This window comes from Mycobacterium sp. 852002-51163_SCH5372311, assembly GCF_001667115.1.
Lineage (GTDB): Bacteria > Actinomycetota > Actinomycetes > Mycobacteriales > Mycobacteriaceae > Mycobacterium.
The window spans coordinates 1-57,319 of record NZ_LZIJ01000022.1 but is presented as its reverse complement, the minus strand read 5'-3'; the positions used below and the strand labels follow the sequence as shown (position 1 = coordinate 57,319).

Below are 57,319 nucleotides of genomic sequence, written 5' to 3'. Positions count from 1 at the left end.
CCACTTCGGCCGCACCCACCAAGCGACAGCCCTGCGCGCCTTGGCTTTCGATAACGGTTCTCGCGACTATCTGGACACCCATCCGCGTGCCACCGTGGTGGCATTGGCAGAGGGGCTGCAAACCAGCTTTTGGCGTCTCGACAATGGCGAGCTGACCTGGCTCTCGGTGGACCTTGAACCGATAGTGCGACTGCGACAGCAACTACTCCCGGAATCAGATCGGTTGCGATACTGTGCCCAATCCGCACTCGACTATTCCTGGATGGACGAGGTGGACGACACCAACGGTGTGCTGATAACCGCCGAGGGGCTGTTGCAGTACCTCGAGCGCGATGTGGTCTTCGACCTGATCGCGGCTTGCGCCAAGCGGTTTCCCGGTGGGTGGTTTATCTTCGACAGCATCCCGCGAGTCTTGAGCGCGTATTCACGCAGACGCGGCTTCAGACCCACCAAGCATTACACGGTGCCCCCAATGCCGTTCTCCTTCACCGCCAACGAGTACGACCAACTACGCGCTCTCACGGGCGTCCGCGCAGTGCGTGAGCTGCCGCCGCCGCCAGCGCGCGGCCGGCTTTTGCGAGGGGCTATTTCGCTGGCATACCGGGTGCCTCAGCTGGAGCGATTCCGCGCCCCAGTGACACTCGTCGAACTCGGTTGAGGACCCCGCTCGGGTCGCAGCGGCTGGGCGAATGCCGCGCTACAACGAAGCCTTCAGCGCCGCAACGGTTTCGTCGAGATCGATGCCAGCGCGGAGATCTACGAGTACAGCGCACGCTCGCGTCGATCTCGGCGATTCGCTCGGCCGGACAAACACTGGCCAGTCGGGGCAAAGCGGTTGCCCTGGCGCAATGTCATTGTCATCTCCCAGCGACAGCGGCGCCGCCGACAATCCGTGCGGCAAACTTCACCGCAGCTCCTCGGTCGGTACTCCGTAGCGGTCCTGGTAGGCGCTGACCCGTTCACGAACCTCACCGGCGTTCAGGCCGGTGTCTGACCAGGTGTAGCGGCCACGTCCGCCGTCACCGGGATGGGCGGCCAGGAAGTCACGCATCTTCTGCTCGGTCTCGGGTCTCAGCTCACGGCCGAGCTTTGCATAGATGTCCTCGATCGTCGACCAGGGATCCTTGATGAAATCGGTGTAGAGAACATCGATTACCCGGCCCACCGGAACTGCGCCGCTGTCACGCACCGCCATCTCGCGCTCCAAGCCAACGACGATCTCCTCGTAGCACTGGGCGGCGCAGTCCGCGATAGTGGATTCATCGCTGCACATTTGTCGTAAATGGTGGGTGAGTGCGGCGATCGAGGAAATGACGTTGAGCGGATCACGATGCGTCTCCACGATCACGGCATCGGGATATTCGGCGATTAGATTGTCCAGGTGCCACAGGTGCGCGGGCGACTTGAGTAGCCACTGACCGGGTACGCCAGATTGCAGGTGCTGCAGGAAGATTCGATGGAAGCGATAGGCGCCCGCGTGGTCTGCTTCGTACAGCAGCCAGCGGTAGTAGCTCGGCAGGCGATACTGCACCGAGAAGATCATGCTGGTGAACTCACTGGCAGTGATGCGCACGCACTCCTGACCCACCAGGGCGCCCATCGGATGAAACGCCAAGAACCCGGGAATGATCTGCTCGGAGAGCTCAATGCTGGCCTGCGTCTGTGCAATTCGCGGATCGTCATGGGATGTCTCGGGCTGCGGGACCGGACAGGGCGCATCGACTTCCCACGTCAGCGGTGCGCGCAGCTCCGGGTCCTGGGCAAGTAGGTCGTAGAGGATCGTCGTTCCGGTGCGTGGCTGTCCGACGATCACAATCGGCTGAGTAATTGGCTTTCGGGCTATCTCGGGGTGCTGCTTGCGCCACGCGACGACGCCGAGCCGATTCTTGAGTGCGCGCATGATGTCGAGACAGGCAATCTCTACGCCAATCGCGGACAGCCGCGCCTCATTGATCAGCCCCTTGGTGAGGCGATCCAGGCCAGGCCGCCAGCCGTCATCGCCGAAATCGTCATACCCCGTCTCCGCGCAGGCGGCGTCGATCAACCGGTCCGGAGCGAATCGCTCGTGCAGCGTCACGGCCGCTCCTCGCCTTGGCGCACAGACACTTTCACGTCGGGTGGGTTGGGGTTGTCCAGCCAGCGCAGTACCACGAAGCCGCGGTGCCGTCCGCCGGTGTCGAGCCAATGGCCAAATCCGTGGTCATGTGCGGAGATTGCGATGCGTACGCGCCCGTCCGACTCGGGCCGGGCCCCCTTGTTGGTCACCGAGGAGTGCCGTCGGCGCGGCTCCAGGCATTCATGCCAGATGCTTTCCAGCGTGACGTTCCAGTACCGGGTGTCGGGTGGGTCGATATCGAGGACGAGGGCCTGGCCGGGGTCGAGCCGGAAGGTTCCCATCATGTAGAGGTTGTCCGGCGTGGTGTCGGCCGCGCCCAGATCGGCGGCCTGGGCTGTCAGCAGGGTGTTGGGGCGCTCGAGGAGTTCGGGCTTGATAGTACGGTGCAGCGTAACGAGTTTCATCAGCGACCACGCCATCGCGGTGAACTGCTCGGCAAGTCCGCTGTCGGTAACTGGCGCGAGGGGACCCGGATCAATGGCCTCGATCCGCAGTGTGGCCAACTCTTCACCGGCGCGATCACCGATGTACTCGCGGACCACAACTGACGACGCATCCTCGGGGATCTGCACCCACTGCGCACCGGCAAGATCGGCGGGTTCCTCGGAGGCCAGCACGAGCTCGAATGTCCCGTCGCTGAGCGCCAGGTTGACGTCACTGATGTAGTTGGACATCCGCCGCGGCGTCAGTCCGGTGCCGGCGAGGATCTGCAGACCGAGGTAGGCGCTGGTGCCTCGGGCGCCGGTGATGCGGTAGCGCCGGTCACCGCGGATCATGGCCAGGTAGTAGTTACCGTCCGGATTGGGGCCGCCGATCATCCGGTTCGGGGAGCACATGTCGAAGAACGACGGCCGGTCGAGGTCGGCCTCGACGGCCATTTGCGAACAAAGTGACGACACCCTGGCTATCACTCGCAGTCCTTCGAGGAATTCCCGCTCAGTTTCGGCGTCCTCGGCCACGATGTTGGTGGCGTTGCCCAGCATCTGCTGGAAGAACTGCCACGCTTCATTGGCGCGAGCAGACGCAAAAGCACCCAAATCCAGGGCGTGTCGGGGGCTTTTGCGTCTGCTCGCCGAGTCTTCAGTCATCGGCCCCTACCTCCTGCGATCCGGGGTGCGCTGATCTTAAAGTCGTATTGACCATGGTTGCCAGGCTGGTGTGCCATGCTGCGTGAGTGTCCGCTGAGAAAGCGGTGCCCCCGTCGGGGCTGGTGACGTTTCTGTTCACCGATGTCGAGGGTTCGACCCGTCGGTGGGAAGCCGATGCGGATGCGATGCGGACAGCTTTGGCCGCGCATGACGAGTTGCTACGCAAGACCATCGAGGCGCACGGCGGCTGGTTGTTCAAGCACACCGGCGACGGCGTGTGTGCCGCGTTCGGGTCGCCACGATCAGCCATCGACGCCGCGGTGGCCGCGCAGCGCGAGTTGGCGTTGCCGGTTCGCATGGGCATTGCGACCGGCGAGGCGGAGCTGCGCGGGGACGACTATTTCGGTGCGGTGCTGAACCGGGCGGCGCGGGTGATGGCCGCCGGGCACGGCGGTCAGATCCTAGTGGCGGAGTCGACGGCCGGTCTGCTCAGTGGAGTTGATCTCGTCAATCTCGGTCCTCGGCGGCTGCGCGATCTGCCCACCCCGGTTGCGGTCTCTCAGGTGCGAGCGCCCGGTCTGCGCACGGACTTTCCGCCCTTGCGCGCGTTGGATACCAGTCCGGGGAATCTGCGGCCCGCGGTCAATAGTCTGATCGGCCGGGAGTCCGATATTGCGGCTGTCGAAGCGGCGGTGCGTGGGCACCGGTTGGTGACGTTGACCGGGGTCGGCGGAGTCGGCAAAACCCGCCTCGCGCTGGAAGTTGCGGGGCGGCTATCCGATGAATTCCCCGACGGAGTCTGGTTGTTCGAGTTGGCGGCTGTCGCCGATCCCGCGGCCGTGCCCGATGCAGTGGCTGCGGTCCTGGGCATCACGCAGCAGCCGGGAAAGAGTGTGGCAGAAAACGTTGCCGCCACGCTGGAGGGCCGCATTCGGTTGTTGGTGTTCGACAATTGCGAGCACCTGCGCGACGCCGTCGCCGATCTGATCGAAACGATCCTCGGCCAATCCGCAACGGTCAGGGTTCTGGCGACCAGTCGCGAAGGCTTGGGTATCGCCGACGAGCAGCTGTGGCTGGTGCCGTCGCTGGACGTCATCGCCGGGCTTGACTGCGCCGCGGTGGCCCTGTTCGTCGAGCGAGCCCGCAGCGTTGCCGCCGGCTTCTCGGTCGAGGCGCCTGACGAGGCGACCGCGGTGATCGAGGTCTGCCGCCGACTTGACGGGATTCCGTTGGCCATCGAACTGGCGGCCTCGCGCATGGCGTCGATGACCGCCGGCGAGGTACGCGATCGCCTGGATCAGCGGTTCCGGCTGCTGGTCGGCTCGCGCCGCGGATTGGAACGCCACCAAACGCTGCGCCATGCGGTGGCGTGGTCCTACGAACACCTCGATGACGACGAGAAGCAACTGCTCGATCGGTGTGCGGTGTTCGCCGGAGGATTCGATCTCGAAAGCGTGTGCGCTGTAACAGGAACCGACGATACTGACGAATTTGCCGTCCTCGATCTGCTGGACGCACTGGTGCGCAAGTCACTGTTGGTCGCCGACCGGACATCGGGACGCACCCGGTATTCGATGCTGGAGACGATTCGCCAGTTCGCCGAGGAGCAACTCGTCGCTCGCGGTGAGGCGGCAGCGGCCCGGACCGCGCACGCACGCTACTTCGCCGGACGCGAAGCCGACATCCTGGACGCATGGGACAGTCCCCGGCAACGGGAGGCCTACAACTGGTTCGCCACCGAGCAGGCCAACCTGCGCGCCGCGTTTCGGTGGGCCGCCGATTGCGGTGACCTCGATTCGGCGGCGCGCATCGCCACCTTCGCGCCGTTACTTGGTGCAATGGTCGAGAACTACGAACCGATCGCGTGGACCGAAGAGCTGATCGAGCCTGCAAGAGCAGTCGACCATCCCCGACTCGCCGCCCTTTACACGTTGGCATCATGGTGCTACCTGACGGGAGGAAGGCTAGAGGAGGCCATCCGGTATTGCGACGCCGGCCAGATCGTGGTGGCAGACATTCCCAACCTAGTGCTCTTCGGCTTCGAAACCTGGCTTGGCGGTGTTTACAACTTCATCGGCCAGCCCGAACGGAGTGTCGAGTGGACCCGGTTCCTGCTGGCGCGCGGGCCGGACCCGTACGCAAACATACGGGCGGGGCTTGTCTTCGGACTATTGATGGCTGGTTCCCACGCGGAGGCGGTGGCCGTCGCAAAGGACGTTCTCGATGCCGCCGATGTCATCGCAAATCCGTGGGCGCTCTCATTTGCGCTGCTGACTTACGGGATCGCTTGCAGCGACGTCGATCCCGGGGGCGCTCGTGAGGCGATGCGCCGAGGTCTGACGGTGGCTCAAGAAAGCGGCAACCGCTACAACGAAACCCACCTGGCGAATCTTCTCGGTCGCCTCGAGGCTCGGTACGGCGACCCGTTGACTGCACTCGACTACCTTGCTCTTGCCATCCGCAACTACCACGACTCGGGCAACACCACCATCATGCGAGTCCCGCTTGTCGTTCTCGCAGCGCTTCTCGACCGGCTGGGACGCGAACAGCCCGCCGCAATTATCGCCGGCTACGCGTTCAGCTCCGTTACTGAATCCTGGACCCCCGAGATCAGTCCGCTGATTGCACACCTACGCGATGTGCTGGGCGATCAATCTTACGGATCGCTGGCCCGAAGCGGTGCATCGATGACGGCTACCGGCATCGCAGCGTGTGCCTTCGATCAAATCGACCAGGCCCGAGCAGAACTCATCGCTCGGCAGTGACCGACGCGACGACGATCCTGGTGGTCAGCTCGGCGCGCCGTCGTGAATACCGTTGCACGCCAGACAGAATCGGGTAGACCACGCCGCCGACGACGGCATCCGCGGCTGATTCGGCCGTCAGTTCGTCGACGCCGTCGGCCAGCAGCCGGTTCCGGACGCTGTCGTGCAGCGGCTTGCTGAATCCCGCACGCAGCTTCACCGCGGTGTCCTCGTGCTCCATCCCGGCAGCGGTCAAGGTGCGCAGCATAGCCTTGCCGCGAAGGGTCGTCAGGCTGGTCGCGAGCTTGCCCACCCACTCCACCAGGTCGGCGGCCAAGTCGCCGGTGTGCCTGACCGACGCGAGGATCTTGTCGGCGTCTTCGAGCATGACATCGGCGACGAGTGCGGGACGGCTAGGCCACCAGCGATAGATGGTCTGCTTTCCGACGCCGGCGCGGGCCGCGACAGCCTCGATGCTCAGGCCGTCGAATCCACGCTCGAGCAGCAGCTCTCGCGTGGCATTGACGATGGCCCTGCGCGACTTCTCACTTCGCCGCCGGGGCGGACTCGCCTGGCCCAGCTCGGCTGGCATCTGGTGATCCTCTCGGGGGTCTTACGCGCTTTACATATCCTTCCCCGCACCGTAGTCTGCCACAAGACGAGACGGTTCGTCTTGTGACACGAAAGGGTAGCTGCCTGTGGGCCTGGGCCTGACCCCGGAGCAGCAGACGCTCAGCGAATCCGTCGGGCAGTTCGCCGCCCGGCACGCGCCGATAGCTGCAACGCGGGACGACTTCGACGCGCTTGCGGACGGCCAGCTGCCGGCGTGGTGGGATGCGCTGGTCGCCACGGGCTTTCATGCGGTGCATCTGCCGGAGCGCTTCGGCGGTCAGGGCGGCGGCCTTATGGATGCCGCCTGTGTGCTGGAGTCGGCGGCCAAGGCACTGCTGCCGGGGCCGCTGCTCCAGACGGTGATCGCGGGAGCTGTTGCGTCGCTGGCCGATCCGGGACTGGCTGCCGAATCCCTGATGCGCGACCTGGCGTGCGGTGCACCTGCGACCGTCATCCTTGCGGACGAGGGCGACTTCCAGGTTCGGGCCGCGAAAGGGCAATGGCTGGTCGACGGCACCTCGGACGTCATCGCGGGCGCATGCTCGGCGCGGATGATCCTGCTCGCCGGACGGACCGCAGCGGGCGATGTCGTGTGGGTGCCCATAGACCCCGAGAAGCCCACGGTCACAGTGGAATCCGTGTCCGGCACGGACCTGGTCACCGACGTGGGAATCCTGCGCGTCGCGCAGTACGCGGTGGCCGAGTCAGACGTGCTCACCGGCATCGACTCAGACCGTGCGGCGTGCGTCTCGCTCGGTCTGGTGGCCGGAGCCACCGCCGGCATCGCACAATGGTGCGTCGAGGAGGTCACCGCGCACCTGCGCACCCGAGAGCAATTCGGCAAGGTGATCGGCACTTTCCAGGCCTTGCAGCACAACGCGGCAATGCTGTTGGTCAATAGCGAGTTGGCCACTGCGGCGGCCTGGGACGCCGTGCGCGCCGTCGATGAGTCGATCGACCAGCACCGCATCGCGGCGGCCGCGGCGGCGGTGATCGCGATCGCACCGGTGCCGGATCTGGTGCTCGACACACTGACTATGTTCGGCGCCATCGGCTTCACCTGGGAACACGACCTGCACCTGTACTGGCGGCGGGCCACCAGCCTGGCCGCGTCGACCGGCGGCGCCAGCCGCTGGGCCCGGCAGCTGGGGCAACTGACGTGCACCCGGCAACGTGACATGTCGGTCAACCTCGGCGACGCCGAACCAGGCTTCCGGGCGTGGGTGGCCGAGACGCTGGACGCGGCACTCGAGCTGCGCAACGACCAACCCGGACGTCAGGGGGACTACGAAGATTTCAAGACCGGGCCGCAGCGCACCTTGATCGCCGATGCGGGGCTCATTGCGCCGCACTGGCCGCCACCGTGGGGAATTGACGCCGGCCCGCTGCGGCAACTCATCATCGACGACGAGTTCGCTAAGCGGCCTTTCTTGGTCCGCCCCTCCCTGGGGATCGCCGAATGGATTCTGCCCTCCATGATCCGCGCAGCGCCAAAGGATCTGCAGGAGAGCCTGATACCGCCGACTCAACGCGGCGAGATCGCATGGTGTCAGCTGTTCAGCGAGCCGGGAGCGGGCTCGGATCTGGCCGCGCTGACAACCCGGGCAGCCAAGGTCGACGGTGGCTGGAAGATCAACGGGCACAAGATCTGGACGTCGGCAGCGCACCGCGCGGACTTCGGCGCACTCCTGGCCCGTACCGACCCGTCGGCCGGCAAGCACCGCGGCATCGGCTATTTCATTCTCGACATGCGATCGCCCGGGATCGAGGTCCAACCGATTAAGACCGTGACGGGTGAGGCGCATTTCAACGAGGTTTTCCTCACCGACGTGTTCATACCCGACGAGATGCTGCTCGGCGGGCCGGGCGACGGCTGGACCCTCGCGATCGCCACGATGGCCGAAGAGCGTTCGGCCATCAGCGGTTACGTCAAGTTCGATCGGGCGGCCGCATTGCGGGAGATTGCGTCCCAACCGGGACCGGACCGTCACGACGCGGTACGAGCGCTCGGTGAGCTGGACGCCTACACCAACGCCATCAAGGCATTAGGGGTTCGGGAGACCATTCGATTGCTGGACGGGCAGCCGTCCGGTCCGGCGTCCAGCATCGCCAAGGTGGCCATGAATGTGCTGTTGCGTCGCACCTTCCAGGCCACTCTGCAGTTGACCGGAAAGTTGGCGATGCTGGCCGATTCCAAGCCCGCGATTGTAGAGCCGTATCTGCACCTGCCTGCCGAGCTGCTGGGTGGTGGTACCAGAGAGATTCAGCTGAACATCATCGCCCAGATGATCCTCGGGCTGCCCCGAAAGTAAGGACACGCCATGGGATTACGCGGAGAAGCCGCGATCGTCGGGTACGTCGAACTTCCGCCGGAGCGGCTCAACAAAGCATCGCCGGCGCCATTCGTCATCGAACAGTGGGCGGAACTTGCCGCCGCGGCACTCGGTGATGCCGGATTGCCCGCCGAAGTCGTTAATGGCATCGTCGCTTCGCACCTGGCGGAGTCGCAGATCTTCGTTCCCTCCACGATCGCCGAATACCTAGGCCTCGGGGCCAGATTCGCCGAGCATGTGGATCTTGGCGGAGCCAGCGCCGCGGCCATGGTGTGGCGGGCGGCCGCGGCGGTCGAACTCGGCATCTGCGATGCCGTGTTGTGCGCGCTGCCGGCCCGATACATCACGCCGATGTCGAAGAAGAAGCCTCGACCCCTGGTCGACGCGATGTTCTTCGGCTCCTCGAGCAACCAATACGGTTCTCCGCAGGCGGAATTCGAGATCCCCTACGGAAATCTCGGGCAGAACGGTCCGTACGGTCAAGTGGCTCAACGCTATGCGGCGGTCTACGGCTACGACGAACGGGCCATGGCCAAGATCGTCGTCGACCAGCGCGTCAATGCCAACCACACCGACGGCGCGATCTGGAAGGACAAGCCGCTTACCGTCGAGGATGTGCTGAACAGCCCGGTCATCGCCGACCCGCTGCACATGCTGGAGATCGTCATGCCGTGTGTCGGCGGCGCCGCCGTCGTCGTCGCCAACGCCGACCTCGCGAGACGCGCGAGACACCGTCCGGTGTGGATCAAGGGATTTGGCGAGCATGTGCCGTTCAAAACTCCGACCTACGCCAAAGACCTGCTACATACGCCGATCGTCGAGGCCGCCGAAACCGCCTTTGCCATGACGGATTTGACCCGCGATCAGATGGACATGGTATCGATCTACGACTGCTACACCATCACCGTGCTGCTGTCGCTGGAGGACGCGGGCTTCTGTGAAAAGGGCAAGGGTATGGAGTTCGTGACCGGCCACGACCTCACCTTCCGCGGTGACTTCCCGCTGAACACCGCGGGCGGGCAGCTGGGCTTCGGTCAAGCAGGATTGGCGGGCGGAATGCACCACGTCTGCGACGCCGCCCGCCAGATCATGGGACGCGCGGGTGCGGCGCAGGTCCCGGACTGCCACCGCGCCTTCGTGTCCGGCAACGGCGGCATCGTTTCCGAGCAGACCACGCTCATCCTGCAGGGCGACTGAACGAAAGACAGATGCATGCCAATCAGCTTCGAGCGTCCGATGCCCGTCAAAACACCTACCAGCGCGCCATTTTGGGATGCGTTGGCCGAGCACCGAATCGCCATCCAGTACTCGTCGTCGACGCAGTCCTACGTGTTCTATCCGCGGGTGCGCGCTCCCGGAACCCTGGCCGACGACTTGGAATGGCGCGAGATCTCCGGCATGGGAATCCTGTACTCCTTCACGGTGGCCCGAAGGCCGGTCAGCCCTCACTTTGCCGACGCTGTTCCCCAGTTGCTCGCGATCGTCGAATGGGACGAGGGCCCAAGGTTTTCCACCGAGATGGTGAATGTCGAGCCAGCAGACCTGCGGGTCGGGATGCGGGTGCGGCCGGTGTTCGTCGACTACCCGGAACACGACGTCACCATGCTGCGTTACGAGCCCGCTGACTAGGCGAGCCTGCGACGTTACATCTGCGCCCAAACGATTTTGGTCTGCAGGTAGGTCTCGATGCCGGCTTTGCCGGACTCGTAGCCCCAGCCGGACTGCTTGTACCCGCCGAAGGGCATGGAGTGGTCGAACTGCATCTGACAGTTCAGGCCGACGGTTCCGGCCTTGAGCCGCTTGGCCAGCCGGTGCGCACGGCCAAGATTTGTGGTCCAGGCCGTCGCCGCCAATCCATAGGTGCTGTCGTTGGCCAAGGCGATCGCTTCGTCGTCGTCGTCGAACGGCAGGATCGTGACCACCGGCCCGAAGATCTCCTCCTGGAACAGCCGGCTCGTGGCGGGGTCGACGTTGGTGACCACGGTGGGGTGGACGAAGTATCCCTTGCGGTCGAGCCGGTGGCCGCCGGTGACCAATTCGTTTCCGTCGGACTTACCCTGCTCGATGTAGCCAAGGACGCGGTTGAGTTGCTTCTGGCTGATCAGCGGCCCGACCATCGCGCCCTCGTCCGTCGGACCGCCCAGCAGCATGTTGTTGGCCATGTTGGCGATGCCCTCGACGACCTGCTCGTAGACGCCGCGCTGCGCGAAGATACGCGAGCCGCACACACAGGCCTGGCCGGAGTGGATGAACGTGCCGAACGATGCCATCGGAATGGCCATGTTCAGGTCGGCGTCGTCGTAGATCAGCACCGGCGACTTGCCGCCGAGTTCCAAGGTGACTTTGTTCAGGTTGCTGTTCGCCGAGGCGTGCACGATCTCCCGGCCGACTTCCGTCGAACCGGTGAAGGCGACCTTCTCGACGTCGGGGTGTGCGGTGATGGCGGCGCCGGCGGTGTGACCGTAGCCGTTGACCAGGTTGACGACGCCTTCCGGGACTCCGGCTTCAGCAAGGATCCTCTCGAGGACGAGCGCTGATAACGGCGTCTCCTCGGCGGGCTTGACGACACTGCTGCAGCCCGCGGCCAGCGATGGCGCCAGCTTGGCGCAGAAGTTGAAGACCGGGCCGTTCCACGGGAAGATCAGCCCCACCACCCCGTAGGGCTCTTTGAGGGTGTAGGTGTGCATGTGCGAATCGACGCCGGTGAGGCCGCCGGTGTTCACGTCGCGTGCGATGCCGTCGACCTTGGTGCACCAGCCGGCGTAGTAGCGGAACCACTCGGAACCGACTTTGGTGATGATCTGCGCCTGCGCCGGCGGAATGCCGGCGTTGAGCGACTCGAGCTCGGCGAGGATGTCGGCGTTTTGGTCGATGAGATCGGCGACGCGCCAGAGCACCTTGGCCCTGTCGTAGTCGGGCAGACCGGACCAGACTGCCGACTCGGCGGTCGCCTTCGCGCGCGCGACCGCGTCGTTGATGGCTTCGGGTCCGCAGTCGGTGAACTCGGTGATCTGCTCTTCGGTGGCAGGATCGATGACCGGGATTACGTCACCGGTGCCGGGTCGTTCACGAATCTCGTCCAGCACAGCCTGCACCGTCATGGGCACTTCTCCTTGAATATCCGGCTCGTCAAGATCCGTAGGTTATGCGCTTAACCAGCGGATGTCCAGTGCCTGTCGAGGGTGGGGCGTGCAATGGTTGTCGCTCAGCCGGCGAAGGACTCATGTCAGGTGCGCTCGGCGGCATTTGTAGTCTCGGGCTTTGGGCGTGAATCCTCGGCTTTGCGCGTGAATCCTCGGCTTTGCGCGTGAAGCCAGGGCGGAAATGCGCGCCGAATGCCGCCCTGTATACACACCGAAAGCCGTCAGTTCACACCGAAAGCCCTCAGTTCACACCGAAAGCCCTCAGCTCACACCGAAAGCCGTCAGTTCACACCGAAAGCCCTCAGCTCACACCGAAAGCGCGATAGGTGCGGGTCTTACAGGATTAGAGCGACGACGGGCTGGCGATGCGCCGAGCACCACCTCTGGCTTACGACCAAAAGTGCCCATTTCGCAAGAACCCTGGCGTTGTCGCTCAGAGTCGGACAAAGAGGCACATCGTTCCGGCCCCGAGACGCAAGTGACAAATGTGATGGCAGTGGGCGCAACCGCTCAAGTCGACGCGCGCTCGATCAGGCGGGCGATGTCTGTCGGCTCCGGAGGCGCCTGGGCCGGATACCCCAACTCGGTGAGCAGCGCCGCTAGCGCGGCGTCGGCGACGGCATGGGGATTGAATTCCACCGTGGTCAATGGTGGTGTGCTCACAACGCCCATGGGACTCGCGTCGACACCGATCACGGCGAGATCGTGTGGACAGCGCAGCCGCGCTTGATGGATCCCGTAGAGGACCAGGCAGGCTATGTCGTCGCTCTGCGCGCACACCGCGGTAACGCCGTCGCCCACCCAGCCCGCCACCACATCGGCAGCGTTGTCCGGGGTGATCTCGTTGATGCGGACGGGCGGCAGCCCGTGCAACTGTGCTGCGCGCGAGACGCCTTCGCACCAGTAGTCCCCGAGGGCGCGCCACTTGGCTACCCCGGTATAGGCGAACGCGATCTCGCGATGACCACGGGCGACAAGATGGTCGACCCGCATCTCGCCGATCGACAAGTGCGGATCACCGAGTGCGGGCAACGTTCCAATCTCGATGTGCGGGATCTCGGAGGCTTTCATCGCCCTCAACGCGGCCTCGCCGAGTGGGAAGAGGCTCGTCACGGCGACCGGGTCGAGGTTCTCGATCGCGTCGACGACGATTTGGTCGTCCTCGGTCTCGAAAATCTGCACCTGAAGCAAACCGAGGCGCGCCAGTTCCGTTGTCATGCGACTGCCGGCCTGCATCGGCATCTCACCCACCGCTACGTGCGGTATCACGTACAAGACCACACCGCTTTTGCCGCGGGCGAGATTACGCGCCGCGAGGTTGGGCCGATAACCCAGAAGCTTCGCGGCGCGGTAGACCGCGTCCCGGGTTTGCTCGGAGATTCTGCGTCCTTCGGCATTGTTCAGGACGTAGCTGACCGTCGCGGTCGACACACCGGCCAACCGGGCGACGTCAGCGGTGGTGGACCGGACGGCTCTGTTAGTGCTCAACTCGCATCACCTTTCCGGCCCGGTCATGCCTCATGGTGGCACGCGGCGACGATCGCCGTCATCAGCGCCGTCAAGCAGGCAACGGAGTAATTTGTCCGCCACGTGGTCAATGCGCCATTGAAGCGCCATTGAAGCGGCATGAAGCGCCATTAATGCGCCATTCAAGCGCCATTGAAGCGCCGTGGAAAGAACGAAAGGCATCCCATGACCGACCAGGACCGGCGAGCGCGCCGGGAAGCCAGAGAAGCTCTAGTGATCGAGCACATGCAGAGCGAGAACGTGCAGGAGTGGGACCGGACCATGGCGACGTTCAGCCATGCCCGCTACGAATTGCCCGACGGGACGGTGATCGACGGCGCCGAGAACGTGATGCGGTATTGGATCGAAGGCCGCACGCTAGTGCCCGATCAGCGCAACGAGTTGATCGAACTCACCCACCTCGACGACGGCCGAGTGCAGATCGAGTTCTGGCTGCGCGGCACACCCGCCGCCAGTGGCGAGCCGTTCGAGGCGCGGCTCTGGGCGGTCTTCGGCTTCGACGAGAACGATCTGATGACTGGCGAGAAGGTATATGCAGCTCGGCCGACGGCGGATCAGCTCGCCGGCCAGTCCGGATAGCCACGGACTAATAGTCAGACCAGTCGTCATAGCTCGTTGCGGCCGACTGCGCAGGTGTCGAGTCGCGAAAAAAGTCGTTCTGTCGCCGGCCATTATGTTGCTATAGCGGTGTTTAGCGCCCAAGACACCTCACGGCCTCATAAAGCATGCGGCGAGACCGCATGCTGCGGATCGTTGACACTGTGACTCACATCAATGTCTACTAGTCATTGATCTAGCGGGGAGTGCAGCATGAACAAGGACGATCTCATCCTGATCAGCGTGGACGACCACATCGCCGAGCCCGCGGACATGTTCGACGCGCACGTCCCCGCGAAATATAAGGACTTCGCCCCCCGGGTGATCATCGAGCCCGACGGCATCCAGCAGTGGTATTACGGCGAGATCCGCGGACGCAACATGGGCCTCAATGCCGTGGCCGGAAAGCCCCGCGAGATGTACAACGTCGACGCGTCACGCTACGACGAAATGCGGCCCGGATGCTTCAACGTCGACGAGCGGATCCGCGACATGAATGCGGGCGGGCAGCTGGCGGGTTTGAACTTTCCGAACTTCACCGGCTTCTCGGGCCAGGTACTCAATCAGGGACCCGATCGCGACGTGAACCTGGTGATGATCAAGGCCTACAACGACTGGCATATCGAGGAGTGGTGTGGGGCTTATCCGGGGCGGTTCATTCCGTGCGGCATCCTGCCGCTGTTCGACGTGGTCGAGGCGGCCAGGGAGGTCAAACGTCTCGGGGACAAGGGCTGTCATGCGGTGACGTTCTCCGAAAACCCGGAGGCGTTGCAGATGCCCAGCATCCACACCAAGTACTGGTACCCGCTCTTCGAGGCCGTTTGCGAGAACAGCACGGTGCTGTGTACGCATGTCGGCTCCGCATCGCGCTCTCCGATGGTGTCGACGGACGCTCCGCCCAGCGTGATGATGACGGCGTCGTCGATGATGAGCATGTTCACCTTCACCGAGCTGATTTGGGCCGAGTTCTGGTCCGACTTCCCGCAACTGAAGTTCTCCCTCACCGAGGGCGACGTCGGCTGGATTCCGTACTTCCTCTGGCGCGCCGAGCATGTCTACCAACGCCATTCGGGTTGGACGCTGGCGAAATTCCCTTCCGGCTACAGCGGACCGATCGACGTGTTCAAGAGGCATTTCTATACCTGTTTCATCAGCGACAAGGTTGGCGTGCGAAACATGGACTGGTTCAACGAGGACATGCTGTGCTGGGAGTCCGACTTCCCGCACTCCGACAGCAATTGGCCGTTCGCGCCGGAGGACGTCATCGAAACAATGGGACATCTGGATGACTCGGTGATCAACAAGATCACCCACGAAAACGCCATGGCCGCTTACTCGTTCGATCCGTTCCGGCATGTGCCGAAAGAACACGCGCGCGCCGGCCACCTCCGCGCCCAGGCCACCGACGTCGACGTGGTCACCCATGTTGGTCATGAGGCCAGTCAGCGTGACCGCGACGCCTGGACCAGGATGACGACTTTCGCATTGCAGGCGCAGGGTGTGTCGACGCCGGTGACGGCGCCGGTAACGGTGGAGGCCACCGGGATCGCCGGCCGCGCGACGACCCTGGGCAACTGAGCGTGACCGCTCTGGCGCCGTTCGCCGGCTGGCGTGTTCTGGAGCTCGCCAACGGTATTGCGGTGTCCTATTGCGGCAAGATGTTCGCCGATGCCGGCGCAGATGTAGTGAAAATCGAATCCCCACAAGGCGATCTATTGCGCGAGTGGTCGGCGGGCGGCCCGCCGGGAGCCTTGTTCGGCTATCTGGCTGCGGGCAAGAAGTCGGTGGTGAAGGGGGCCGAGACGGCAGCGCTCCTGGCCGGAGCCGACATCGTGCTCACCGACCTGACCGACGGTTGGACCATCAGCGAAATCACCTCTCACTCCGCCCCGTCGGCGGTAGTCGTCGCCGTAACGCCTTTCGGTACAACGGGTCCCTACGTCGACGAGCACCTGATCGCCAACGAATTCATCTTGCAGGCGTTGTGCGGGTCGATCGCCGGCCGGGGGTGGCCGGACGACGAGCCCGTACAGGCGGGCGGCCGCCTCGGGGAGTGGTTAGCGGGCACGTTCGCTGCGTCAGTGGCCGCCGCTTCAGCTCGGCATGCCTTCAGGGGTGGTGGTGGCGAGGTCATCGATGTGTCGACTTTCGAGGCGATGGTGATCGCGATGGGCGGCTTGTCCGCCATGTCGGCCAGCGTGCTGGGCGCGGATTCCCTTGTACAGCAACGCAGTCTGGAGCTCCCGTCGATCGTTCCCACCGCCGACGGTATGGTCGGATTCTGCACCATCACGGCACAGCAGTTCCAGGACTTTCTGGTGATGATCGATCGCGCCGACTTGGTCGACGATGCCGAGCTGGCATCGACGGCGGGACGGGTGACACGGCGCGACGAGTTCCTCGGCATGGTTACCCAGTGGACCGAGATCCGGACCACAGACGAGATCGTTGACCTGGCTTCGGCATTCCGGATTCCGGTGGCCCCCATAGCCACTCCGGCCACATTGCCCAAGATCGACCACTACGTGCAGCGTGGCGTGTTCGTCGAAACGGAGCCCGGGGTGCTCGTGCCGCGAGTGCCGTATCGCAGCGACGCGATGCCGACCAGGCTGCCCGGCCCGCCACCGGCGCTGGGCGCCCACAACGGCCGCGCGCATTGGCCACCCCGAGCTGAGCGGTCTGGTGCTTCCGAGACACTTCCCTTGTCAGACATACGGATAACCGACCTCACCGCATTCTGGGCCGGGCCCGTCGCCACCCAACTGCTGGGCGCACTGGGGGCCGACGTAATCAAACTCGAAGGCGTCCGCCGGCCCGATGGCATGCGGTTTTCAGCGGGCCGCCCGCCTGACTGGGACCAGTGGTGGGAGTGGGGGCCGGTGTTTCTGTGCAGCAACCACAACAAGCGCGATGTCAGCGTCGAACTCAGCACCGAGGCCGGACGTGGCATCGCGTTGGAGCTCATTGCCGCAAGCGATCTCGTCATCGAGAACTTCTCGCCGCGGGTGATGGAGAACTTCCAGCTGGATTGGAATGCTGTCAGTGCGGCCAACCCGCGCGCCGTGATGATCCGGATGCCGGCGTTTGGTCTCGACGGGCCGTGGCGCGATCGGGTGGGATTTGCCCAGACGATGGAACAGGCAACCGGAATGGCCTGGATGACCGGACATTCCGACGGGCCGCCGATCATTCCGCGCGGCGTGTGCGATCCGATAGCCGGGCTGCACGCGGCGTTCGCCGCCGTAGCGGCCCTGGTGGTACGCGACCGCGACGGGATCGGGGTCCACGTGGAATCGACAATGGTGGAATCGGCGCTGAATGTGGCGGCCGAGATGTTGGTGGAGTACTCACGCAACGGAATCGAGATGCGTCGCAACGGAAATCGGGGACCCGGCGCATCCCCACAAGGTGTGTATCCCTGTCGGGGGGATGACGAGTGGGTGGCGCTTGCGGCAATGGACGACGCTGCCCGGGAATCGGTGATTGACCTGGTCGGCGAACCTGCTGCCGCCGCATGGCAGGACCGGGCCGACGAACTGGACAAGCTGATTTCGGACTGGACCGCTCGGCGTTCGGTGAGCGAAGCGGTCGACGAACTGCGTTCCCGTGGGCTGGCCGCGGCGGCGGTAGTGGCACCGGCCGCATTGCTGAATGATCCGCAACTGCTCGCGCGGGGATTCTGGGAACCCGTGGAGCATCCCGTCGCCGGTACATTCCTGTGCATTGGGATGCCGTTCTCGTTCGTCGGAAAACCGCGGCGCTGGATCCGGCGGGCGCCCCCGTTGTATGGGCAGCACACCGACGAGGTGCTGACGGGTGTGCTGCAGCATAGCCGGGAGGACCTGATCGCGTTGCGACAATCAGGCGCCACGAGTACACAGCCGGCCGGATTGTGACGCAACGCATTTCGGTGACGCTTTGCGTGCCGCCGCGCGCCGGCGAATTGTGCGCACCGGTGCGCTTCTTGGTGCGGCAGAACTCGCTGGTGATGGAGCTGACCGCTCGTCACCGGATCACCGGCGTCGACTGGGACGAGACCGAGCGCGCGGTGGCGATGGTCGTCGAGATCACCGACCCGCAAACCGCCCGCCCCGTCGACGTACGTATCGACGTCGTCGAAGCCGGCGCGGCACCAGCTGATCCGCGGACCGCCATGATTGGCGCGATCACGCGTGACGGGCGCCAATACGACGTGCTGGGAACGTATCTCGGCGTCGTCGCGGACGAAAACTGATCGGGAACGGAGTGAGTTTGCCGAAGCGCACCGCAGCCATCGTCGGAGTCCACAACACCCGGCAGGGGCGCCAGCTGGATGGGGAAACGTCACGGAGTCTGGCGCTCAAGGCCGTTCACGGCGCACTGCTCGATGCCGGCCTGAGCCTGAACGACGTCGACGGCATCAGCGCGGGTCCACAATCCACGGCGCTGATCTACGACCTGCGCATCGGACCGGCATGGCAGGGGCTGGCCTTCGGGGTCGGCATGATCACCGAGGCCGCAGCCGCAATCGAGCACGGCATGGCCGACGTGGTGGTGCTCGTCGCCGCCCAAGCGGGCGAATACCGTGATCACGAAGCCACGGCGCCGTGGACCAGACCGGAGAACGAATTTGTCGCGCCCTGGGGGATGTTCACCACCGCCGAGTTCGCCCTCATCGCACGCCGTCACATGCACGTCTACGGCACGACGCGCGAACAACTGTCCATCGTCGCGGCGACGATCCGCAACAACGGATCACGAAACCCGGAAGCCGTTTACTACCAACGTGGCCCGTTCCGGCCGGACGACATTACCGCATCACGCCCGGTGGCCGAACCCTTCCACCTGCTCGACTGCGCGACTACCTCCGAGGGCGGGTGCGCTCTGGTCGTCGCGAACATCGACAAAGTCGACATTGGAAGCCAGCCAATATATGTCCTCGGCAGCGGCGCCGACTTCCACGGCCCGTCATATCAGCACCCACCGGCGTGGGACCTCGCAGGGCGCCGTGGCGATCAGGGCCACTATGTCAATGGCGTCGTGGGTAGACGCGCGGCCGACCGTGCGTTCAGCTTTGCCGGATTGCGGCGAGACGACGTCGACGTTTTGGAACTCTACGACCCTTTCTCCTTCGAGATCATCCGTCAGCTGGAGGCATTCGGGTTCTGCGGCGACGGCGAGGGCGGGCCTTTCGTCGCCGACGGGCACATCGCCATCGACGGCAGCCATCCGATCACCACGGACGGAGGAACGATGTCCTTCAGCCATGCGGGCGCCAACCCGCAGATGATGCAGCGAGCCGTCCGCGCCGTTGAGCAATTGCGCGGTGCGGCAGGCGATTTGCAGGTACCGGACGCCCACGTCGGCCTCTGCAGCAACGGGGGGGCCGGGGCGTTGTTCACCACGGTGCTGATTCTGGGAGACGAACCAAGATGACTTTGTTGCATCCACAATCCGGTCCGGTTCCACATGCCAGTAGCCACCTGAGCCTCCCGTTCTGGGAAGCATGCCGAGCGGGCGAGCTGCGCTACCAATGTTGCCAGGCGTGCGGTGCATCGAACTTCCCGCCGACCGAACACTGCCGCCAATGCCTTTCAGACGACCTGATTTGGACCGTGAGCGGTGGCCACGGCGAGATATACAGCTGGACAGTGGTTCACCGGCCGGTGACGGCGGAGTTCACCCCGCCCTATGCGCCGGCGATCGTGACGCTGGACGAGGGATACCAGATGCTGACCAATATCGTTGGTGTGGTACCCGACGAGCTGACGATCGGGATGCGTGTGCAGGTGCAGTTCCATGCGGTTGGTCCCGACATCACGCTGCCCTATTTCAAGCCGTATTTCACAGGTTTGCCGTGAGCCCGCAGCGCACCAGCAACGGCTTGCCGGTGACCGCCTACCTGGTGTTGGGTGTGCTGGCCGCCAACGACGAGCAACTTACCGCCGGGGAGATCAAGGTCCGCGCCGAATTGTCGGTCGGCCACTTCTATTGGTCGCCGTCGGTCAGTCATGTGCGGCGCGAACTCAACCGGTTGCTCGTGCGGGGCATGGTCAACGAGATCGGCGCGCAGTCCGGCAAGCGTGCCATCACGTTGTACGAGACAACCGATGCCGGACTCGACGCGCTGCACCGGTGGGTGCAACATTTCCCCGGCCAGGAGCGGGTCGTCATCAAGCACCCCGTCATCCTCAAGACCTGGCTCGCCCGCGGCGACGACCCAGAGCGCGTCGTCGATACGCTGGATCGGCATCTGGAGGCGACGCGCGCACGGCTGGACGAGGCACTCTGGTCGCGCCAGCGTTCCCGCGAAGTCGGCATCATCGACGACCCGCAGCAGCGCTACTCGTTCGCCGTCCTCGACTATGCGATCCGTGGCCTCTACGCCGAAATCTCCAACATCACGCAGCTGCGCGACGAAATCGCAAGGGGCACAACGCGAGACCCGGTCAAGCGGGTACGACGTTCGAAGGGTCAGATGCGCCGCCGCACACCCAATTAAGGTTGGCGAGCAGACGTACAGTCGCACGAATCACCATTGATTCGTGCGATTGTGCGTCTGCTCGTGCTATCTAGGCGCCCACCATCATCAACCCGCCGTCCACTGCCAGCAGTTGCCCGGTGATAAAACCCGAACCCGGTCCGGCCAGGAAAACCAGCATTGGGCCGACGTCGCGGACAGGGTCTCCCAGAGCCCCACCCAGCGGAATCATCGACTTGATCTGCTGGTCGATCATCGTGCTGGCCTCCGGACCGAGGAACTCCCGCAATCGGTCGGCGCCGGCGGTCTGCACCGCGGGCGCCAGCGCGTTGACGGTGATGTTGTCGGCGGCCCAAACCCGGGCCGCGGATCGTGTCCATGCCTGCACCGCGCCCTTGGTCGCGGCGTAGACAGCCGAGATCGGGCTGCCCACAACGGCTTCCGAGGAGCCGAAGTTGATGATCCGGCCTCCTTTAGGCTCTTGGTCTTTCATCACCGCATATGCGGCCTGGTTGGTGAGGATCGTCGCCTTGACGTTCGTATCCAACAGGAACGAGATGTCGTCCGGGCTGATGTATCCGGGTACCCCGGCTTGCCACAGTCCGGCGGCGTTCACCAAGACGTCGAGGCCGCCGAGCTTCTCGGTCGCTTGGCGCACCATCGCCGAGACCGCGTCGGCGTCGCGGACGTCGCACTGCAACCAGGTTGCCGCGAGATCATCCGGTGGTGGAGTCTGGTGGTACGTCGCTGCGACCTCAGCCCCCGCTGCGTCGAGAACTTGCACGGCGGCCGCGCCGATGCCGGTCGCAGCGCCGGTCACCAGGACTCGTCGGCCGCGCAGTGGTTGCACCACATCTGACATGGTCGAAACGCTATCCGCCGACCATCAGCGACGATCGGTCGGCCAGGCTTTCGGGCTTCCGTGTGAATCGTGGGCTTTGCGGGTGAAAGCAGGGCGGGATTCCGGCCCAGGTTTCCGCCCAGCCTTCACAATCAAAACCGACGCTTCACACGCAGCGCACGAGAACGGGCTTTAGAGCAGCGTGCCCTGCTGACTCAGGCTGAACAACAAGTAGGCAACGCAGACCAGGAAGTTCAACACCACCAGGACCAAGCCCGCGAACACCAGTGAGCGAGCGCCGCGGCGGCGGAGGCGCTGGAACCTCGCGCAGCGCTGTTCGTGGTTGATACGCGTCACGATCAAAGCGAAATTGACATCGGTCATTTCGTCGTCTGTGACGGGCACGCCGGCAAGCAGCTCCTGCAGTCGTTCCGGCGAGGTCTTGACACCGACGGTCGCGAAACACCTGCTCAACCGCCTCGCCTGTCTACGGCCAAGGACCGGGCCTCGCATCTGCAACTGCCGCGAAAGCCGCCTTCGTTGGTCGCCCCAGGGGTTTGACGGGGTCGTCACAACGGGGAGCCTAGTTCGCTGCGTCCACTTTCGGGGCGGTAAAAGCCAAATAAATGGCTAGCGCCATGCCGTCGAGTCGAGCGGGCTAGGTCCGCACAGCGATCGTCGACAGCAGATCGGCGAGTTGGTCCGGCCGGTCCAGCATCGAAAAGGTTCGTGCACCTGCGATCACCTCGAGCTGGGCGTTGGGAATCGTCGCGGCCAGTCGTTTGCCGTCGTCGAGCTCGAAGAACTTGTCGTCAGCCGACCAGGCGATGAGCGTCGGCTTGTCGAACTCAGGCAGCCGGGCTGCCACGCCCGTGGTGACCTCGGTGCGCATCGACAGCGAGAATTGGCGCAGATCCTCCGCGATCGCCGGGTCGGACATCGCCGGACGCACCCATGCCGCAGCGAGCTCCTCCACGTCGTGGTACGCCAGGTCGCCATACGCACGCTTGCGCGCGACGGGGGCTCGCATGACCTGCAGTGCGCTGCGGAACAGTGTCTTCGACTTGGCCGCAGCGATCACCGGCTTCAGGATCGGCGGCGGAAAGTGCTCGAACGCATCGCAACTCGTCAACACCAACGCACCGATCCGCTCGGGATGATGCACGGCCACGAGTTGGGTGACGACCCCGCCGGTGTCGTTGCCGACCAGCACCACGTCGTCGAGCTGTAAGGCTTCGAGCGTGTCGGCGACGATGTGCGCGACGCCGGTGATGGTCCGGTCGGCGCCGGGGCGCAGCGGCTCCGGATGCGCGCCTAGCGGCCAAGTCGGAGCGATGCACCGCAGGCCCTGGCCGGCGAGACGCCGGCTCACCTGGCGCCAGAGTTCACGGCCCATCATGTAGCCGTGCACGAACACGACAGGCCTGCCGTCGTCGGGTCCGGTTGCTTCGTAGTGGATGGTTCCGGCACTAATGTCGATCGTCGACATGGATTGACTCCTACTTCGGGATAGAGTTACAAACAGGCTGTCTGTCTGTAAGTTACCAACAGGTTGTATGGAAATCAAGAGACGCACTCAGGAGGAGCGCTCCGCGGCAACCCGCGACGCGCTGATCTCCGCTGCCCGCAAGCTCTGGGGACAGCGGGGCTATGCGGAGGTGGGCACCCCGGAAATCGCCAAGGAGGCAGGGGTGACCCGGGGTGCGATGTATCACCAATTCGCCGACAAGGCAACGCTATTCCGTGCAGTTGTCGAGGCGGTGGAGCAGGACGTGATGGCCCGGATGGCGACCACGGTGGCCTCCTCAGGGGCGACGACGCCCGCCGACGCAATTCGGGCCGCGGTCGACGCCTGGCTCGACGTGTCCGGCGATCCCGAGGTGCGTCAGCTGGTCTTGCTCGATGCGCCCGCCGTGCTCGGCTGGGCCGGCTTCCGCGACGTTGCGCAGCGCTACAGCCTGGGCATGACCGAGCAGTTACTCACCGAGGCAATCCGCGCGGGTCAACTGGTACGTCAGCCGGTGCGGCCATTGGCCACCGTGATGATCGGCGCGCTCGACGAGGCGGCCATGGCCATCGCGACGGCGGAGGATCCCAAGCGTGCCCGCAAGGAGATCAGGTTTGTGTTGCGCCGCCTCATCGACGGAATGCTGTCCTAGCCGAGCACCCCCTTTGGCGAGCAGACGCAGAACCGCACGATTCGTGCGCCAATCGTGCGATTCTGCGTCTGCTCGCGCTGTCTAACGGTGGTGCTCGGCGAAGAATTGCCAGATGGTGGCGGTGGCGTTGAGCGCCGTCGACGGACCGGGAAGGCCGAACCTTTCCACCAGCGGACTGGGCTCACCGCCGGGCCACTGATGGCCAGCCCCCGCCACCGAGATCAACTCCACCGTCCGCCCGTCCGCGCACCCGGCCGTAGCGGTCGTCACTGGCTCAGAAGTGTTGGACGCCGGTTCTGCGCACGCGTCGATGGCACGCCAGGTGGCGTTGACCGACGGCACCGACGGGCCGTCGACACGTGGGTTGCCGTCGATCGCGAAGGCCTTGCCCGGGCCTCCGTCATAGGGCACTCGGTCGTCGGCGGTGCCGTGGATTTGCAGCACTGACGTCGGCCGAGCGTGCGAGCAGTCGGTGAGTAGCGTTCCTGCGACCGGCGCGATCGCCGCGAACACGTCGGTCTGGCAGCCCAGTCGAAGTGCCATCATGGCCCCGTTGGACATGCCTGTGACATAGACGCGAGCCGGGTCGATCGACATTTCTTGCTCGATCGCCGAGACCATGGCGGTGATGAATGCGACATCGTCGACTCCGGTGCGCTGAGAATTGCCACAGCACGACCCGGCGTTCCAGGCGCGGTTGAGACCGTCGGGATAAGCCACCAGGAAATGGCCGTTGTCGGCTTCGGCATCCCAGTGGTAGGCGCGTTCAGCCTGCGCGCCGTTGCCAAAGCCGCCGTGCAGCATCACCACCAGCGGCGCGGATCCGTTGAGTCCCTGCGGTCGGTACAGGTGGAAGGTTCGGCTGACTCCGCCGGACTCGAGGGTCTGAGTGGACTGGCCGACCGGGATCGACTTGGCATCGGGTGTGCCCACCGCGTGACCCCCGCCCAGACAACCGCCGACCAACAGCACCAGGCTTCCGAGCAGACAGACCGCGAGTACCCGACCAGACCGCATGGCCCCATCGTGGCAGCCGCGCACGATTTTGACAAGTATCTTGTCAATCTGACGCCGGATGGCAAACTCGAGTCCATGCCACGTGTTCCGGACGCTCACTGGGAGCCGACCGTGCCTGCTCTGGTGCAACTGGTGGCGGCATCCCGTGCCCCCCATCTGAGAGCGGCTTTCGCCGCGGCCGGGCTCGACGGGATCCGCCCGGCGCAGTCCGTCGCACTGGTACCGCTGACGGCAGGCGGGCTGCATGCGTCAGATCTGGCTGACCGGCTCGGTGTGAGTCGCCAGGCGGTTGCTCAGGCGGTCGCGGCACTGGAACGGCACGGCTACGTGAATCGGGTGGCCGATCCGGCGGATGCCCGCGCGCGGATCATCGAGTTGACGCCCCGGGGCCGGCAGGCACTGCGAGTAATGCGTTCCAGCGCAATGGAGATGGAAAAGCGTTGGAAGCAGAGCCTGGGCGAGCGACGACTAGCTAAACTGCGCGAGACCCTGATAATGCTGCTGTCCGCAGAAGACGCGTAATTCAGTGCGCGACATAAGATTCCGCGAACTCGCTGATGGCGTCGGCTGCCGTCTCGGCACCATCGCGTTCCCGGATGCTCTCGCCGAGTCGCCCCGCGGCAGCGCGGTAGGCGGGGTCTGCCAGCACCGTGCTTATCGCTGAACGTATCCGGCGCGCGCTTGCATGTTTGCGTAGCAAGATGCCGGCGCCGACGTTCTCCAGCACGGCGCCGACGCGCTTCTGGTCGATCAGCGTATTCGCCGGCATAACCACCAGTGGCACACCGAAAGACAACGCTCGCATGGTCGTGCTGTGTCCGCCGTGGCCCACGACCAATGAGCTCGTCGCCAACACTTCGTCATGATCGAGCCAAGCATGCAGTGACGCGTTGGCCGGAACGCGCAATCCGGATGCGTCGATGGCGGGGCCTACCGTGACGGTTGCCTCCACCGGCAACGGTTCGACGGCGTCGAGGATGTGCTGCAGCATGCGTCGTTGACCGGCAAATGCGCAGGTGCTCAGACTGATTAGAAGCCGGGGCACCGGCATTGCCGTTGCAGCGCTTGGGGTTCCCTGCCACACCACGCCGACATGACGTACCGGCGGTGTGCCGCGCATCGGGTCGAGATCGGAACGGGAAGTGACGATGCGCAGCGCCGCAGCGCGTTCCAGCCCAAGCGGCGGGGTGCCCCGGAGGCGCAGGAGCCAACCGGCCGGACCGGCGGCCAGGTCTTGCAGTCCGCGATAGAAGAAGTGCACGAGCACCACCGTCGGGATGCTTGATGCCACGACTTCATAGGCGGCTGCCGTCAGCAGTACGTCGACGACGACCACGTCCGCGCCGTTACGTTGTGCCGCTGTCACCACGTCGCTGCCGAGTCGGCGGTCCATCGCCGTCTTGGTGAAGTCGCTCGTCAAGCTCAGCAATGACCGCTGCGCGGTCGGGTTCAATTCTCTTCCAGTCCTGAATGATTCGAAGGAGAACCCGGCATCCTGGACTCGGTCGCGGATACCCTGATGACCGATGAAGTGGATCTCGGCGCCACGGGCGCGCAGTGCGCGGGCGACGGCCAACTGAGGTGGGATGTTTCCGCCTCCGTCGACCAATGCAAACAGCACCCTCATCGCCCGGCCCCTTCGACGACTGATCCGACGGGTGCCGCCAGAACGGCGCGGGCGATAAGCAGCATCCGATCCCGAACGCCATCGACGGTCAGACCCCGGTCGCGTCGCAACAGCTTCCAGGTATACACATCGGTGGCCACCACCAACGTGTCGACGAGCCGGGAGCGTTCGACTGGGTCGGGCGGCAGGTTGACGCCGAACACTTCTTCGACCCAAGTGCGATGCAAAGTCCTTCCAGCATCGCAAATTTGACGCGCTCGAGGATCGTCAACCTCTTCGGCCAGTATGCCCAGCATCGGTTCTCCCCGCCGTTCGTAGTGCGCGATGAGCACCGCCAATGCATGTTCGGGATCATCGGGCGGGGCCAGTCGTTCGAGCAGCACGTCCTGCATAGCCCGCGACGCAGCCTCGTCGATGAGCGCTTCGCGACTGCCGAAGTGCCTCAGCACGGTCTTGACGGTGACGCCGGCGCGGTCGGCGACTGTGCCCAGGGTGACTGCCAGCGACCGCTCCGCCATGACGGAATCGACGGCCGCCTCCACGATCGCGCTGCGAGTCGCGGCTGCCGCCTCTTGACGGGCCCGCATCTCGTAGTTGCGCTTTTTCGTGTCCATGGTGAGGTACATCAAATCACGATTTGACGTCCCTGGCAATAGACATCAAATTGCAAGTCGACGACCCTCTGACACGGGTGTGTGCAAGCGCGCGACGCCACGACATGCCAGATTTCGCCAGATCAAGAGCTTGCCAGCGCGGCCGCCGGGCAGACTCATCGAACCCGTTGCCGCTAAGGAGTTTTCAGAAACACGTCGTTGAGGGTGACAGTGCGCAGATTGCGGGCGCGGATGACCTCGACGAGCTGCGGATAGACATGTGTGACCGGTAGGTGATTGAGATGTCCGATCACGATGGCCTGAGGAGTGAAATACTGGTTGGCCATCTTCACGATGTATTCCTCAGTGATCAACGTCGAATCCGACAACGAGCCCGACCACAAAACCGGCACGGTGTAGCCGAGGTCGGCGGCCACGGCGTCGACGGCGGCGTTGTGCTTGGCGTACGGCGGGCGCCAATATGGTTTGGCGCCAACGCCGTAAGTCTTCTTCAAGAAATCGTCGTTCCGGGTCAGCTGCTGAGCTATCTGGGTTTTGGTCTGCGTCGTCAAATCCGGATGCGACCAAGTGTGGTTGCCGAGTTGGATCTGCCCCGAATCCACCAGTGGCCGAAGCAGCGCAACGTTTTCGGTCCAGGAGTCATAGGTGCCGTTGACGAAGAACGTCAGCCGCACACCGGTGTCTTTGGCGAACTGGATATAGGCGCGCACTACCTCGCTGTTGACACCGTCGTCGACGGTCAGCGCGAGCAGATCACCCTCGCCGGGCAGCTTCATCAGTGCCCCACCGCCGGGCAGCCCGATGCGAGCAGTCGACGGCGGGGGAGGCAACACGCGCGCCGCTCGGGCGGCGGTGGCCGCCCCCGGCGGACTCGCGGCCGCCACGGGTGCTTGGGCGAATGTTCGCGGTTGCGGGTCGACCACCAGACGCGCCGCTCCGACGCCGGCGACGGTAGCCGCGGCGAGCGCCCCGAGGAAGCGACGTCGGTTCAGGTCTGACACCGCAGCTCCCTCAGCAGGCCCGCGTGGTTTGCGGCGCGCTGTGCAACGGGCACCCCTCGGTGACGGATGCCCGGGTTGAGAAATGACGCCGCCACAGCAGCGAACCGTACCAGTACCAGGCCGGATCTGTCGGATTCGGGGCGGGAGGTCACCGCTGATATCAAACCGAGATGTGTGCTGCTGACCTTGCCAAACCCACGCGCCGCGGGCCGACGGGAGCGTCGGAAGGACCGCTCTTCGATACGCAGCGGCCCTGCATTCCTGTCGAGCCGAACCGACGCCGTTGCGAACGTTGTGACCGATGTGCTTTACCTGGAGTCATTGGCGTCGCCGGCCGGCGCGATATGACAAGGATCACAACTGACAGGTGTGAGCATGCTCGAGCAGTTCGGAATGTCCTTTCCCGTCGTTGCCGCCCCGATGTCGGGCGGTCCGACGACGCCGGCGATGGTGTGCGCGGCGACTCGGGCAGGCGGGCTGGGCATGCTCGCCGCCGGCTATAAATCCACCGCGGCCGTTGCGGACGAGATCAAACAGGTGCGGGCGGAGGGGGTCGCGTTCGGGGTCAACGTGTTCGCGCCCAACCCGCTGCCCGTCGATCCGGACAGCTACCGAACCTACGCCGCCATCATTCAGCGTGAGGCCGACCAGTTCGGGCTGGCCCTGCCGCCGAACCCCATCGAGGACGACGATCAGTTCGATGCCAAGATCGCGCTGCTGCTCGACAACCCGGTGCCGATCGTGTCCTTCACCTTCGGTATTCCCCCCAGCAATGTGATCGGCGCGCTGCAGAAGGCCGGCACTCTGGTGATGCAGACGGTCACCACCGCAGACCAGGCGACCCGAGCCCGCGCCGCCGGTGTTGACCTGCTCGCCGTGCAGGCGTCGACGGCCGGGGGACACTCGGCCACTCTCACGCCGCGCCAACCGGTGGCCGCCACGCCAATCGCCGACCTGGTGCGCAGCGTCACCCAGGCGGTGGACATCCCCGTCGTCGCGACCGGAGGCATCGCCACCCCGGAGGACGTCGTCGAGGTGATCCGGGCAGGCGCCGCCGCAGCCATGGTCGGCACCGTCTTGCTGCGTGCCAGCGAGAGCGGCGCCTCGGCCACCCATCAGGCTGCCCTCGTCGATCCGCAGCGGAGCGAGACCGTGCTGACCCGAGCCTTCACCGGCCGGCCGGCGCGCGGTCTGCGCAACACCTTCATCGACGCCCACGAAGCGCAGGCGCCACTGGGGTATCCGGCGATCCATTACCTCACCAGCCCGCTGCGCAAAGCGGCCGCGACGGCCGGGAAACCGGACTTCGTCCACCTCTGGGCGGGCACCGGATATCGGCATGCCAGCGCCGAACCCACCGCCGACATCCTGCAGAAGCTCGCCGCAAAGCTCTGAGGGACATGCCTGGACTGCGTGGCGCCGACCTAGCACGCCAGTCACATCAGTCACACCAATCCCTAGGATGCTTGGCAGGCGAAGTTCAAATTTGATAGCACCGGCGCTATCGGATTCTAGAATGGTCGCGCAGCTGCCTTTTGGTACGGGAGTGGCAGATGTTACTCGTTTCTGATGCTGCGCCTTCATGTGTCGAACCGCCTGCGATGCGATCGGGCGCCCTGCCACCGAAGCAGGCCGCTACACGAGCTGGGGGTAGTGCTGGCTCAGATCGCGCAAGTACGACGGCGACGCCTCCGCTGCGATGTCGAGAAAGCAACGCAGAGTTGGTGATTCGTTTGAGGTGCGCCACGCCAGGGCCAGCGGCCGGTTCGGCAACGGCCCGTGCAACGGGATGAACCGGACGCCTTGTCTGCCGAGGTTGATGAATGACGTTGGCAGCAGGGCTATTCCGGCCTCGGATGCCACCAGGGCGAGGATCGTCTGGATTCGCGCCACTTCGTCGACGATCGGCGGCTCGATGTTGTGCATCCGGAACAGCTCGATGACGTCGGCGTAGGTGGTGGCCGCAGCGGTCCGAGTCCACATGACGACCGGCTGATCCGCCAGCAGTGACGGGGCGATTCGATGATGCTCGGCGAGTGTGTGGCCTTCCCATACCACCGCGGCAAGCGGATCGTCGACCAGCGTCTGGACGGTCAGCGACGGTTCTTCGACGGGCCCGCGCAGGAAGCCGACATCGAGGCGGTGTTCCAGCAATTGGGAAACCTGCTCGGCGGTGCTCAACTCGGAGAGCTCGAGCTTGACGTCGGGATAGGTCCTGCGGTGCGAGCGCATCACATACGGCAGGACGCCGTCGACCGCGGCCTGCAGTGCGCCGATGTGAAGGTGCCCGAGGTGACCGGCGGCGGCCCTGCGCGCCGCGGCGAATGCTCGCTGGCCGTGCGTGAGCGCAAGTCGCGCTTCGTCGAAAAGGGCACTGCCGGCATCGGTGAGCTCGATCGGCCGCCGGGACCGATCGATCAGGTCAACTCCCAGCTGACGCTCCAGCTTTTGAATCTGCTGACTCAGGGGCGGTTGGGCGATGTGGAGCCGTTCGGCGGCCCGGCCGAAGTGTCGTTCCTCGGCGACGGTCACGAAGTAGCGCAGCAATCGCAGCTCAGGATCTGACATATCTTCAGAATATATTAGCTGTTCAAATATGTCTTGGACAATAAAGATACAACGGGCCTACGGTTTCCTCAGTAAGCAACGCAGGAGGCACTCCCATGACCATGACGGCCCTGTCCGTTACCGACGATCGCGACCTCGTCGAGTACTACTTCGACCAGCCCTGGAGTGACGGGCTTCCGGTAGTCCCACCGACGCCCGAGCGGGTGGCTGCGGTGCTTGCAGTCCTGGGCGGAGATCCCGAGCAACTCGTGGCCCGCATTCCACCGCGCTGGGGCAGCCTGACGCGTGAACTCCTGGCCGTCAATATGGTGATGGCCGGCTGCAAACCCGAATACGCGCCCGTTGTGCGCGCGGCCATTCTCGCCCTGGTTGACACTTGCTTCAACCTCAACGGCATCCAGGCGACGACGCATGTGGTCTCACCGCTGATCGTCGTCAACGGACCCATCGGCCGTCAGATCGGCATGAACGCCGGCGGCAACGTGTTCGGTTCCGGCAACCGCGCGAACGCCACCATCGGCCGGGCGGTTCGGCTGGTCCTCCTGACTGTCGGTGGTGGCATTCCTGGGGAACTGGACAAGAGCACGCTGGGTCACCCCGGCAAGTACACCTTCTGCATTGCCGAGAACGAGGAGGCCAGTCCGTGGGCTCCGTATCACGTCGAGCATGGATATGCGCCTGAAGACAGCACCGTTCTGGTGATCGGTGCCGAAGCGCCGCACAGCGTCACCAATCACATTTCCGATGACCCACAAGGGATTCTGGATTCCATTGCCTCGGCGATGAGCACCGTCGCGCACAACAACGCTGTGCTCGGCGGCTCTTGCACGGTCGTCATCGGTGTGGAACACGCACGCACCATCGCCTCCTTCGGCTGGAGCCGGGACGACGTGCGTCGCTACCTGTGGCTCAACGGCACCAACGATTGGGACGACGTGAGCTACCGCAACCGCTACGCACCGCCCGGGGAACGCACCTACAACCGAAATCTGCCGAAATGGTTTCCGCGCGAAGCGGGCCGGCGAGTGCCGATCGTCTTCACTCCCGACGACATCCATCTGTTCGTCGCCGGCGGATCCGCCGGCCGCTTCTCGGCGTTCCTGCCGGGGTGGAGCACCGCGACGACTCCGGTGCTGCGCGCAATCGACGATGACATGGGCGGTGCCGGTCGGGAGCTCGACTGCTCCGACGGTTCCTGCCGACTGTGACTGCGCGACAAGGTAACTCACCAAAGGAGATCCGATGACTGATTACATTCATGACCCATGCGGGGTCGTCGAGGTGGAGGCCAAACCCATGGCTCCCCGGGTGAGCGGTCTGCTCGGCTTACGCCTCGGCGTGCTGAGCAACACCAAGTGGAATGCCGCGAAGTTGTTGCGTGCCACCGTCCGCGAGCTTGCCGATGAAGGACTCACCTTGACCTCGGTCACCCACTACGACAAGCACCACTTCTCGTCGGACGCGAACACCGAGCTGATCAGCCGGATCGCCGCGGAAAACGACGTCGCGCTAACAGCAATCGGTGACTGCGGCTCGTGCTGCTCGGCGTGTGTGAACGACGCCGTGCGTCTGGAAGAGGCCGGGCTGCCGGCAGTGGTAATCGTGACAACGGAATTCGAGCAGGAGGCTCGGCTGCAGCGGGAGTCGCATGGAATGGCCGGTCTCGTACCGGCGGTCGCGACTCATCCGATCAGCAGCCTGACGCTTGAACAACTCGACGGCCGCGCCGCCGAGATCGCGCCACAGGCCCGCCGCATCTGGTGCGGCGGTGCGCATGCGCCGAATGGGAGCCTCGTCGAGTTCGCTGCGAAGTGACGAATCATCAAGCGGGATAGGACGCGGAGGCGATCTCGATGATCTCCGCGCGATCTGCCGGCAGGATGAAGCCCGACTTGATGGCCGTGTCGAGGGCCGCAGTGAAGCGTTCCAAGTAGTCCTCGCGCCCGCCGGGGTAGAGCCGGTTCAGGGTAGCGGCGTCGAATACTTCGCCGGAGCCGAAGATGGCTGCCATGATGCTCTCGACGCTGCCGACCCCGGATGTGCGGGCAACCGGGACGTCCACCCATGGGGTCCGGATGCCACCCGTTGCCAGTCCGTTCGCGTCCAGAACCGGCTCCGGCGGATCGGTCTCGGCCAACTCGATGTCTGGCCCGCTGGGCGGCCGTTCGCCCGTTCGAACCCATCGGCACAGCTGGGACAAGGCCGCCTGCAGCACATAGTGATGCTGCGGGGCGAAGTTGATGCAGTGCTGCAATTTCTGGCCCATCAGCATGTCGGTCGGCGCGTATGCCGCCACGATGTCGCTCATCGGCGCCGAGCCCGAATCGATCGGCGCCACCAGGATCGTGTAGTTGTCGGCGTGTGCGGTGCCGGCAATCTCCCACACCCGCAGCCGATCGCTATCGGGCTGGCGCGCAAGATAATAGCCAGGCCGGATGCCACCGAACAGGTCGGTCTCGGTGATGACGGTGATGAGCGGGACGCGCAGGCCGGGATTGAATCTGACAGCTTGGGCGGTGTTGGCTTGTGATTCGTCGAAGATCGAGGTGTCGTCCAACGGTGCGGCGGCCGCGAATCTGGAATGAACCAAGAACCCGTCGTATACCTCGGCGAGCGGGTCGACGGCGTTGACGTAGGTGGTCATGAACAATGCCGATTGGGATTCACCCAAAGCGACGATGTGCTGAGGGCGAAGCTCACCCAGCACGCCATCGCGCACGAGGCGCCCGATCTGGGAAAAGATGTCATAGGAGAAGGCGTCGCCCGGGTGGCTCAGCGGCTCGTACCGCGTCGGGTGCTGACTTTTCAGCGACATGTCGATGCCCATCAGGTTGGCGCCGCCCTGCACACCTACCTGTTGGGCTGAGACCCCGACGTACGCGTAACCGGAGCGCACGATTTCGCGATGCGCCATGAACCAGACCGCCGGGGCGTCGATGCCGCCGCTCACGTTCAGCCACTCGACGAGCACGGTCCCGTTGAAATGCGCCGCGGTTGTTGGCTTGACTACAACGACCCGCGTGGTGTAATCGGCTGTGCCAGACGATGTTACGGGCCAGCAGCCGTCGGGTCCGAGTTCTGCGGTGGGCGTGTAACAGGCAGCCGTTCCGGACACGAAGAACTCACCGACGTCATAGCCGAGCGCGCTGAGGTCAAACGCGCCAAGCAGCAGGGCAGGTGTTCCGGGTACTTGTGTTACGTCCGGACGATCCATTACAGGATCCCTTCAATTTGTAAAGGTGACACAGATACTTCCTACACCAGGGCTCGAGGCCGGGGCTCAAGGCGTCCCTCAGCTACGGTAGGCGCGGTTCATTCGTTGCTTGAAAGCTTCGTCGAAGCGGCGGTAGATATCCCGCAGGGTGCGCCCCGGCCAGCGGGCCGGTGTGAGTTCGCCCGGCAATTGGGGGTCGAGCTGAAGATGCCTGACGACGGCGATCGACAGCGCGAACTCGTCGGCGAGGCGCGCCGAATCGGCCCGTTTGTTGCGACGGAGTTCGGCGTTCATCGCCTCGATCAGCACCTTGGCGTCTGCGGCCCATTCGTCCAGGGAGAAGAGTGACCGCATCTGGTCGGGCGAAATGTCGGTTGCGGCACCCTGGAAATGGATGCACTGTCGATCCAGTACTGCCCGCGATCCCGGAAGCCGTTGTGAGTCAAGGTTATCCGGACGTAGCCAGACACCCTCACGGAGCTCTGCCAGATGGAGGGCGATGGCCGCCTTGCGAAGTTCGAGGCGTTCTGCCGCCGAGCGGCGCTCCAGCGAAACGATCGCCAGTTCCCAGGTCCCGTCCCACCCGGCTGCCTCGTCCATCCGCGACGCCTCGTCGACGCGTTCACGGCGTTCCAGCAGGCGTCCGGCGAGTGCGTAGTTGCCGTCGTCGGCGGAGAGTTCGCCGGCCGAGACCATGCGCCACAGACAGGTTCGAGTGGCGCCGGCGCTGATGCCGAACAGTGACGCCACGTTGATGAGTTCGCCCGCCGTCAGGCGGGACTCGTCGGACCCCAACAACGCTGACGCAAGCACGGAGCGGGCGCTCAGCGGCCGGTTGCCGATCAGCTGCTTTACCCGGGATTGCACCACCGCGGTACCGTATCACTAATTGATTGACGCGTGTCCATAATAGTGTGATACTGACACACCATGAGCTCCGCGACGACATCGTTCATCTCGACCGATTTGGAAATTGTTCGGCGCATACTCGCTCATATCGACGCCGGTACCACCGATGAGGGCGAAGGTTGGCGCGAGCCGGTCGAAAACTACTTAAAGCCAGAGCGTTTCACGGCGGAGCTGCGTGCGCTGCGCACGATGCCGAGCGTCTTCGTGCCATCGGCAACGATTCCCAACCCGGGTGACCATGTCGAGCGAACCGCCTTCGGCGTACCGCTATTCGCAGTGCGCGGACGAGATCAGCGGGCACGGGTGTTTCGTAACGCGTGCCGGCATCGCGGCGCCGTGCTCGTCGAGGGCGCGGGGTGCTCACATGCGCTGGTGTGCCGCTACCACGGTTGGACATACCGTCTGGACGGTTCGCTCTCCCACGTGCCCCACCCGGAGGCTTTCCCGGATCTGGACATGCCGGCGCGCGGGCTGGTCGAGGTGGAAAGCCATGAGGTGGACGGGCTCATCGTCATCGGCCCGCTCGACTCCGGCGCCGCGGGCGAACGGCAGGCTGCCGAGGCGATGGCCTGGCTGACGGAAGGAAGCCCGTGGCGCGACAAGCTGCTTCCGGCCCGCCAGCTCGTCTATGTGGACTCGACGCTGCGAGCGATGAATTGGAAGGTGCTCGTCGAGCAGTTCCTCGAGGGCTACCACATTCGCTCGACCCACAAGGACACGTTCTATCCGCTGCAGTACGACGACCTCAACGTGGTCGAGAAGTTCGGGCCGAATTGCCGTATTGCCTTCCCGTACCGAAATATTGAACGGCTCCGCGACCGTCCAGAGAGCACCTGGTCGACGGACACGCGGGTGACCTACGTGTATCACCTGTTCCCCAACGCCATGTTGGCGACGTTCCCCGACTTGGTGCTCATGGTAGTGATCGACCCGGTGGACATCGACCACAGCATGTTCACCGTGTATTCGATGGCAAAGTCCGAGTTTGCCAATCAAGCAGCGCTCGAGCCGCCGGTCAACCCCGCGGGCACCCTGGTTGCGCGCGGCAGCGTGGAGGACAACGAGATGTCCGCGGCCGTACAACGGGGCTTGCGCGCCAACGCGAACGAGTTCCTCGAGTTCGGACGGCACGAGAGTGCGATCGGGCACTTCCACGCCAACCTTGCTGAGCGGCTGAATCGTTTGTTCTTGACTTGAGGGCCGTCGCCCAGCAGTCACTTCAATCACCGCGTGGCTTTCGTAGTGAACCTACGGCGTTGGTTGTGAACCTACGGATTTCGTTGTGAACCCGTGGCTTTGGTTGTGAACCTGTGGCTTTGGTTGTGAGCCTACGGCTTTCGTTGTGAACAGAGGGCGGGAATCGGCGCCGATTTCCGCCCAGGCTTCACACGCAAAGCCCAGGCTTCACACGCAAAGCCCAGGCTTCACACGCAAAGCCCGACGCGCCCTTCCGCTTTGGCGGTGCTGGTGAAGCCGCGCAGACGCAGGCTGTTACCCACCACGAATGCGCTGGAAAACGCCATCGCGGCGCCGGCCAGCATCGGGTTGAGCAAGCCCAGCGCGGCAAGCGGAATCGCCGCCACGTTGTACCCGAAGGCCCAAAACAGATTCGCCTCGATGGTGGACAGGGTCCGGCGGGAAAGACGGATCGCATCCGCGGCGGCTTGCAGATCGCCGCGAACGAGGGTCAAATCGGCGGCTTCGATGGCGACATCTGTGCCGGTGCCCATAGCCAGCCCGAGGTCCGCGGCCGCCAGGGCGGCCGCGTCGTTGACGCCGTCGCCAACCATGGCGACCACTTTGCCTTCGGATTGCAGGCGCTGAACGGCGTCGACTTTGCCGGCTGGCAGGACGTCGGCGATGACGTGGCTGATACCGACTTCATCGGCGATGTGCTGTGCGACGGCACGGTTGTCGCCGGTCAGCAACACCGGCGTCAGCCCCAGTCGCTCGAACTCGCGAATCGCCTCTGCGCTGGTGGGTTTGACGGTATCGGCGACCACCAGGATCGCGCGGACGCGGCCGTCCCAACCGACGGCGACAGCGGTCTTGCCGTCACTCTCGGCACGTGCTTTGCCTGCCAACAACGTCGGCTCGAGCTGTTGACCCGAGTCGGCCAGTAGACTCGGCCGCCCTACCATGACCGCGTGCCCATCGATAATGCCCTGCACGCCTTTGCCTTCCACGTTGGCAAAGTCCTCGGGCGTGGGCAGGGTGCCGAGTTCCTCCTTCGCGCCCTTCGTGATTGCCTGTGCGATGGGGTGCTCAGAGGCATCCTCCAGCGCGCCGGCATAGCGCAGGACCGTGGCGCGGTCGGCCCCTGGGGTGGCGATCACCTCGACCAGGGTCATCTTGCCGGTGGTGACGGTGCCGGTTTTGTCGAGCACGATCGTGTCGACTTTGCGCGTGGACTCCAACATTTCGGGTCCTTTGATCAGGATCCCGAGTTGAGCGGCGCGTCCCGCGCCGACCAGAAGCGCGGTGGGAGTGGCCAGCCCGAGTGCGCACGGGCAGGCGATGATGAGAACCGCGACCGCGGCCGTCAACGCCGCTGTCACGGGAAAGCCGGCGCCGAGCCACGCCCCGAAGGTGGCCACCGCGATGGCGATGACGACGGGGACGAACACGGCGGAAATGCGGTCGGCGAGCCGCTGCACCTCGGCCTTGCCCGATTGGGCCGCTTCCACCAGCTTGGCCATCTGCGCCAACTGCGTGTCGTCGCCGACCCTGGTGGCGCGCACCACCAGGCGCCCGCCGGCATTCACCGTGGCCCCGGTGACCGCGTCGCCCTGACCAACCTCGACGGGAACGGACTCGCCGGTCAGCATCGAGACATCCACGGCGGACGAGCCCGAAACAATCGTTCCGTCGGTGGCGATCTTCTCGCCCGGACGCACGACGAACTCGTCGCCCACCTCGAGTTGGTCGACGGAGATGCGCGTCTCGGCACCCTCACGCAGGGCGGCGACGTCCTTGGCGCCGAGTTCCAGCAGGGCACGCAGCGCGGCACCGGCACGCCGCTTGGAGCGCTTCTCGAAATATCGGCCGGCCAGCACGAACAATGTCACGCCCGCGGCCACTTCGAGGTAGATGTTGGCCGCGCCGTCGTTGGGCGTCACGGTCAGCTCGAAACGATGGCGCATGCCCGGTTCACCGGCAGTACCCAGGAAGAGCGCATACAGCGACCACACGAACGCCGACAATGTGCCGACCGAGATGAGCGTGTCCATGGTCGCGGCACCGTGCTTGAGGTTGGCCCAAGCGGCGGCGTGGAAGGGCCAACCCGCCCACACCACAACCGGCGCGGCCAGGGCCAACGACGCCCATTGCCAATACCGGAACTGCAGCGCCGGGATCATCGCCATCAGGATCACCGGTGTCGCGAGCACAACCGCGGCAATCACGCGGTTGCGCAGCGTTCTCAGCTCGCCTTCTTCCGCCTGTCCGGCCGGTGGTTCTGCGCGCCGCTTTCGCGGCAGCACCGCGGTGTAGCCGGTCTTCTCGACCTCGGCGATCAGCGCCCGGGGGTCATAGCCGGGCGGGACGGTGACGGTCGCCTTTTCGGTCGCGTAGTTGACGGTTGCGTTGACCCCATCGAGGCCGTTCAGTCGGTTCTCGATGCGCATCGCGCAGGAGGCACACGTCATCCCCGCGATCTGAAGCTCGATGTTGTTCATCGCGGCGGGTGAGCCAGTCATCTCCGGCATGATCGCATTCCTCTACTGATGTGTTGTGAGCGCGTCGACGACGAACTGGGCGGTACGCATTTGATCGTCGACCTGGAAGTCCAGGTAGAGCAGATAGCGCCCAGGCGTGGGCGGTTCGGCCATGAACGCGATCTTCCCGGCACGTTGCGCCGATGTGGCCGTGGGATCGGCATCCTGCGGATGCGCGTGTAAGTAGGCCAGATCGCCCTCGCGCAGTATCACCAGATGGCCGTACGTGCCCAGGTAGGGCTGCACGGTGACGGGCAAGCCGTCGCGAGTGATCGTCGTGGTCAAAGTCGATACGGCTCCCGCCGCGAGGCTGCCGTCGACGGTGACGGTGAACCCGTCGACGTGGCTGACCGCCGACGGCGTCCATGGGCGGTGCGGCGTGACAGTGCCCTCGACGTTGATGGTGGCGGACAGCACCGTGTTCTTGCCCGCAAGTGCGCCCGCGCTGGGAACGAAGTCGGCGAAGATGCGATAGGGCCCCGGGGCATCCCACGCCCACGGCATCGACCACTGGCCGTCGTCGTTCATCGCGGGATGCACATGACGAAACTCGGTGCCGTCGCTGCGCACCACGATCAGATGCAATTTCTTGGTGTCTTCGGTGTTGAACTTCGTCACGGGCACACCCGCGACGGTCTGGATCCGGAACGACAGGACGCCGCGGGCCCCGACCGTCGGTGGGGCTGTCACCGCGCCCAGCATCAGGTCGCCCGCGCTGAGCGACACTCCACGCACTGGCTCGGTGCCCGGTCCGTGGCCGTGGTGGCCGCCGTCTACGGCTTGGGTCCACGACGACGCGACGTGGTGCGGAATCAGCGCTCCGCCGGCCATGAAGGCGAATCCGAAGACGAGCGCCAAGCCGGCTCCGAACAGCGCGAGTTTGGTGGATGGTCTCATTGCGCTCCTCTCGAGCAAGACTCTATTGGATTTATACCCCTAGGGGGTATATGCGTCAACCGCGGCCTTTCCGGCTCGCGGCTGTCGACCGGCGCGGCCGCTCAGGGAAAGGACAGCAGCAGCATCACCCGACCGTAGGGCGACGGCTCCGGAAACACCGTCTCGTCGAAGCCGTAGTACTTGCGCTGATCGGCCGAGACGATATCGATCACTTTGCCCGTCGCGGTGAGCCTGCCGTTACGAACCCGCGACATCATGCCCTTGAAGTCGGGAACCGACAGCGCCTCGGCGAGCAGCAGCGCCTCGCCGCCCGAGGCCAGCGACACCAGCACGCCGGCCCCGGCGTAGTTGTTGCCGCCACGACCGGTCCCACGCGGCGCCCAAAAGGCGGCCTTCGATGCGAGCGTGCCGTCCACCCGCCGGTAGTCGCCGGGGTGTTCGGTGTCGGCGACCGTGACGACGGGCAGGGCGGCGATGGTGCGTTTCTCCTTGAACCACATCACACCCAGCGGGATGCACACGATTGCATACATCATCACCAACAGCATCAGCACCGGCTTGAAGGCGATCTCCCAGCCGAGGCGGCGCTGTGAGATCGGCAGGCTCTGCAACTGCTCGTCGAGCTGGTGGCGGCCGAATCGAAAGACGTACCAGGCCAATACGCGCGCCAGCGCCATACAGGCCAGAAGGACCATGCCGACAATGCCGCTCACTCGCCAATAGAACGTGCTGTCACCGTGATTCACGGTCGCGGCGACCATCACCACCGGGAGCGGGGCGGTGATCAGCAGCAGCAGTGCGTAGGACGGATGGCTGGTCAAGTACGGGTAGGTGACGGCCCAGGCGCGGTTGCCGCCATAGACGGTCACCGGTCCGGCATCGGCGTGTACCACAGGAGTCCACGAGCCCTCCACCACCCGTGGTTTTACCAGCGAACGCACGAAGAGGACGCCGAAGACCAGCGAGACCACCAGGGCTCCCCAGAACACGCCGCCCACCCGCTCTTCGGTGCCGGGTACTCCGGAATGCGCCGTGAATGTCGATGAGCTTTCCGATGAAGAACATCAACGGCATGACGAAGAAGAACTCGATCAGCCAGATCTGGATGAGTTGCGGGATGCGCGAACCGATTCGGTCAAAAGCCAGCACACGCTGCCAGATGAACCGCAGGACGCCCATGACGGGACCCTATCCGGACCGGGAAGCGTGGCGCCGACGATTAGCGATTAGCTGCGGCGCCAGTCCCGGGGTATGGAAGACCGAACGGGCGAAGCGTAGCGTCGACCTGGCGCTGCAGGACACCGAAGGAGCCATCATGACCGTGACCGTCGTCGACGCCGGACCCAGGCGCGTTTCTCGGTCGGTAGAAGTAAACGCACCGGCCGCCGAGCTGTTCGCGATGGCTGCCGATCCGCGGCGGCACAGCGAACTGGACGGTTCAGGCACGGTTCGCGACAACATCAAGGCGCCGACGGAATTGGTTGAAGGATCGAAGTTTTCGACCAACATGAAGATGTTCGGCCTGCCCTATCGAATCACTAGCACGGTGACCGAGCTCAAGCCGAACGAGGTAGTCGAATGGCGTCACCCGTTAGGGCATCGCTGGCGTTGGGAATTCCAGTCGCTCTCACCGACATCGACGCGCGTGACCGAGACCTTCGATTACCACGCCGCGGGAGCGCTGAAGAACGCACTCAGATATTACGAGCTGATGGGTTTCGCGAAGGCCAACGCGTCGGGCATCGAGGCCACCCTGGCCAAGCTCCGGGACCGCTACGCCGCGCAGTAGCTCATGCGGGATCGGCGGCATCCCACGGGACCACGCCGGACACCCAGTGGCTTAGTTGCTCCACCTGGTCGTTGCGATGCAGGTGCCGAGGCGGTGTCGCGAAGGTGGAATACGGCCGGCAACGGATGACCACGCGGTTCTCCCGGTCGCACATCTCTTCGACGGACGGGCGCGCCTCGTCGGGGAGTGGCTCGCCCGACATTCGGCCGGCTACGGCCATCATGACGTCGACGGCCAGATCGCGGTCTTCCTCGAGTGTGGCGTCGGCGTAGACCTGCAGGTAGCTGAAGGGCCACCGCTCGTCCAGGACGCACAAGCTAACCTTGCCGTCACGTTCGACGATGCGGGCCTTGCCGCGGCCGGCCATCGTCGACACCAGCAATTCGCCGGTGTCGGTGGGGATGTAGTAGACGATCGACATGGCCGGACCGTCGTTGCGGCGACGGTAGCCGTACACGGCGGTGCGGTGGGTGCGCACGAACTCGCGCCGCTCGGAGGGAAGCATGTCGCGATCCGTCGGAGCCGTGTAGGGCTGCGCGGCAAGAGGTAACAGCATGGGAAAGGTCCTTGATGTCACGAGCATTGACTCGAATGGCATTTGTGGATACAGGTGACCATAAATACCGAGGATGTCAAGTGATTATATGATCAGGCGATTGAATACCGAGTCGGGCTGACCAAGAGCGGAGTCTGAGCCTTGACCGAAACCGTCGACGTGAGTTTCGACGTCGATGCGCTGCGCCAGAAGTATGCCGAGGAGCGTGCCCGCCGATTGCGGCGCGACGGCATCGAACAGTACGTCGAGATAGCGGGAGAGTTCGCCCGGTTCGCCGAGGATCCTTGGGTGGAACGGGAATTCAAGCGTGAGCCGCTGACCGACGAGGTAGACGTCGCGGTCGTCGGGGCAGGCTTCGGTGGGTTGTTGACCGGCGTGCGACTGCGCGAGCTCGGCGTCCAAAGTGTGCGGTTGATTGACCGGGCGGCGGATGTGGGCGGCACCTGGTATTGGAACCGCTACCCCGGTATCGCGTGCGACGTCGAATCCTACGTGTACATCCCGCTCTTGGAAGAGCTCGGCTACCTGCCCGCGGAGAAATACGCCAAAGGCGCCGACATATTGGCGCATTGCCGCCGCATCGCAGAACACTACGATCTGTACCGCGACGCCTGTCTGCACACCGACGTGCATGAGATCCGTTGGGAACCAGCAACTTCCCGCTGGTTCATTCGGACAAACCGGGGCGACGAGATGCGGGCCAGGTTCGTATCCATGGCCAACGGCTATCAAGCCAAGCCCAAGCTGCCCGGAATCCCGGGCATCAACGCCTTTCGCGGTCACACATTCCACACCAGCCGGTGGGACTATCGGTACACCGGCGACAAGCTGCAGAACCTCGCGGCCCGGCGTGTCGGCATCATCGGCACCGGCGCAACCGCGATTCAATGCGTGCCTCACCTCGCGTCGGCGGCGCAGCACCTCTATGTCTTCCAGCGCACCCCGTCGTCGGTCGACGTACGAGCCAACGGGCCGACGGATCCCCAGTGGGCCAAAACATTACAGCCCGGCTGGCAGAGCGAGCGGATCCAGAACTTCCAGATCCTCACCGCCGGCGGTCAGGCGGACGAAGACCTGGTGGCCGACGCCTGGACCAGCATCACCCGGAAGCTCCCGGTGATGCGGCACGACGCTGACGGGTCGGCGAACTTTGAGCAGCGCACCCGGGACATCGAGCTCGCCGACTTCGCCAAGATGGAGGAAATCCGGGCCCGTGTCGACGAGCTCGTTTCGGATCGCGCGACGGCGGAGGCGCTCAAACCGTGGTACGGCTATTTCTGCAAACGGCCGTGTTTTCACGACGAGTATCTGCAAACGTTCAACCGCGACAACGTCGCACTCGTCGACACCCGCGGCCGGGGAGTGGACCGTATCACCGAATCCGGGGTAGTCGTCGACGGAGCTAGCTACGAAATCGATTGCCTGATCTTCGCAACGGGCTTCGAGGTGGGCACCGAGTACTGTCGCCGTACCGGGTTCGAATTGATCGGCCGCGGCGGTGCGACGCTGACCGAGCGGTGGCGTGACGGCGTCCGTACCTTCCAAGGACTGTGCGCCAACGGTTTTCCGAACTGCTTCATCGAAAGCATCGCCCAGGCCGGGCTGACGGTGAATTTCCCGTACCTGCTCGACGTGCAGGCTACGCACGCCGCGTGGATCATCGCGTGGGCGCTAGAAAACGGTGCCACCGAAGTCGAGGCATCGGTGGACGCCGAAGCCGCCTGGGTTGAAACGGTTCTGGCCAGATCAGCGTTGACCGCCGAGCGCGCCAGGACGTGCACGCCCGGTTACTACAACCGGGAGGGGAGAGCCGACGCGAAAACTCGCCAAGGCAGTTTCTTCTTCGGTGGACCAACGGAATACGCCGACATCCTGGCCGCGTGGCGCCGGCAAGGTGACTTCACGGGATTCGACATTCGCGGCGGCGATTTCGGCCCATGAAACGCCGCGGGCGATACCTCATCGGCCGGCTGCGGGCGGCTACCCGGCGTCGGCGCTCACCCAAGGTGGCGATCATCGGCGCGGGCTTCGGAGGACTGGGCGCAGCGGTCGCGCTGCGTCGCGCCGGCATCGACGACCTGGTGATCATCGAGGGCGACGACGGCGTGGGCGGAACCTGGCGGCGCAATACCTATCCCGGTGCCGCCTGCGACATCCAAAGTCATCTGTACTCATTTTCGTTCGCGCCCAACAAGTCCTGGAGCCGCACCTACGCCCGACAACCCGAGATCCTCAGCTACCTCGAGTCAGTTGCCGACGATTTCGACCTGCGCCGACATCTCATGCTGAGCACGACGGTACGCACGGTCCGTTGGATCGCGGACACTTGCCGCTGGGAGTTGCGCATTGACCACGCCGGCAACGAAGCGACATTGACCGCCGACGTGATCGTCTGTGCCGTGGGCTTGTTCGGGTCAATGAAGCTTCCCGATATCACGGGTGTCGCCGACTTCGGTGGTGCCGTGATGCACACCGCGCAGTGGGATCACGGCATCGACCTAGTCGGCAAGCACGTGGCGGTCATCGGCACCGGGGCCAGCGGTGTGCAGGTGGTACCGGAGCTTTCCCGGATCGCCCAACACCTGACCGTGTTTCAGCGCACGCCGCCCTGGATGGTTCCCAAGGATGACCGACCCTACAGCGCAACGGAATTGGCGAGGTTCCGGCGCGATCCGTTGGCAGTGCGACGCGCCCGCTGGCAGATTTGGAAATTCCAGCACGACAACACGGCGACAATGGCCGACGACCCGGTGGTGACCGCTCGCAGCCACATCGCGACCTCGTTCCTCGAGCGCACCGTAGCCGACGAGCGGCTGCGCCACGCTCTGACGCCCGATTATCCGTTCCGCTGCAAGCGCGTACTGTTGGGCGACGACTACTATCGGGCGTTGCAGCAAGCCCACGTCGAGCTCATCGCCGACCCGATAGACCGGATCACCCAGGCGTCGATAATCACCAAACATGGTCGCGCCGTGGACGTCGACGCAATTGTGCTGGCCACCGGATTCGAAACGTCGTGCTACTTGTCGGGTATCGATGTCATCGGCGCCGAAGGCCAGCACCTGCACGACCTTTGGGGCGATGACCCGAGCGCGTATCTCGGTGTCGCCGTCAGCGGCTTTCCGAATTTCTTCATGCTCTACGGACCCAATACCAATCAGGGCGGCAACTCTATCGTATTTATCCTCGAGGCCGGCGCACGCTTGATCGCCAGCGCCGTAGGCCGGATTGCGCGCCGGGGCGGCTACCTCGATGTGCACCCTATTGCCGAAAAGCGTTATAACGACCGGCTTTCCGCTGACCTCGAGCTCAGCATCTGGACCAGGTGCGACAGCTACTTTCGGTCACCGACCGGCCGCATTGTCACCCAATGGCCCTACACCGAACTGGAGTACGCGCGGCGGACGTGGCGGCTGCGGCCGAGGGACTGGGTGCATAACACCACCGCGAGCAGACGCAAAATCACCCCAAATCGACGTGAAGTGAGGGACTTTGCGTCTGCTCGCGCTGTCAAGGCGCGCTGAGTCGGCGCAGCGTGTTGTCGAAAAGGGCGTCGAGGAGCTGCTGGTTCCCGGTGCGGGCGTAACCCCTCAGGACCAACCTTGACGTGCGCGCATAGGAGAAGTATTCGGTCCGCGCGACGCGGGCATCTCCGCTGGCCGTCGACCTGGTCTTCACGATCCGGAAGCGCTGCGGCCCGTTCGCGGGGCGCGAATCCTCGAGGATCCGGACAGCGTAAAAGACGACGCGACCCGAGTCGAATCGCTCACAGCGGGACACCAGCTTGATCATCGCGTCGAACCCGCTGCGGTTGAATTCACGGGCCAGCGTCACCCGGATGTCGTGAGGCTCGTAACTGAAGCTGGGCGTACCTGCAGGGTCATACGCGGAGACCACGGCGGCGTCGCTGGCGCCGACCGCGAGCTCGCCCACGTTCGAGCATTCGGCAGGCTCTGGACCAATACCGTCGTGGAAAGGCTGGGGTCTGAAATACCCGAACGAGTCATACCTGAGCTCGTCTTTTACGGCCCACGATGCCGGAAACTCGGACCGCTTGGGCAGCAGTTCAGCCAATTGCTGGTCGCTGAGCGCGGCCAGTCCCGGAGCGAGTGGGTCCGGGATGGGCGGCGCGCCGTTGTGCCATCTTCGGGTGGGGATGACGATCAGGATTGCGGCGATTGCGATCACGCACAACGCGGCCGCGATCAGCCAGGACCAGCGCCGCGCGGTGCTCATAACGCACGCAGCCTTTTCAGGGTTTGGTCGGCGCGCTGCTGCACGAGATCGCGATCAGGTCCGGCCATGTCATAAATCGAGCATTCAAAGATGACGCCGCGCACTGCGGTGTAACTGACGTGGTAGGTCAACGGAGGTTTGCGGCTACCGGGCGTGGTGAACGTTCGGGTCACGGTGACGGCCGCCTCGGCGCCATTGGCTGAGCGCGCTCCAACTACCGTAGTGATGGACCGCTTGTTTTTGACTGCGCCGTCCTGGTTGTAGTTGGTGACTTGGTAGGAGCCGCAGCGGCCCAGCCACTCAACATAATTCGAGATCCGGGACGGCCCGTCGGGAACCACCCAGATGACTAAGCTGGCATTGGGCCCGGACTCATCGTGCCGCCCAGTCGCGTCGTCGTCCATCAATCCGGCTTCTCGCGCCGACAGCTGGGTGGAGCGGTCGACGCCCTGCTGAGCCGCGAGGCCGGCGCCAGTGTGACGCAGGATTTTCGGAATGGTTGTACAGGCAGGCGGCCCGTAGCGCGCTCTCGGAACCCCTGGTCGCCAGTCACTCGCTGCGTCGTCGTCTGATACCCGGGTTGGTCGCAACGACGCGCGCAGACTGTAGCCCCAGTCAGCCGGGAAGTCACTGCTGGCGGGCAGGGCGCTCGCAAGTACCCAGTTGGAGCGCGAATCCAGGCTAGGCGGCGAACTCGCACGCGACGGGATCACCAGCACGATCACACCGCAGGCGCCTAACACGGCAAGCGCCGCTGCACCCACCACCCGGGGCCACAACTGGCCATTGGCATTGGCCGCTCGGGCAGCCTTCGCAAACCGCATCGCCGCTCCTTGCCTCAGACTGTTCACGTTAAGACCGTGCGCCATGGACTTGCCACAACCAGAGCGCCGGCAGTCCCCTCAAGCAATTGGAGACTGTTTCAAAGCGACCTGCACCGACCGCAACGCAGCTGATCTATCGCGTCGGATCATCGGCGACCTCGATCTCGCGGGCAGCGGCCGCCGCGCGCAGATAGTGAAAGTCGTCAAGCGACTTGTCGGCATATGCGTACGACCACTCGGCGACGGCGTCGTGCACGGTGCTGTTGGTGCCCACGTAGCCCCGCAGTATCGACGCATTCGCACTCTGGGAGTGCGCCCGTGCCAGCAGCACCGCACAAGCGGTGACGTACTCGCGAAATGTAGACGCGGACATGCCTTCTGTTACGACGGTGCCCTTCATGTCGTGAAACTGACGCACGTAGTAGTCGCGACCGTCCTTGCGTGTCGTCCCGAGGAACACATCCGACATTGCCTGCAGGATCCGCTGACCATCGACGACGCGAACACCCTGGCCTTGCTCTTCGATGGCCGCAATCAGGCTGTCCGGCTGTTGCCAAAAACCGTATTCCTCCAGCACTGATCGAGTGGCCTCTTTGATTTGCAGGATCATCGGTGTTCCGTTGGGGCCGACCAAGATAACCAAGTAACACCGGGTGCCGACGCTGCCGACGCCGACCACTCGCAGCGCGATATCGGTGATGCGAAAGTGCGAGAGCAGCAGCGCAACATCGGCCGGAACGGTGGCCAGATACTCACGGACCGACTCGAGTACCGGGGCTTCGGTCGCCTCGTCGACGTGCTGCAGGACCGGCGGCGCTTCGCGTAGCCGCGGGGTGCCGTCCGGCCCGGTCTCCATGATCTGCTTGAAGACCCGCGCCGACGTGCGTTTGCGCGCCCTGGCGGTGGTGCGCTGGATCACTTTGCGCATGTCCTTGGACACCTTGTCGGTGTAGCTCTCCGGCTCCATCCGAAGGTAGTAGCGGCTCAGGACATCCATCTCCAACGTTGTCTGCAGAGCGGTTTGGTAGGCCACCAACGTCTGCTCGACACAGCGGCGGATGGCCTTGGCCGGGTAGCCCGCGTGTCGGCCCCCGACGATCGCGCTGGTGATCAGGCGTTTGACGTCCCACTCGGCGGGCGCGATCGCTGCTTCGTCAAAATCGTTGAGATCAAACACTATTGAGCGGTGGGGGGCGGCGTAGATACCGAAGTTGGAGATATGAGCGTCGCCGCAACACATGATCTCGATCCCGCTCGACGGACTTGCGGCGAGGTCGGCGGCCATGACTGCGGCGGAGCCCCGGTAGAACGAGAACGGGTCGGCGAGCATCCGTGCGAAACGCAGTGGAACGAGTTCGGGTAGCCGGTCGGCGTTTTGAGCGACGAGTATCTCAGTGGCCGATCGCGGTGCGGGTGTCAGCTGAGCGAGGGAACGTCGCGGCGCGGTCTTGCGCAGCGCCCGTCCGCGTGCCTCATCTTGGCTCGGAACTTCCAGATCGATCAGACGTTCCCGCAACACCCGCTGTGGCATCAGGGGTTTCCGGCCTTCACCGCGGCGACGACACCGCCGTCGACCAGCAGGTCGGTGCCGGTGATGAACGTTGCATCCGGGCCGAGCAGGAACGCCGTCGCCGCAGCGATGTCGTCGGGAGTTCCGATCCGGCCGGTGCCGGACATGGCGATCATCGCGCGCATGCCGTCGCCGACCGGAGAAGCCAGTTCCTGGTGCCCCATCGGTGTCGAGATGATGCCGGGACTGATCGAGTTGATGCGGGCACCCCGGCGGCCCCACTGCGCACTGGCAGCGCGAACTCGAATATGGTTGGCGTGCTTGGCAACCGGATACGCAAACGCTTGCTCGGTGATACGACTGACAAAGTCCAATCCCAGCAAGTCACCGGGCGGGCTGTGCGCGAGCGCGTGTTCTTGCTCGGCGGACAGCGCGGGAATCATGTGCCCCGCCATGCTGGCGATTACCACCCCGGCGCCACCGGGTGCGACGACCTCGCCGAACTCCTGCAGCATCAGCGCGACGCCGAGCAGGTCGACGGCCAGGATCGCCTGGGCGGAGGCCTGCGCCAGGGACAATCCGGCGGTGTGTGCCACCTGCGTGATGCTGCCGAGGGATGCCGCGTACTCGGCTAGTCCGTGCACCGATTCCGGTGACGCGACGTCGACGCTTCGGGTTTCGACGTTATGGCCGTCCGTGGCCAATGTTTTGGCCGCTGCGGCCAACGTCTTTTCGTTGTAGTCGGCCAAGAGCAGGGTTTTACCGGCGCCGAGCCGGCGGGCGATCGCCTGGCCCATACCACCCACGCCAATGATGGTGAGCACTTCTGCGACCACTGCAACCCCCGAATCCGAGGCGAATCAAGTTAACTGGCGATGCTATACAAGCCAGCCGAACCGTCCGCGTCGCGTCGGCTACGCCGCCAGATCCGCAGCGTCTGATGGCAGGTGCGGGTGGCCGCTATGCCGGACGGCCGTCCCGATGAACGGCGCCTTGACGGTGGCGGCCAGGTGGCGCCGATTGACGACCAGCGCGGCGATGGCCAGCGCGGTGTAGATGCCGCAGAGCAGCAGACGGCCGTGCGTCGAGGCGATGGGGAACTGGACCAGGAACAAGACCAGCAATGCCCAGGCGCTGAAACGATGGAAGCGCAGCGCCAGGATCAGTGCCACACCCATCATGGTCTGGGTCGCGGTCAGCAGGACTTCCTCGACCTGACGGGGATCCAGCGCCAGGGAGAAACCGCCGCCGCCGAGCAGGTGGGCAACCGGCAGCGATCCGATGAGCAGTGTCCACTGGTTGACCTTGGACGAGATCAGCGTGGCAATGGCCGCGGTGCCCTTGCCGCGGGCGGCGAAGATGGTCGCCACGATGAACTCCGGCGCTTCGGAGGCCAGCGGTGCCAGCCACTGCACCAGCAAGAACCGGTCGACGCCCAGCTCGGTCCCGGCGGCGACCAGATTGTCCGCGAACGGTTTCGCACACAGCAGAATCACTCCACCGGATACCGCGAACAGGCCGAATACGGCGATGCGCCGAACCCGGTCGGGCAACTCCGCCAGGGCGGCGGCGGTGCCGATCAGGTCGGGCTCTTCCACGTCGCCGTGGCTGACCTTGTACAGATAGAAGCCGAACCATGCCAACAGGGCCAGCCCCAGCGCCAGATGGATTTGGCCATCGAGGGGAATGACGAACGCGACCACACCGGCGATCAGCAGGAACCCGAGTTCCACCCGGTTGGCGGGTTCCAGCGCCAAGCCGCCCCTTCCGCGTGCGCCCGCCCGGCGTGCCACGACCATGCCGACCAGCACCACGACCGGCCAGCCCAGCCCCATCAGCAGCCGGTTGGAACCGGTCATGTTGGCCGTGGCGTACTGGGTGTAATCGGGATTGTGGCCGGATGCGTACGCGTAGTAGAGGTCGACCGCATATTCGGGGAGAACCGCCACCAGGGCGAGCACAGCGATCGCCAGTCCTCCGGACACGTCTATCTGGGCGGCTTCGGCGGCCCAGGCGAGCAGGAAGCTGGCTGCCACCACCGCGGCACCGAAGATCACTAGCGCAGCGACCGGCGTTGGATGCAGGCCGAGGATGCGGACCACCACCGCCGGGCTGATGAATGCGCCGGTGAGCAGCGCCGAGCGGGTCAGGACGCGCCACCGCGGGCGGGACTTCGTCGTCGTGACGACGGCCCGATCTGTGGTGACCAATTCTGATCCTTCAGCTCGACGGCGAGGGGCTATTGCTGGTGGCCGTCTCGACATGCGGCCCTGACGCACAGTTATCAAACGTACCCGCACGTTAGCTTCCCCAGCAACGTTGCGGGTCTGGGAATTGAGGTCAGGCGCAACCCTCTCTTTGCTGGTCAGAGCAGGCAAGTTTCAAAGTTAGGCCGTCCTAATTCAAAGTTTTGGCAAACCTTCCCCGCGGTTGCGATATCTTCGGCCGGGTGGAACGCGCGACGTCAGCCGACCCGTGGAACATCGACATCCACTACGACGCGCTGCTGGAGTCAAAGGTTCCGCCCGGTGCCAGGCGGGTGCTCGACGTCGGATGCGACGCCGGGCGCCCGTGTCCGCCGGCTCTGGTACGGCCGCGTGCTGATTACCTGGCGTGTGCCCGATTAACCCGGAGGTCCCATCGCGGCGGCGGCCGCCTGTGCGAACAGCTCGACAGTCTGGTTGCGGGTCAGCGAACTTGTCACTTGCTCGGCGGCGCGCATCATTTCGCCTGCGAACCAGGTGGGGCCGTTGCCCAGGTTGTCGAACGCCTCGGCGATGACCTCGTCCACCGTGGCCGCCCCCGGCGGCACTTCGTCGAGCGAACGTATCTGGCCCCGACTGTATTCGAGCGCTCGCAGGGCGGGCGTATCAGTCTTGCCCAGAATGAGACCCAGGACGTCGACTCCTTTGTCGTGCAATTCGGCCCACAGCGCTTCGGCGAAGACCATGTCGAATGCCTTTGAGGCGCCGTAAGCGACCATGTTGGCTCCGCCGGCCAATCCGGCGCCGGATCCGAAGATGACGATACCGCCGCTGCCTCGCTCGACCATTGCCGGAGCGAAGTGGTGGCACAACTGCATGGGAACCATACAGTTGCGTTGCACCATCGCCTCGGCTGCTTCGATTGAATTGGCAAGGAAAGGACGGTAATTCGGGTCGGCGCCGGCGCAGTACACCAGGAACCCGATCTCCAGGCCACGGGTGGCTTCGGCGACCCTGGCCGCCGCGCCAGGCTGGGCGAGGTCGACTGCCAGGGTGCGGGTTTGCGCTGACGACGTCGAATCGATCTCCGCTGCAACCTGATCCAGTACCGTTTGCCGGCGCGCGAGTAAGACTACGTTGACGCCCCTTTCGGCGAGTCCCTTCGCGAACGCGGCACCCAGGCCGTCGGAGGCTCCGGCGACCAGTGCCCAGGGCCCGTACTTCGTTGCGAATGCCATTGTCCTACTCCCGCTCTGGCTACTGTCCACCCAGCGTGGTCAGCCGCACTTGCGTGTACTTACGGCGCGCGATGCGCCAGCCTTCGGCGGTGCGGACGATCTCGTCGTCGTAGAAACCGACCGCGTTTACGCCAGAACTGTTGTCCGCGGCCATGATCAGACCGTCGATATAGGTGCGCGCCTGCGCCCTGTCGCCGTCGAGAGTGACCGCGATATTGCTAAGCCGATGCAGGGTGTGGCCCGCCATCGCGTGGACCTTTTCCATGAAGTCAGCGACCGCGTCGACGCCATTCCATGCGCCGATCTCGCCGTAGTCGAGTCGGCAGTCTTCGGTGAACACGGTGCGAAACAGCGGCCAGTCGCGGCGGTCGATCCCGCTGGCGTAGCGCAACAGCAGATCGGAGATATCTTGCCGGTCTTCACGTTCGGTCATGCAACGTCTCCATTGGGATGGACCATGATCCGCGGCGGTCCGTCGGACCTGCGGGCCAGGTCAAGGGCATCGGGCACTTCGTCGAGGGTGATGACCTTGCCGACACTCGGTAGCGGGTCGAGCCGTCCCGACGCGATGGCGTCGAGGGTTCCGTACCAATCCTGTGGGTGTGGGCCACCGCCGAATTGGATGGTGACGCCGTGGCGAGTTGCGGTGGTGATGTCCAAGGTGTCGCCGGTGTACCAGCCGCCTGCGCAGTAGATCCGGGTGCCCATCTCGGCGGATTCGACGATGTCCTGGATCAGACCGGCCGCTCCCACGCACTCGAAAACGACTGCCGGGCCGGGTAACCCGCGTTCGGTCCGGACGTGATTGAACGCGTCGAACGGCGGGGTCTCTGCCGGATCGACGACGATGTGCGCGCCGAAGCGGTCACGCGCGAGTTCGCGACGGTCGGCCTTGTAGTCCGCGACGATGATCGGCTCGATACCGCGGGCGGCCAAGGCGGCGACGGCCGAGAGGCCGATTGCCCCGGCGCCGATCACGATCGCGATTTCGCCGGATTGGATGTTCGCCGAGCGGACGTAGAACTCGCCGACGGCGAACGCATCGGTCAACGTGACGGCATCGCTGGAAACGTCGCCTATAACAGGCTTGGCCGCCGCCTCCGAAACCACAAGCAGCTCACCGAAACTCCCCTGCGCCTCGGGATGCTGGCCGATGATCCGCAGGCCGCCGGCGCCGCCGTCGACCAGGCGTACCGGCATGGATGCAACCCGGGAGCCCACCGCGAATTGATCGGTGCAGCCGGGTCCGTGGCCGAGTACCTCGCCGACGAACTCGTGGCCGAGCACGATGTCTCGGTCCGGGTCATAAAGGGAGCGGCCGGTCGGGTCGTCGACACCGAGATGCGGGTGGTCCATGAAGTGCACATCGGAGGCGCAGATCGCGGTGCTCAGCGTGCGCAACAGCAGTTCACCACGGCCGGGTTCCGGGTCCGGAATCTCGCGGACCTGTAGCCGGCCATCTCTCAACACGACGGCGCGCAACGAATCTACCCAATTCTCGAATAATCGATATAAGCTCTCGAATGTTCGGAACTTACTGTAAGAAACGCCGCGGGAGGGAGTCAAGCATTCGCGGATCTCCGTCGGCCCCGACCGGCCGGGTTCTCGACGTCGTCGAACTGCTGGCGCGCTCGGGAAATAGGCAACTGCGGTTCTCCGACGTCGTGCGGGAACTGGACCTCACTCAGGCGACCGCACACGCGATCCTGAAGACGCTGTGTGACCGCGGCTGGGCCAGCCGCGATCCGCTGACGAAGACCTTTGCCCTGGGCCCCGCACTGGCTGTGGTGGCCGCCCGAACAGACGTCGCTCGGCCGCTGACGCACGCGGCGCGTGCTGCGGCGCTGCGGCTTTCCGGTGATTTCGGCTATGCCGGCTCGGTGGTCGAGCGATTCGGCGATTCGCTGGTGGTCACCGCGTTCGAGGGTGAGCCGGTCACCGAGCCGTCCGGAATACCTGGTGATCGGATTCCGTATTCGCCGCCGTTCGGCGTCGCTTTCGCCGCTTGGGACACCGAGGAGGGACAGCGCGAGTGGATCCGCCGGGGTGCCGGAAACAACGCCGATCGCGCGCGGCGGCTGCAAGATGTGTTAGCTCGGACTCGTGAGCGGGGATTCGACATCGACTGGACCACGCCCGCACTGGCGCAGGCCGCCCAGCTGGTCGGCACCCTGGACAGCCACGAGGTACCGGCTCCGGTACGCCAGATCATGGACCAGCTACTAGCCGAGTTCACCACCATCGGTTTTCTCTCCGATGACAACCCCGGCCGTCGCAAGCAGCCCGTCGTGACGATCGCCGCGCCGGTATTCGACCATCGGCAACGAGTTGCCCTGATCGTGGCCGTGCATCCGCTCTGCACTTTGAGCGCAAAGCAGATACGGGCCATCGGCAAGCGGCTCACCGAGGAAACCGCCGCGGTGACCGCAGACTCGCAGCCGTGATTGGTGGAAAGGAATGAAAAGCCATGCCAGACAACTACGTTGTAGACGGCCGCTGTCCTGGGCGCCGTCACCCACAACGACCACGCAGCAGGCATAGGTGCTAGCCGATTCGAGCGCCCGGCAGTGGCCGAGTGCGCATCCTCTTGCGTGCTCCGCCGCCGGCATTGAATGATCGGCACATCCTGCCAGCAGAGGAGTCCAAGTGGCGAAAAAGGAACATCGGATCGGCAACCGCTGGGAGCTGATCACCTGCGCGCTCTCCGGACATGTCACTTACGCGCCCGACGAAGAAGCGCTCGCCCAACGGCTCACCGGTACCACCGGGCTGGGCGAAGTATGGCGCTGTCTGCGTTGCGGCGACTTCGCGCTCGGTGAGCCGCATGGACACGGTCACGCCAACGAAGCGCCGTTGATCATGCGCGGCAAGGCTTTACGGCAGGCTATCATCGTTCGAGCGCTCGGGATCGAGCGCTTTTTCCGGGCGATCGTGCTGGCACTCGCCGCATGGGCGGTGTGGAAGTTCCGCGGCGCGCGCGGTGCGATTCAAGAGACCCTGGACCGCGACCTACCCATCTTCCGGGCCGCCGGATTCAAGGTCGATCAGATGTCGGCGATACACGAGCTGGAAAAGGCGCTGGCCGCAAAGCCATCCACGCTTGCGCTGATAACTCTGATGCTGGCCGCTTACGCCGCCTTGCAGGTCGTAGAAGGCACCGGTCTTTGGCTGCTCAAGCGCTGGGGTGAGTACTTCGCCGTCGTCGCCACCTCGATCTTCTTGCCGCTGGAGATCTATGACCTGACCAAGGGCATCACCATGACGCGCGTGGTGACTTTCACGATCAACGTGGCCGCGGTGATCTACCTGCTGGTTTCCAAACGGCTCTTCGGTTTGCGAGGCGGGCGCAAAGCCTACGACGAGGAACGTCGCGGTGAGCAACTCCTCGACGTCGAGCGCGCGGCCATGCGGGCCTGACCTCTGAAGATGGGCACCTACGCGATAACCGGATCCGCTTCCGGCATGGGTCGGGAGACCGCACAACGCCTTCGCGACGACGGACACTCAGTAATCGGCGTCGATCTCAAGGAGGCTGACGTCGTCGCCGACCTGTCGACGCCGCACGGGCGTCGCGAAGCCGCCGAGGGTGTTCTCGCCGCATCATCCGGCAAACTGGACGGCGCGGTTCTGGCTGCCGGCCTGGGCCCGGGACCAGGCCGGGATCGTCCGCGCCAGATCGCCCAGGTCAACTACTTCGGGGTCGTCGAACTGCTCAGCGCGTGGCGACCGGCACTCGTTGCCGCACAGAACGCCAAAGTCGTGGTGGTGGCCAGCAACTCGTCGACGACGGTGCCGGCGGTGCCCCGACGAGCCGTGCGAGCGCTGCTGGCCCAGGACGCCGCCAAAGCGGTGCGTTCGGTCAAGCTATTCGGCACAGCCGCGTCCGTGATGATGTACGCGGCATCGAAAATCGCTGTCAGTCACTGGGTTCGGCGGCATGCGGTGCTGCCGGAATGGGCGGGTTCGGGCGTGCGGCTGAATGCGCTCGCGCCCGGCGCCATCATGACGCCGTTGCTGCAGGAGCAACTGTCGAATCCGCGGGAGGCCAAGGCGGTTCGATCGTTCCCGGTTCCGGTCGGTGGGTTCGGCGATGTCGCACACATGGCGGATTGGATGTGCTTCATGTTGTCGGATGCGGCAGACTTCCTTTGTGGCAGCGTCGTTTTCGTGGACGGCGGCACGGATGCATATTTTCGTGCCGATGACTGGCCAAAGCCGGTACCGACGTATCGAATGCTCGGGTATGTGCGGAGGTACTCTCGGCGCGGGTTGTGAGCACGCCCACAGCTAACTTGACTCGAGTTTAGTCAGATGTGACTATGGATGGATCGTTGCCAGGGGCGCCAGACCAGAAAGTGATCGTTCGATGAGTGAAACAGTCTGCAAGGCAGGGAATTCCGAACGTACTCGAACGATCGAATGGTCCGACCCGTTGATCTCCGCCGAGGCTGCCGCAGTCCTACCCGGAATTGAGTTCTTGCAGAGAATGGTCGACGGGACGATACCGCAACCGCCGATCATGAGCACCCTGGGCGCCCGGTTGGAGGCGGTCGCAGAAGGGCAGGCGGTGTTCACCATGACGCCGTCGGAGTCGCATTACAACCCCATCGGGTCCGTGCACGGTGGCGTGTACTGCACGCTGCTGGATTCGGCTGCGGCCTGTGCAATCCACACCCTGTTGCCCGCCGGTGTCGGCTACACCAGCCTGGATCTTTCGGTTCGGTTCGTCGGGCGGATCAGTGTCGATACCGGGTTGGTCAGATGCACCGGCACGGTCACCCACATGGGCCGGCGTACGGCACTCGCCGAGGCGGTATTGACGAGCCGGAACGGCAAGCTGCTGGCGACTGCGACGAGCAGCTGCCTCATCCTCAGTGCCTGATTGGTTTGGCGGCGAGATGGACAACGACGGTGCCGGCGTCATGAAGCTGGCGGGCCCACTGGCTGACCGGGACAATTGGGCCGTTGCCGACCTGTGTCCCATGGAGCATGCGCTCGAGGTGATCGGTACCCATTCGGCCATGGTGTTGCTCCGCGAGGTGCTCTGGGGCGGAAGGCGTTTCGACGATCTGGCGCGACGTGCGGGAGTCACCGAACAGATCGCCGCGAAGCGTCTGCGTCAGCTTGTCGACGCCGGACTGCTGGCCAAACGGCCGTATCGGCAGCCTGGCCAGCGGACGCGCTACGAGTACGTGCTCACCGAACGCGGCCGGGACCTGTTTCCGGTCCTGCTGAGCCTGATCGAGTTCGGCAGGCTGTTACAGGGCGAAACCAAAAGATTGGAATTCGTCCACGAAGGGTGCGGTGCCGCACTAGTTCCCCAGATTCGTTGCGGTGCAGGACACGACGTGTCGCTCTCGGAGGCGACGGCGCGGATTGCCAAGCACTGATCGAGGAGGATGAGCTTTTGCGTCTGCTCGCGCTGCGTGGTGTGACGGAGTGCTCGTAACGGCCCGAGCTGTGCGGGACACCACAGCACGGCTTCGCGTGGTGTTTACCCGGTCGCGGCATGATCGTAAATCATCCGCGATGAAATTCGTTGCAGCGGGCCACTTTCGAAAGGACCACGCGCATGCCGACTATCCAGGCCTGGAAAAGCCAGAGCCCTGACGACTTGCATGTAGCCGCGGGCGGTTGCCGAGTTGGCGTTGCTTGCGCCTCAGCAAGGCGTACAAGGCGTCACACGCCCGCGCCCGGACCGGCGCGGCTACATGCAAGTCGTCAGGGCTCTGGCTTTTCCAGGCCTGGATAGTCGGCATGCGCGTGGTCCTTTCGAAAG

The 57,319-nt window shown here is 64.6% G+C and carries 54 protein-coding genes (1 of these 54 cut by a window edge); 27 read left to right on the top strand and 27 right to left on the bottom strand.

Translation table 11 applies throughout. The annotated features are described in order from the left end of the window. Window positions 1-658, top strand: the 3' portion of a protein-coding gene (locus A5791_RS03100) for a class I SAM-dependent methyltransferase (protein WP_067230836.1). The gene continues 152 nt to the left of window position 1, outside the view; 658 of the gene's 810 nt are visible here — the last part of the coding sequence; its start codon lies off the left edge, out of view; it ends in the stop codon at window positions 656-658. Between the two features lie 246 nt (window positions 659-904). Here A5791_RS03100 and A5791_RS03095 read toward each other — a convergent pair whose 3' ends face one another. Together A5791_RS03095 and A5791_RS03090 are read right to left on the bottom strand one after the other, a co-directional pair. Beyond that, a complete protein-coding gene (locus A5791_RS03095; protein ID WP_067230832.1) occupies window positions 905-2,077 on the bottom strand; it encodes a sulfotransferase in 1,173 nt (390 codons plus the stop codon). Further along, window positions 2,074-3,099 carry a DUF1214 domain-containing protein gene (locus A5791_RS03090; protein WP_082966711.1) on the bottom strand — a complete coding sequence of 342 codons (1,026 nt, stop codon included), beginning with the start codon at window positions 3,097-3,099 and terminating at the stop codon, window positions 2,074-2,076. Before A5791_RS03090 ends, A5791_RS03095 begins: the two co-directional genes overlap by 4 nt. A 191-nt stretch (window positions 3,100-3,290) precedes the next feature. Here A5791_RS03090 and A5791_RS03085 point away from each other — a divergent pair, with 191 nt between their 5' ends. Further along, window positions 3,291-5,969: an adenylate/guanylate cyclase domain-containing protein gene (locus A5791_RS03085; RefSeq protein ID WP_231995785.1), complete on the top strand. Its 2,679-nt coding sequence runs from the start codon at window positions 3,291-3,293 to the stop codon at window positions 5,967-5,969. Here the strand turns inward: A5791_RS03085 and A5791_RS03080 are convergent. After that, entirely contained in the window at window positions 5,953-6,540 is a 588-nt protein-coding gene (locus tag A5791_RS03080; protein WP_067230827.1) for a TetR/AcrR family transcriptional regulator, read from the bottom strand. The two genes, A5791_RS03085 and A5791_RS03080, sit on opposite strands and share 17 nt — an antisense overlap. Window positions 6,541-6,646: 106 nt before the next feature. Here A5791_RS03080 and A5791_RS03075 point away from each other — a divergent pair, with 106 nt between their 5' ends. The 3 genes from A5791_RS03075 to A5791_RS03065 are packed head-to-tail and all read left to right on the top strand — an operon-like array spanning window position 6,647 to window position 10,522. Then, the gene (locus tag A5791_RS03075) at window positions 6,647-8,872 is read left to right on the top strand and encodes an acyl-CoA dehydrogenase (RefSeq protein ID WP_067230823.1); all 2,226 of its coding nucleotides are present in this window, start codon (window positions 6,647-6,649) and stop codon (window positions 8,870-8,872) included. Between the two features lie 9 nt (window positions 8,873-8,881). Continuing rightward, entirely contained in the window at window positions 8,882-10,090 is a 1,209-nt protein-coding gene (locus A5791_RS03070) for a thiolase family protein (protein WP_067230818.1), read from the top strand. A gap of 15 nt (window positions 10,091-10,105) precedes the next feature. Then, the gene (locus tag A5791_RS03065; RefSeq protein ID WP_067230813.1) at window positions 10,106-10,522 is read left to right on the top strand and encodes a Zn-ribbon domain-containing OB-fold protein; all 417 of its coding nucleotides are present in this window, start codon (window positions 10,106-10,108) and stop codon (window positions 10,520-10,522) included. Between the two features lie 14 nt (window positions 10,523-10,536). On the opposite strand, the gene A5791_RS03060 is transcribed toward A5791_RS03065, so the two are convergent. Both A5791_RS03060 and A5791_RS03055 read right to left on the bottom strand, forming a co-directional pair. Next, a complete protein-coding gene (locus tag A5791_RS03060; protein ID WP_067230810.1) occupies window positions 10,537-11,994 on the bottom strand; it encodes an aldehyde dehydrogenase in 1,458 nt (485 codons plus the stop codon). A gap of 552 nt (window positions 11,995-12,546) precedes the next feature. Then, window positions 12,547-13,524 carry a LacI family DNA-binding transcriptional regulator gene (locus A5791_RS03055; protein ID WP_067230807.1) on the bottom strand — a complete coding sequence of 326 codons (978 nt, stop codon included), beginning with the start codon at window positions 13,522-13,524 and terminating at the stop codon, window positions 12,547-12,549. Window positions 13,525-13,728: 204 nt separating this feature from the next. Here A5791_RS03055 and A5791_RS03050 point away from each other — a divergent pair, with 204 nt between their 5' ends. The 7 genes from A5791_RS03050 (at window position 13,729) to A5791_RS03020 (ending at window position 20,641) form a co-directional block, all read left to right on the top strand. Next, window positions 13,729-14,142, top strand: a complete 414-nt coding sequence (locus A5791_RS03050; RefSeq protein WP_067230802.1) for a nuclear transport factor 2 family protein — start codon at window positions 13,729-13,731, stop codon at window positions 14,140-14,142. A gap of 231 nt (window positions 14,143-14,373) precedes the next feature. After that, the gene (locus A5791_RS03045) at window positions 14,374-15,738 is read left to right on the top strand and encodes an amidohydrolase family protein (RefSeq protein ID WP_067230798.1); all 1,365 of its coding nucleotides are present in this window, start codon (window positions 14,374-14,376) and stop codon (window positions 15,736-15,738) included. Between the two features lie 2 nt (window positions 15,739-15,740). Next, on the top strand, window positions 15,741-18,056 hold the full coding sequence (locus A5791_RS03040) for a CoA transferase (protein WP_067230794.1): 2,316 nt from the start codon (window positions 15,741-15,743) through the stop codon (window positions 18,054-18,056). Between the two features lie 8 nt (window positions 18,057-18,064). Then, window positions 18,065-18,394, top strand: coding sequence for a hypothetical protein (locus tag A5791_RS03035; protein ID WP_067230914.1), 330 nt, complete (start codon window positions 18,065-18,067; stop codon window positions 18,392-18,394). 11 nt (window positions 18,395-18,405) lie between these two features. Continuing rightward, entirely contained in the window at window positions 18,406-19,575 is a 1,170-nt protein-coding gene (locus A5791_RS03030; protein WP_067230789.1) for a thiolase family protein, read from the top strand. Next, the gene (locus tag A5791_RS27445; protein WP_067230785.1) at window positions 19,572-20,000 is read left to right on the top strand and encodes a Zn-ribbon domain-containing OB-fold protein; all 429 of its coding nucleotides are present in this window, start codon (window positions 19,572-19,574) and stop codon (window positions 19,998-20,000) included. The genes A5791_RS03030 and A5791_RS27445 overlap by 4 nt, the downstream gene beginning before the upstream one ends. After that, a complete protein-coding gene (locus A5791_RS03020; protein WP_067230782.1) occupies window positions 19,997-20,641 on the top strand; it encodes a MarR family transcriptional regulator in 645 nt (214 codons plus the stop codon). The genes A5791_RS27445 and A5791_RS03020 overlap by 4 nt, the downstream gene beginning before the upstream one ends. A gap of 70 nt (window positions 20,642-20,711) precedes the next feature. On the opposite strand, the gene A5791_RS03015 is transcribed toward A5791_RS03020, so the two are convergent. From A5791_RS03015 to A5791_RS03005, 3 genes are all read right to left on the bottom strand, one after another. After that, window positions 20,712-21,473 (bottom strand): SDR family NAD(P)-dependent oxidoreductase, encoded by a 762-nt coding sequence (locus tag A5791_RS03015; RefSeq protein ID WP_156660971.1) that lies wholly within the window; start codon window positions 21,471-21,473, stop codon window positions 20,712-20,714. A gap of 180 nt (window positions 21,474-21,653) precedes the next feature. Continuing rightward, window positions 21,654-21,935 carry a hypothetical protein gene (locus A5791_RS03010; protein ID WP_231995784.1) on the bottom strand — a complete coding sequence of 94 codons (282 nt, stop codon included), beginning with the start codon at window positions 21,933-21,935 and terminating at the stop codon, window positions 21,654-21,656. A gap of 184 nt (window positions 21,936-22,119) precedes the next feature. Then, window positions 22,120-22,950 (bottom strand): alpha/beta fold hydrolase, encoded by an 831-nt coding sequence (locus A5791_RS03005; protein ID WP_067230772.1) that lies wholly within the window; start codon window positions 22,948-22,950, stop codon window positions 22,120-22,122. A 67-nt stretch (window positions 22,951-23,017) separates the two neighbouring features. Between A5791_RS03005 and A5791_RS03000 the strand changes: the two genes are divergently transcribed. Continuing rightward, window positions 23,018-23,620, top strand: coding sequence for a TetR/AcrR family transcriptional regulator (locus A5791_RS03000; protein WP_067230768.1), 603 nt, complete (start codon window positions 23,018-23,020; stop codon window positions 23,618-23,620). A gap of 81 nt (window positions 23,621-23,701) precedes the next feature. Here A5791_RS03000 and A5791_RS02995 read toward each other — a convergent pair whose 3' ends face one another. Next, a complete protein-coding gene (locus A5791_RS02995; RefSeq protein WP_067230908.1) occupies window positions 23,702-24,637 on the bottom strand; it encodes a PHB depolymerase family esterase in 936 nt (311 codons plus the stop codon). A 75-nt stretch (window positions 24,638-24,712) separates the two neighbouring features. Here A5791_RS02995 and A5791_RS02990 point away from each other — a divergent pair, with 75 nt between their 5' ends. Continuing rightward, window positions 24,713-25,159, top strand: coding sequence for a MarR family winged helix-turn-helix transcriptional regulator (locus A5791_RS02990; RefSeq protein ID WP_067230911.1), 447 nt, complete (start codon window positions 24,713-24,715; stop codon window positions 25,157-25,159). Between the two features lies 1 nt (window position 25,160). Here the strand turns inward: A5791_RS02990 and A5791_RS02985 are convergent, their stop codons facing one another. The 3 genes from A5791_RS02985 to A5791_RS02975 form a co-directional block, all read right to left on the bottom strand. After that, window positions 25,161-26,264: a glycosyltransferase gene (locus tag A5791_RS02985; protein WP_082966708.1), complete on the bottom strand. Its 1,104-nt coding sequence runs from the start codon at window positions 26,262-26,264 to the stop codon at window positions 25,161-25,163. Further along, window positions 26,261-26,878 (bottom strand): TetR/AcrR family transcriptional regulator, encoded by a 618-nt coding sequence (locus A5791_RS02980; RefSeq protein ID WP_197504585.1) that lies wholly within the window; start codon window positions 26,876-26,878, stop codon window positions 26,261-26,263. The genes A5791_RS02985 and A5791_RS02980 overlap by 4 nt, the downstream gene beginning before the upstream one ends. A 173-nt stretch (window positions 26,879-27,051) precedes the next feature. Continuing rightward, on the bottom strand, window positions 27,052-27,870 hold the full coding sequence (locus tag A5791_RS02975; RefSeq protein WP_067230906.1) for a polysaccharide deacetylase family protein: 819 nt from the start codon (window positions 27,868-27,870) through the stop codon (window positions 27,052-27,054). A 384-nt stretch (window positions 27,871-28,254) separates the two neighbouring features. On the opposite strand from A5791_RS02975, the gene A5791_RS02970 reads away from it, so the two are divergent. Next, window positions 28,255-29,274, top strand: coding sequence for a nitronate monooxygenase family protein (locus A5791_RS02970; RefSeq protein ID WP_067230761.1), 1,020 nt, complete (start codon window positions 28,255-28,257; stop codon window positions 29,272-29,274). Window positions 29,275-29,514: 240 nt separating this feature from the next. On the opposite strand, the gene A5791_RS02965 is transcribed toward A5791_RS02970, so the two are convergent. After that, complete coding sequence (locus A5791_RS02965) at window positions 29,515-30,447, bottom strand: LysR family transcriptional regulator (protein WP_067230757.1); 933 nt, start codon at window positions 30,445-30,447, stop codon at window positions 29,515-29,517. A 95-nt stretch (window positions 30,448-30,542) separates the two neighbouring features. On the opposite strand from A5791_RS02965, the gene A5791_RS02960 reads away from it, so the two are divergent. Both A5791_RS02960 and A5791_RS02955 read left to right on the top strand, forming a co-directional pair. Next, window positions 30,543-31,655: a hypothetical protein gene (locus A5791_RS02960; protein ID WP_067230752.1), complete on the top strand. Its 1,113-nt coding sequence runs from the start codon at window positions 30,543-30,545 to the stop codon at window positions 31,653-31,655. 34 nt (window positions 31,656-31,689) lie between these two features. Next, the gene (locus A5791_RS02955; RefSeq protein WP_067230749.1) at window positions 31,690-32,262 is read left to right on the top strand and encodes a UGSC family (seleno)protein; all 573 of its coding nucleotides are present in this window, start codon (window positions 31,690-31,692) and stop codon (window positions 32,260-32,262) included. A 7-nt stretch (window positions 32,263-32,269) separates the two neighbouring features. On the opposite strand, the gene A5791_RS02950 is transcribed toward A5791_RS02955, so the two are convergent. Together A5791_RS02950 and A5791_RS02945 are read right to left on the bottom strand one after the other, a co-directional pair. Then, entirely contained in the window at window positions 32,270-33,661 is a 1,392-nt protein-coding gene (locus A5791_RS02950) for an alpha/beta hydrolase domain-containing protein (RefSeq protein ID WP_067230746.1), read from the bottom strand. Between the two features lie 78 nt (window positions 33,662-33,739). Then, complete coding sequence (locus A5791_RS02945) at window positions 33,740-34,531, bottom strand: PaaX family transcriptional regulator C-terminal domain-containing protein (protein ID WP_067230742.1); 792 nt, start codon at window positions 34,529-34,531, stop codon at window positions 33,740-33,742. A gap of 60 nt (window positions 34,532-34,591) precedes the next feature. Between A5791_RS02945 and A5791_RS02940 the strand changes: the two genes are divergently transcribed. Continuing rightward, complete coding sequence (locus A5791_RS02940; protein ID WP_067230740.1) at window positions 34,592-35,767, top strand: SRPBCC family protein; 1,176 nt, start codon at window positions 34,592-34,594, stop codon at window positions 35,765-35,767. A 227-nt stretch (window positions 35,768-35,994) separates the two neighbouring features. Here A5791_RS02940 and A5791_RS02935 read toward each other — a convergent pair whose 3' ends face one another. The 3 genes from A5791_RS02935 to A5791_RS02925 form a co-directional block, all read right to left on the bottom strand. Beyond that, window positions 35,995-38,277, bottom strand: coding sequence for a cation-translocating P-type ATPase (locus A5791_RS02935; RefSeq protein ID WP_067230737.1), 2,283 nt, complete (start codon window positions 38,275-38,277; stop codon window positions 35,995-35,997). A gap of 12 nt (window positions 38,278-38,289) precedes the next feature. Then, entirely contained in the window at window positions 38,290-39,183 is an 894-nt protein-coding gene (locus A5791_RS02930; protein ID WP_067230734.1) for a hypothetical protein, read from the bottom strand. A 101-nt stretch (window positions 39,184-39,284) separates the two neighbouring features. Further along, a complete protein-coding gene (locus A5791_RS02925) occupies window positions 39,285-40,172 on the bottom strand; it encodes a hypothetical protein (protein ID WP_231995783.1) in 888 nt (295 codons plus the stop codon). 43 nt (window positions 40,173-40,215) lie between these two features. Between A5791_RS02925 and A5791_RS26995 the strand changes: the two genes are divergently transcribed. Next, a complete protein-coding gene (locus tag A5791_RS26995) occupies window positions 40,216-40,413 on the top strand; it encodes a hypothetical protein (protein ID WP_231995782.1) in 198 nt (65 codons plus the stop codon). Window positions 40,414-40,498: 85 nt separating this feature from the next. Then, window positions 40,499-40,972 (top strand): SRPBCC family protein, encoded by a 474-nt coding sequence (locus A5791_RS02920; RefSeq protein ID WP_067230904.1) that lies wholly within the window; start codon window positions 40,499-40,501, stop codon window positions 40,970-40,972. A gap of 1 nt (window position 40,973) precedes the next feature. Here A5791_RS02920 and A5791_RS02915 read toward each other — a convergent pair whose 3' ends face one another. Then, window positions 40,974-41,528 (bottom strand): pyridoxamine 5'-phosphate oxidase family protein, encoded by a 555-nt coding sequence (locus tag A5791_RS02915; protein WP_067230731.1) that lies wholly within the window; start codon window positions 41,526-41,528, stop codon window positions 40,974-40,976. Window positions 41,529-41,669: 141 nt separating this feature from the next. Here A5791_RS02915 and A5791_RS02910 point away from each other — a divergent pair, with 141 nt between their 5' ends. Together A5791_RS02910 and A5791_RS02905 are read left to right on the top strand one after the other, a co-directional pair. Then, window positions 41,670-43,469, top strand: coding sequence for an NAD(P)/FAD-dependent oxidoreductase (locus A5791_RS02910; RefSeq protein ID WP_067230728.1), 1,800 nt, complete (start codon window positions 41,670-41,672; stop codon window positions 43,467-43,469). Beyond that, on the top strand, window positions 43,466-45,052 hold the full coding sequence (locus tag A5791_RS02905) for an NAD(P)/FAD-dependent oxidoreductase (RefSeq protein WP_067230727.1): 1,587 nt from the start codon (window positions 43,466-43,468) through the stop codon (window positions 45,050-45,052). The genes A5791_RS02910 and A5791_RS02905 overlap by 4 nt, the downstream gene beginning before the upstream one ends. Here A5791_RS02905 and A5791_RS02900 read toward each other — a convergent pair. The 8 genes from A5791_RS02900 to A5791_RS02865 all read right to left on the bottom strand — a co-directional run bounded on the left by A5791_RS02900 (window position 45,039) and on the right by A5791_RS02865 (window position 53,022). Next, the gene (locus A5791_RS02900; protein WP_067230725.1) at window positions 45,039-45,764 is read right to left on the bottom strand and encodes a hypothetical protein; all 726 of its coding nucleotides are present in this window, start codon (window positions 45,762-45,764) and stop codon (window positions 45,039-45,041) included. The genes A5791_RS02905 and A5791_RS02900 overlap by 14 nt on opposite strands. Further along, a complete protein-coding gene (locus A5791_RS02895; protein ID WP_067230722.1) occupies window positions 45,761-46,588 on the bottom strand; it encodes a hypothetical protein in 828 nt (275 codons plus the stop codon). Before A5791_RS02895 ends, A5791_RS02900 begins: the two co-directional genes overlap by 4 nt. Before the next feature lie 133 nt (window positions 46,589-46,721). Next, window positions 46,722-48,119, bottom strand: a complete 1,398-nt coding sequence (locus tag A5791_RS02890) for a DUF2252 domain-containing protein (RefSeq protein WP_067230720.1) — start codon at window positions 48,117-48,119, stop codon at window positions 46,722-46,724. Further along, window positions 48,119-48,934 (bottom strand): SDR family oxidoreductase, encoded by an 816-nt coding sequence (locus tag A5791_RS02885; protein WP_082966707.1) that lies wholly within the window; start codon window positions 48,932-48,934, stop codon window positions 48,119-48,121. The genes A5791_RS02890 and A5791_RS02885 overlap by 1 nt, the downstream gene beginning before the upstream one ends. Window positions 48,935-49,012: 78 nt before the next feature. After that, a complete protein-coding gene (locus A5791_RS02880; protein WP_067230716.1) occupies window positions 49,013-50,308 on the bottom strand; it encodes a sodium:proton exchanger in 1,296 nt (431 codons plus the stop codon). 413 nt (window positions 50,309-50,721) lie between these two features. Next, on the bottom strand, window positions 50,722-51,540 hold the full coding sequence (locus A5791_RS02875) for an SDR family NAD(P)-dependent oxidoreductase (RefSeq protein WP_067230712.1): 819 nt from the start codon (window positions 51,538-51,540) through the stop codon (window positions 50,722-50,724). A 19-nt stretch (window positions 51,541-51,559) separates the two neighbouring features. Then, the gene (locus A5791_RS02870) at window positions 51,560-51,973 is read right to left on the bottom strand and encodes a nuclear transport factor 2 family protein (RefSeq protein ID WP_067230710.1); all 414 of its coding nucleotides are present in this window, start codon (window positions 51,971-51,973) and stop codon (window positions 51,560-51,562) included. Beyond that, window positions 51,970-53,022, bottom strand: coding sequence for a zinc-binding dehydrogenase (locus A5791_RS02865; RefSeq protein ID WP_067230708.1), 1,053 nt, complete (start codon window positions 53,020-53,022; stop codon window positions 51,970-51,972). Before A5791_RS02865 ends, A5791_RS02870 begins: the two co-directional genes overlap by 4 nt. Window positions 53,023-53,063: 41 nt before the next feature. Between A5791_RS02865 and A5791_RS02860 the strand changes: the two genes are divergently transcribed. The 5 genes from A5791_RS02860 (at window position 53,064) to A5791_RS02840 (ending at window position 56,930) form a co-directional block, all read left to right on the top strand. Then, window positions 53,064-53,984: a helix-turn-helix domain-containing protein gene (locus A5791_RS02860; RefSeq protein ID WP_082966705.1), complete on the top strand. Its 921-nt coding sequence runs from the start codon at window positions 53,064-53,066 to the stop codon at window positions 53,982-53,984. Between the two features lie 202 nt (window positions 53,985-54,186). Then, window positions 54,187-54,957 carry a DUF2127 domain-containing protein gene (locus tag A5791_RS02855; RefSeq protein ID WP_067230705.1) on the top strand — a complete coding sequence of 257 codons (771 nt, stop codon included), beginning with the start codon at window positions 54,187-54,189 and terminating at the stop codon, window positions 54,955-54,957. A gap of 9 nt (window positions 54,958-54,966) precedes the next feature. After that, a complete protein-coding gene (locus tag A5791_RS02850) occupies window positions 54,967-55,815 on the top strand; it encodes an SDR family oxidoreductase (RefSeq protein ID WP_067230703.1) in 849 nt (282 codons plus the stop codon). A gap of 91 nt (window positions 55,816-55,906) precedes the next feature. Then, window positions 55,907-56,422, top strand: a complete 516-nt coding sequence (locus tag A5791_RS02845; protein WP_067230700.1) for a PaaI family thioesterase — start codon at window positions 55,907-55,909, stop codon at window positions 56,420-56,422. Then, on the top strand, window positions 56,415-56,930 hold the full coding sequence (locus A5791_RS02840) for a helix-turn-helix domain-containing protein (protein ID WP_231995781.1): 516 nt from the start codon (window positions 56,415-56,417) through the stop codon (window positions 56,928-56,930). Before A5791_RS02845 ends, A5791_RS02840 begins: the two co-directional genes overlap by 8 nt. Window positions 56,931-57,319: the final 389 nt, after the last annotated feature.

Excerpts from the sequence above, each read along its gene's own strand:
- A5791_RS02915 (WP_067230731.1), bottom strand. The coding sequence starts at position 41,528 with ATGCTGTTACCTCTTGCCGCGCAGCCCTACACGGCTCCGACGGATCGC.
- A5791_RS02955 (WP_067230749.1), top strand. The coding sequence starts at position 31,690 with ATGACTGATTACATTCATGACCCATGCGGGGTCGTCGAGGTGGAGGCC.
- A5791_RS02950 (WP_067230746.1), bottom strand. The coding sequence starts at position 33,661 with ATGGATCGTCCGGACGTAACACAAGTACCCGGAACACCTGCCCTGCTG.
- A5791_RS27445 (WP_067230785.1), top strand. The coding sequence starts at position 19,572 with ATGACTTTGTTGCATCCACAATCCGGTCCGGTTCCACATGCCAGTAGC.
- A5791_RS03070 (WP_067230818.1), top strand. The coding sequence starts at position 8,882 with ATGGGATTACGCGGAGAAGCCGCGATCGTCGGGTACGTCGAACTTCCG.
- A5791_RS02905 (WP_067230727.1), top strand. The coding sequence starts at position 43,466 with ATGAAACGCCGCGGGCGATACCTCATCGGCCGGCTGCGGGCGGCTACC.
- A5791_RS02985 (WP_082966708.1), bottom strand. The coding sequence starts at position 26,264 with ATGAGGGTGCTGTTTGCATTGGTCGACGGAGGCGGAAACATCCCACCT.
- A5791_RS02940 (WP_067230740.1), top strand. The coding sequence starts at position 34,592 with ATGAGCTCCGCGACGACATCGTTCATCTCGACCGATTTGGAAATTGTT.
- A5791_RS03080 (WP_067230827.1), bottom strand. The coding sequence starts at position 6,540 with ATGCCAGCCGAGCTGGGCCAGGCGAGTCCGCCCCGGCGGCGAAGTGAG.
- A5791_RS03005 (WP_067230772.1), bottom strand. The coding sequence starts at position 22,950 with ATGTCGACGATCGACATTAGTGCCGGAACCATCCACTACGAAGCAACC.
- A5791_RS02965 (WP_067230757.1), bottom strand. The coding sequence starts at position 30,447 with ATGTCAGATCCTGAGCTGCGATTGCTGCGCTACTTCGTGACCGTCGCC.
- A5791_RS02860 (WP_082966705.1), top strand. The coding sequence starts at position 53,064 with ATGTTCGGAACTTACTGTAAGAAACGCCGCGGGAGGGAGTCAAGCATT.
- A5791_RS02920 (WP_067230904.1), top strand. The coding sequence starts at position 40,499 with ATGACCGTGACCGTCGTCGACGCCGGACCCAGGCGCGTTTCTCGGTCG.
- A5791_RS02930 (WP_067230734.1), bottom strand. The coding sequence starts at position 39,183 with ATGAGACCATCCACCAAACTCGCGCTGTTCGGAGCCGGCTTGGCGCTC.
- A5791_RS02900 (WP_067230725.1), bottom strand. The coding sequence starts at position 45,764 with ATGAGCACCGCGCGGCGCTGGTCCTGGCTGATCGCGGCCGCGTTGTGC.
- A5791_RS02935 (WP_067230737.1), bottom strand. The coding sequence starts at position 38,277 with ATGCCGGAGATGACTGGCTCACCCGCCGCGATGAACAACATCGAGCTT.
- A5791_RS03090 (WP_082966711.1), bottom strand. The coding sequence starts at position 3,099 with ATGCTGGGCAACGCCACCAACATCGTGGCCGAGGACGCCGAAACTGAG.
- A5791_RS02890 (WP_067230720.1), bottom strand. The coding sequence starts at position 48,119 with ATGCCACAGCGGGTGTTGCGGGAACGTCTGATCGATCTGGAAGTTCCG.
- A5791_RS03000 (WP_067230768.1), top strand. The coding sequence starts at position 23,018 with ATGGAAATCAAGAGACGCACTCAGGAGGAGCGCTCCGCGGCAACCCGC.
- A5791_RS02895 (WP_067230722.1), bottom strand. The coding sequence starts at position 46,588 with ATGCGGTTTGCGAAGGCTGCCCGAGCGGCCAATGCCAATGGCCAGTTG.
- A5791_RS03050 (WP_067230802.1), top strand. The coding sequence starts at position 13,729 with ATGACCGACCAGGACCGGCGAGCGCGCCGGGAAGCCAGAGAAGCTCTA.
- A5791_RS03065 (WP_067230813.1), top strand. The coding sequence starts at position 10,106 with ATGCCAATCAGCTTCGAGCGTCCGATGCCCGTCAAAACACCTACCAGC.
- A5791_RS02990 (WP_067230911.1), top strand. The coding sequence starts at position 24,713 with ATGCCACGTGTTCCGGACGCTCACTGGGAGCCGACCGTGCCTGCTCTG.
- A5791_RS02875 (WP_067230712.1), bottom strand. The coding sequence starts at position 51,540 with ATGGCATTCGCAACGAAGTACGGGCCCTGGGCACTGGTCGCCGGAGCC.
- A5791_RS02980 (WP_197504585.1), bottom strand. The coding sequence starts at position 26,878 with ATGGACACGAAAAAGCGCAACTACGAGATGCGGGCCCGTCAAGAGGCG.
- A5791_RS03045 (WP_067230798.1), top strand. The coding sequence starts at position 14,374 with ATGAACAAGGACGATCTCATCCTGATCAGCGTGGACGACCACATCGCC.
- A5791_RS02850 (WP_067230703.1), top strand. The coding sequence starts at position 54,967 with ATGGGCACCTACGCGATAACCGGATCCGCTTCCGGCATGGGTCGGGAG.
- A5791_RS02995 (WP_067230908.1), bottom strand. The coding sequence starts at position 24,637 with ATGCGGTCTGGTCGGGTACTCGCGGTCTGTCTGCTCGGAAGCCTGGTG.
- A5791_RS03060 (WP_067230810.1), bottom strand. The coding sequence starts at position 11,994 with ATGACGGTGCAGGCTGTGCTGGACGAGATTCGTGAACGACCCGGCACC.
- A5791_RS02870 (WP_067230710.1), bottom strand. The coding sequence starts at position 51,973 with ATGACCGAACGTGAAGACCGGCAAGATATCTCCGATCTGCTGTTGCGC.
- A5791_RS02960 (WP_067230752.1), top strand. The coding sequence starts at position 30,543 with ATGACCATGACGGCCCTGTCCGTTACCGACGATCGCGACCTCGTCGAG.
- A5791_RS02970 (WP_067230761.1), top strand. The coding sequence starts at position 28,255 with ATGCTCGAGCAGTTCGGAATGTCCTTTCCCGTCGTTGCCGCCCCGATG.
- A5791_RS02845 (WP_067230700.1), top strand. The coding sequence starts at position 55,907 with ATGAGTGAAACAGTCTGCAAGGCAGGGAATTCCGAACGTACTCGAACG.